The following is a 57671-nucleotide window of genomic DNA, read 5'->3' on the forward strand; positions in this document are numbered from 1 at the left end:
AGCCGTCGAGGTACTTTTGCCAGGCCCAGTCGTACTTGAAGGGTACGAGTTGGTTGAGGTCGGCGCGGCAGTTGATCATGCGCTTTTCGTCAACGGCGACGCGGGCGGCGGAGCCTTCGAGTTCGGCGAGGCCTTCGGCGACGTCGAGTTTGTCGAGGGCAGCCTTGGCGCGGATGATCGCGGCGGAGTCGTTGGCGGTCACGTTGCGCGCTTCCAGCGCAGCGGCGGCGCCGGCACCGTCGAGGCGGTCCATGTTGGCTTCGCTCGCGTGGCCGGCGTTGGCGCCTCTGATCACCGCTGCACCGGTGTCTTCGTTGTCGACTTCATCCCAACTCAGCATTGAAATACTCCTTCCTGGTCTGTTCTGACGGTGTGTGATCCCGTCCAAAAATATTCGATTTTGCAGGCTACTAGGCATTGAAATACTGCGCGTAGTGTGGTCGGTAAATACCGATACTGCACACTATGTAGTGGTCTGTTCTGTTTGTGGGCACACTATATGGTGTGTAACAGGGATGGTCAACGCACAAGATGTGCGGTTATCGGTCGCTGCCAGGAGCGCGCTGAATCTGTAGAAGTCCGGCTTGCCGGCGATGGCTGCCTCAAGATCGGCAGTGATCTCGCGGACGCCGGGGGCGATAGGGGTACCTGCCAGCGTTGTAGGGCGGGGGGGCTTTTTGAGGCTGAAGAGTAGGGGGTATACCTGTCCGTTTCCAGGTAACGGCGGCCTATGGTTCCGCTGTTGCAGCGGGTCACTTTTGGCAAACGGCCAAAAGTGACCCGGGCAGGATCAAGCCGCTATTGATTACGCGTCACACGCCAGAGGGTATTCGCCAAGTCATCCGCAATGATCAACGCACCTTTCGGGTCAACCGTGACGCCCACCGGGCGGCCACGTGTCTTGCCGTCGTCACCGCGAAAGCCGGTGGCGAAGTCAATCGGTTCACCGGACGGTTTGCCGTTGCTGAACGGTACGAAGATCACTTTGTAGCCCACCGGATTGTCGCGGTTCCAGCTGCCGTGCTCGCCGACAAACACGCCGTCGGCGAATTTCTCGCCCATCTCGGGTATCGAGAAGTCGACGCCCAGTGCCGCCACATGGGAGCCCAGGCTGTAATCCGGCTTGATCGCGGCGGCGACCTTGGCCGGGTTCTGCGGTTGGGCGCGGGTGTCGACGTTCTGGCCCCAGTAGCTGTAAGGCCAGCCATAAAAGGCACCTTCGCGCACCGAGGTCAGGTAGTCCGGCACCAGGTCGGGGCCGAGCTCATCGCGCTCGTTGACCACCGTCCACAATTGCCCGGAGCCCGGCTGGATGGTCAGCGCGGTAGGGTTGCGCAAGCCGGTGGCGTACGGTTTATGTGCGCCGGTCGCCGCATCGATCTGCCATACCATTGCCCGGTCAATCTCTACTTCCATGCCGCGCTCGGTGATGTTGCTGTTGGAGCCGATGCCCACGTAGAGCTGACGTCCGTCGGCACTCACGGCCAGGGACTTGGTCCAGTGGTGGTTGATCTGCGCCGGCAGGTCGGTGACTTTGACGGGCGCGCCGCTGGCTTTGGTCTGGCCGTCGGTGTAGTCGAAGCGCACTAGCGCATCCTGGTTAGCCACGTAGAGCTTGCCGTCGGCAAAGGCCAGGCCGTAGGGCGCATTGAGGTTGTCGGCGAACACGGTTTTCAGCTCGTAGGTGCCGTCACCGTCGGCGTCGCGCAGCAGCGTAAGGCGGTTGCCGCTCTTGACCTTGGTGTTGCCCTCGGCCTTGATCAGGCTGGCGATCACGTCCTTGGGCTTGAGCTTGGCAGCGCTGCCGCCACGGCCTTCGGCGACGAGGATGTCGCCGTTGGGCAGCACCAGGGTCTGGCGCGGGATGGCCAGGTCAGTGGCGATGGCGGTGACGCTGTAGCCTTCGGGTACTTTGGGTTTTTGATCGCCCCAGGGCGTCGGTTCGGCAATCTTCATGCTCGGCAGCAGGCTGCTTTGCGGGTCCGGCAGTTTGGGATCGGGGCCGCGCGCCTGGGTCTTGTCGCCTTCGCCGCCACAGGCGCTGAGCAACAGCGCAACGCTTAACAAGGTCAGTGTGCTGGACGTTTTCATTGGGCATCTCCCGAGCGCAGGTTGGTCAGGCCGACGCCGGTTGCCACCACCGCCAGTAACGTCACGATCACCGACAGCACCAGGCCGGTCGGCATCATGGCGAATGCGTCCTTGGCATGTTGGAAGGCGTTAACCAAGCCCAGCACCCAGGTGGCCAGCAGCAACAGGAAATACACGACGGGTCGCCCAGCCTTGCGCTCGGCACGCACCAGGTTGACCAGCGCAAACAACAGCGCCAGCCCGCAGAACACCAGCGCGCCAGCGATCAGCCAGGAGGCGAAGTTGGCCCATTGAATCTGGTAGGTCTGGTAGTAGGCAATGTCGCTGAGCAAGGCCCCGAGAAACAGCGGCACGGTGCCGGCGAGCAAGGTCGCATGCAGCGGCCCGGGGGTGTACCGGTAGGCGGGGAGGGTAGTCATGGGGGTGGCGGCTCCTTATCGTTCAGCGCTCCTGGGCTTAGGGGCACTGTGACTGCGCATAGGAAAGGAGCGTTCCGCTTGTAAGATAGTTCACCAGTTTTCGTGTCGAAATATTAGGAACCCTCTGGGTAGGCCCCGGCCTAACGCCGTATCATCCAGCCCTTAATCCCTGGCAGGCGCCCCCCATGACCCACCCTCGCATCGGCTTCGCGTGCCAGTACCAGCATTCCGAACGTTTACTGTCGGCCAGTGCGCTGAAGTTGATTGAAGGCCCGTTCAACCCACGCACGACCACCTTGCGCTGGATGAACAGCGTTGAACCGCAGGTCGCGCGCGACAAACTGGTCGAAATCATTACGCACAACCTTGCGGCCCAATTGCGTCTGCTGGCCTACGTCGCTGAACTGCCGCCGACCTTGCACATGCTGCGCCTGAGCAGTGATCTGCTGCCGTTCTACAGCCATCCGCAGGTGGCGGCCTTCTACACCGACCCGGCCATCCAGCGCCAACTGGCAGAAGGCTTTGCCGCCATCGGCGAGCTGGCGCGCGCGTCGGATATTCGCCTGTCGTTCCACCCTGGCCAATATTGCGTGCTGGGCTCGGAAAACCCCGGCGTGGTGGAAAACAGCGTGGCCGAGTTCGAATACCACGCCGACATGATTCGCATGATGGGCTACGGCCGACACTTCCAGGACCTCAAGTGCAATGTGCACATCGCCGGGCGCCTGGGGGTGGAAGGCACGCGCGCGGTGTGGTCACGCTTGTCGCAAGTGGCGCGCAACTGCATCACCTTCGAGAACGACGAGAAGACTTACGGCCTGGATCATTGCCTGAAAGTCGCCGATCTGGCGCCGGTAGTCCTGGATATTCACCACTGCTGGGTCAACGAGAACGAGTACATCGACCCCGAATCGCCCCGGGTGGCCCAAGTGATCGACAGTTGGCGCGGGGTGCGGCCGACCCTGCACTACTCGCAACCCCAGGAAGTCTTGCAGGAACTGGGCTTTGACGCCGAACACAAGCTGGAAATGGACGCGCTGCTGAAAGCGGTCTCCAAACGCGACCTCTATGCCCACAGCGCGCAGATGTGGAACCGCTGGACCAACGACTATGCGCTGCAGTTTCTCGACCGCTTCGACATCATGCTCGAAGCCAAGCACAAGAACGTCGCGACACTGGCGTTTTATGAGCACTGGAAGCGTCGCTCAGCCTGAACGTTCAATTTTTTCACCGCCAAACAAGGAGACGTCCCCTTGAGTCACGATCGTTCCACGGGCATCGACGCGCAGGGTTTTATCCTCACCGTTCCTGTTGTCCCTGTGCAGCCTGAATTCCAGTTACTGCTGGACGACGTCTGCGTCACGCTTTCGCAGGTCGAGCCGGGCCTGGACGGCATTTATCTGTATGGCAGCGTCGCTAGAGGCGATGCCACTCCAGGTGCGTCCGACCTCGACCTCACGCTGGTGCTGCGCGAGCCGCCAACCCCTCAGGTGCTGGAGCAATTGGAAGGGCTGCGGTGTGCACTGGAGCAGCGTCACCCGCAGGTCAGCAAGATCGATTTCGATATTGGCCACCGCGCGCAAGTACTCGCGCACGAGAACAGCAACCGCTGGGGTTTCTGGCTCAAACATCATTGCAGGTGTGTGTGGGGCGATGATCTCTCTCTGCACTTCGAGCGGTTTCGGCCGTCGCGAGAAATCGCCTTGGCGATCAATGGCGACTTCGAACCGGTGCTCACCGCGTATCTCGCGCATATCGAACACGCCAGCGCTGAGCTCGAACGCCATCGCCTGCAACGCGAAGCTGCGCGCAAGCTGATCCGTGCGACTCATGTATTGCGTGCGGAAGGCACGCTGACGTGGCCGCACACCCTCGAAGACCACGTCGCATTGTTCGTTGAGCATTACCCGACGATGCGCATCCAGATTGCGTACTTCCTGTTTGAGGCGAGGAACCCGAGCGCTGAGCGCGATCAGTTTTCGACTCGCCTGCATACCTTTCTGGCCTGGATGGTTGCGCAGCAGGCAGTGCCCCCCACTAGGACTTGAACCGCCCCACCAACCCATTCAGCTCTGCCGACAGGCTCGACAGCCGCCCCGAATCATCCTGCGCAGAATGGGCCAGGCTCTCCACCAATCGCGCCTCGTCGTAGATCTGCTGGATGTGCCGGTTGATCTCTTCGGCCACGCTGTGCTGCTCTTCGGCGGCGGCCGAGATCTGCAGGTTCTGGTCGCGTATCTCGTTGACCGACAGCTGTATGCCTTCAAAGCTGTCCCGCGCGCTTTCAATGGACGACACACTGGCGCGCGACAGGTCCAGGCAACTGCCCATTTTCTGCGTGACTTCCTCGGTCTTGCTGCCGAGGGTACCGAGCAGGTACTCGATTTCGCCGGTGGAGTCGGAGGTGCGCTTGGCCAGGGCCCGTACCTCATCCGCCACCACCGCAAAGCCGCGACCCTGGTCGCCAGCCCTGGCGGCTTCAATCGCAGCGTTGAGCGCCAGCAGGTTGGTCTGTTCGGCAATCGCGCGGATGGTGCCAATGATCTGGTTAATGCTGCGGCTGCCGGCTTCCAGCTCGACCATGGCCTGGGACGATTCAGTCAGGCGTCGGCCAAGGCGATTGACGTTGTCCGTGGTGACTTCGATCTGTTGCTTGCCCTCGGCCACACGCTGGTGACCGTTCTCGGCAGACTCCGCCGCACTGCTGCAGGACCGCGCAACCTCGTTGGCGGTGGCAACCATTTCGTTGAACGCGGTGGACACCAACTCCACCGCCTCACGCTGGCGCCCGGCGGCCTCGTTCATGTTGTGCGCCACTTCGCTGTTGACCCGCGAAGCGTCCTGCAGGTTGGTCGAAGCCGCGCCGATATGCTGGATCAACTGGCGAATCGCCGCGAGAAACTTGTTGAACCAGCCGGCCAGTTCGGCGGTTTCATCCTTGCCCTGCACCTGCAGTTCGTGACGCAGGTCACCTTCGCCCTGTGCGATCGATTGCAACCCGGTGCTGACCTGGCCAATCGGCTTGACGATCACCTTGGAAAACGCCGCCGCAATCAACCCGAAGATCAGCACCAGCACCGCTACGATGACCGTGGTCAGGTAGGTCATGCGGGTGGCGGCGGCCATCACTTCGCTGTATTCGATCAAACCCACATAGCGCCAGCCAAGGCCCGGCGAGGTCCAGATATTCGCCATGTAGCGCACCCCATCGATCACCACCTCGGTGGAACCCTGCGGCGTCTCGGCCAGATGCGCATAGGGCGCGCCAAGATCCTTGAGCGGCTTGAAGTTGTGCCCGGCGTCGCGCGGGTCGACCAGCACCACGCCGTCCTCGATCAGCATCACGTAGCCGCTTTCACCCAGCTTGATGCTCTTGACCAGCTCGGTGAGGTTTTTTAGCGACACGCTCACCACGAACACGCCCTTGGCCTTGCCGGCGTTATCCAGTAATGCCCGCGCGGTGCCGACCAGCGCCACGTCGTCTTTGTCGTAATAGTAAGCGGGGGTGCGCACGGTTTTGCCGGGGCTGGCCATGGCGGCCTTGTACCAGGGGCGTGTGCGCGGGTCGTACTTGGCCAGTTGCGGGTCATCGGGCCATTTGGCGTAGGTGCCGTCTTCCAGGCCGATGGACAGAATCGCTGCGGATGGGTGCGTGGCGCCGAAGCGTGCAAAACGCTCAATCACCTGCTGAGCCTCTGCGGGCAGCGGTTCGCTGGCGGCGTTGGCAGGCTGGTAGTTTTTTAGAGTGTTCACGGAAGTGTATACAGGATCTGCTGACATTTGATCGACGTTCTGCAGTGTACCGTCGAAGAACTGCCGAATGTTGCCATCGATCTGGCGGATTTCGCGGGTGCTGCCGTCAATGAACTGGTCGACCGCCTGGGTGCGCGTGTTCATGACGGAGATCACGGCGACCAGGCTCACCGGGATAAAAGCAACGGAGACGAACGCAAGTACCAGCTTATTTTTTATTTTCATCGAGACGACCATCGGCAGGGAGGGCGGCCAAATCGTCGACTCAAGATGAGATGCGGCGATTTGCTATCACTGCTTGTTTCGGCTCGAGGGTCGTAAATCTTTAGCGATATTTTGTGTACAGCTAAAAACAGAATTGTCTCGGCGTCCGGCGTTGCGGTCAGCGCAGCTCCGTCCTGATGGTGACATCGGGGGGATATCGCAGAACGGGAGGCCCACCTGGTGCAAGCATGGCTCCCATCCGTTATGCGGGAATAAGCCCCGCGTCGTGATGATGGCTTCCCAGGCTTTTTCGCTCACGTGTCAATGCCTCAGTTCAAAGCGGTTAGAGCGATGCACTATCTCGATAACATTCTAAAAAATAGACCGTTTGTCGCGGGCAATGAGTTTTCAATGGCGGACATTGCGGTACTCGGCGGTTTGATTTTCGCCGCGTTGGTGAAACTGCCGATACCCGATGAGTGCGAGGCACTGCGTGCCTGGCTTGACAGAATGAACCAGCGGCCCAGCGTTCAGTCCTGGCGTGCGATGGTGGCGCAGGGTGATCTGGAAAGCTGAGCGTACTAGGGGGGCGGCATTGGTTGTGTCCAGTGCCTGAGCCTTGGTAGCTGGGAGCGCTGCAGTTGCCTGATCGACATCGCCCTGGCAGTCGATGAGCGCCTGCAGGACTGCTCTCAGGCCGGCTGTTGCGCTGGTAAGGGGCGGCGGGCCGGCGGTGACCAGCGCGGCGGCACCGCCCATGGATGCCTGTGCCAGGGCAACTATGGATACACCGCAAAGATAGGCCTGGTCTGCCGCCTTGGCGATGGTCGCCAGGTAGCCGTCGATATCACCCGACTTGAACAGCACCCATGCGCCGGGGACGAGTTGCACCTCCACGGATGCGTGGAATTGCCGTGCCGCCTGGAAGAACAGGCGCGAGGTCGGCTGGAGTGTGGTGTCGACGGCGCACAGGACTGCGATGTTGCCGCCGGCCTGGACCGCAGCGATGGCCAAGGCTTCATCCGTTCGCAAAATGGGCACGGTGGTTGTTGCAGCGAGGCCTTCGACTGCCGGGCCAAGGGTCGAGCAGGTGAGTAAAACGGCGTCGGCCTGTTGAGCGAGGGCAAGCAGTGTCGATGTTGTTGAATGGGCAATTTCAGCAGTCAGGCAGCCAGCGTGCTCGGCGGCTGCAGGAGGTCTTCCCGGACTTCGTGATGCAGAACTTCGGGGGCGATGCCCAGTGCTTTTGCGGCGGAGTCAAAGACCGCTATGTTGCTTGGCGCCGTATGAAGGCAAGTGATTCGCATGAGTCTGATTCCCGCATAACGTAATGGCCACGTCGAAACAAACCTTTAGCACAGCTAAGATGCAGTCGGCACTCTAAAACCACTAAGGACGATACATGCCGCTGATTACGGAACGAGTAGAACAGGCCCGCAACGGTGCCAACGATAAAGTCATTTGCCGCATGCCTTCCGGCTGGGCGGTGATGGGCGACGTGCAATTTCTACCGGGCTACTGCCTGCTGCTGCCCGATCCGGTGGTTGCCAGCCTGAATGACCTGGCTCCGCAGGCGAGGGCCATTTACCTGCTCGACATGGTCCGGATCGGCGATGCCGTGCTGGAGGCGACCGGCGCGCTGCGGATCAACTACGAGATATTGGGTAATTCGGAGCCTGAGTTGCACTGCCATCTGTTCCCGCGCTACGCCTCGGAGCCGGATGACAAACGCTCGATGCCGGTGTGGTTCTACGACTGGAAAACCGCACTGCCTTATGCCGAAGAAACGCACGGGAATTTGCGCAAGAAAATAGCGCAGTTACTGAATGCCGTGCTGGAGGCGAGCTCATGATGCAAAGGAATAAACTCGTCCCGGAGTTGACGGTGACGGACCTGAGCAAAAGTCTCGAATTCTGGGTGTCTTTCCTGGGCTTTGAAGTGGCCTATCAGCGTTTGGAAGAAGGTTTCGCCTACCTCGATCTGGACGGCGCCCAGGTGATGCTTGAGCAGGTCGATCCCCTCGCCAATCAATGGCAGACCGGCGCACTGGAGCGGCCGTTTGGTCGCGGTATGAATCTGCAGGTTGACGTCGCGGCGGTCCTTCCGTTGCTTCAACGGCTGGATGAGGCGGCGTACCCGCTTTTCAAAACCTGCAAGGATGTCTGGTACCGGGCCGGCGAGGTTGAGGTGGGGCAACGCGAGTTTCTGGTTCAGGACCCGGATGGTTATCTGGTGAGGCTGGTTGAGCGGTTGGGCGAAAGGGCAGGGCCTGATGCCGTGTAGGAGCGAGCTTGCTCGCGAAGAACGTCAAGGATGACGCAGCGTGCCTGGTTAATCGTGGCGCTCTTGGGTTTTTCGCGAGCAAGCTCGCGCCTACACGTTACGTATCAACCCGCGATTGCGTTCAGCTCTGCGAATACGTCATCTGGCAGCTCCAGATCGGCCACCTGCGTCGGTGTCACGTTGCTGATGCCGATAGGGCGCACAAGTCCTTGCAACCTGCAGTCAGAATTTCAGCCGTTTCAATCACCCTGGCATAGTCCATCGCAAGGTTACTCAACGACAGCGCGTGCACATCCTCAGCGGGCCATACACGCCCGGCCAAATCGGTTTGATCGAACGTATAGCAGGCATCCGCAACCACGATCACGTCAAAGCCCAGATTGCCGCCTGATCGCGCCGTGGCCTCAACGGAGTTGTTGGTGATCACACCAACGATCACCAGTTGCCGGATCGAGCGCACATGCAGCCAGCGCTCCAGGCCTGTGGCAGTGAAGGCGTCCGGAACGTTCTTTTCCACGACATGCTCGTGCCCAAGCGGCTGCAACGCTGGCTGGAACTCGCAGCCGGGTTGCCCTGGCCAGAACACGGAGTCAGGCGAGCGAGAAATATGCCGTACGTGGATGACGGGGCGCTGGGATTGCCGCCATGCGCCCAACAGGGACTGCATCTGCAACTCGGCATCGGGATTGTTCCGTCTCCCCAGTTTGGTGTGGTTCATGCCCTGTTGCATGTCGATGATCAGCAATGTTGCGTTCGTATCCAACGGTTCCATGAGATATCCCCATCGCGTGTTAGCGCCAGACCGAAATCATGGTCGCCGATGCTCCCATCGCTCGCCGGTGCGATCAATCACCGATTGTGAACCTTTAGGGAGTGCTTTGTTAAGTGGACGAACCGGATATCCGCACCCGTCATCCAAAGCCTTGCGGCATTGAGGATGACGGGCGTCGGTTATGGCCCGTCAGCGATTGAAACGTTCAACCAACGCATATTGGGTGGAGGCGGTATGGGTCAGTTTTTTACTGAGGCCGGTGGATTGATGGGCTTGCAACGAGGTCTGGTCGGCCAGTTCGGCAATCGTGGTGATGTTGCGGCTGATCTCCTCGGCCACAGCGCTCTGTTCCTCGGTGGCGGCGGCAATTTGGGTGGTCATGTCCGTGATATGGGAGACCGCTTCGCTGATGCCGACCAATGCCTGGTCCGCCTCAAGCACCCAGGCCACGCCTTCCTGTGCCTGGCGATGACCGTTTTCCATGCTTTGCACGGCGTTGTTGGAGGAGGCCTGCAGCTTGGAGATCAACCCGTGGATCTGGGTGGTGGAGTGCGACGTCCGTTGTGCCAGTTGTCTCACCTCGTCAGCGACCACCGCAAAGCCCCGGCCCATGTCGCCGGCGCGGGCTGCTTCGATAGCGGCATTGAGTGCCAGCAGGTTGGTCTGGTCGGCGATACCTTTGATCACGTCAACCACGCTGCCGATTTCGTCGCTGTCCCTGGCCAATTGCGCCACTGTGATGCCGGTCTCGCCAACCACGGCGGAGAGACGCTCGATGGCTTCGCGGGTATCGCGAGCGATCTCGCGGCCACGCCCGGTCAGCAGATTGGCTTGCTGGGTGGCATCCGCAGTGCGCTGGACATGGCTGGCGACTTCCTGGGTGGTTGCGGCCATCTGGTTCACGGCGGCCGATACCTGCTCGGTTTCGACGCGCTGGCGATCCAGCCCCTTCGAACTGGCCGTGGCCAGTTGGTCGGATTGCACGGCCAGCGCACTGAGCTGTTCGGCACTGTCCTGCAGGCGGGTGAGGCAAGTCTTCAGGCGCGCGGCCTGGCTGAGGAACGCGGTCTCCAGGCGCGCCTGGGGGCCGCGTTCATCGCTGTACATCTGTGCAATCAACGCATCCGAGGTTGAGGGTTCGACCGATGCCAATATCCGTAGCGTTGCACGCTGACGCACCCGGGTGCCGATCACGCCCACGGGCACCGCGACGGCCACAGCCACTGCAATGGCCAGCGGTGCGCTGAGGAACAGCCCGGCCACGCTGCCGGCCACTGCCGTAGCCATAAAGGGTACGCAGTTCAATAACGTCGGCAGCCAGTTGTCTTGTGGGGGAACGGCGGATTTGCCCTGACTGATGCGCCGATAGAGCGCCTGGGCGCGCCGGATCTCATCGGCGGTCGGTTTGACCCTGACCGATTCGAACCCAACCACCTTGCGGCCTTCGAAGATGGGTGTGACGTAAGCGTTGACCCAATAATGATCGCCGCTTTTCGAGCGATTCTTGACGATACCCATCCACGGCAGCCCTTGCTTGAGCGCGCTCCACATATGGGCAAACACGGCAGGCGGGACATCGGGGTGACGCACGATATTTTGCGGCGCGCCGATCAGGTCGGACCTTTCGAAACCGCTGATGTCGACAAAGGCATCGTTGCAGTAAGTGATCATCCCTTGTACATCGGTTGCGGAGATGAGTTTTTGTGACGGCGCGAGTGAAATTTCGCGTTGTGTAACGGGCTGGTTGTTGCGCATTCGACTACTCCCTGAATTGCCTGCAGTACATCGGCAGCCGTTCAGATAAGTTGACAGCCTATCGTCTGACAAGGCGGAGAATGCGCGAAAGCACGAGACTTCAAGCGCAAATGCCGGATAATGGCGGCCAATTTGTTTAGCTCGTTATTCTGGTGTGCCCGCATGGAAATTAAGGTCAACTTTCTCGACAACCTCAGGCTTGAAGCCAAGTTCGATGATTTCACGGTCATTGCCGACCAGCCCATTCGCTACAAGGGCGACGGTTCGGCACCGGGGCCGTTCGATTACTTCCTGGCTTCGTCGGCGTTGTGTGCGGCGTACTTTGTGAAGCTGTACTGCGAAACGCGCAGTATCCCCACGGAAAACATTCGGCTGTCGCAGAACAACATCGTTGACCCGGAAAACCGCTACAACCAGATTTTCAAGATCCAGGTCGAGTTGCCGGCAGACATTTCCGACAAGGATCGTCAGGGCATCCTGCGCTCCATCGACCGTTGCACCGTGAAGAAAGTCGTGCAGGCCGGGCCAGAGTTCGTCATCGAAGAAGTGGAAAACCTCGACGCCGATGCCCAGGCTTTGCTGATGCCGGTCTCGACGTCCGAAGCGGGCACCTACATCGCCGGCAAGGACCTGCCGCTGGAGCAGACCATCGCCAACATGTCCGGCATCCTGGCCGGCCTGGGGATGAAGATCGAGATCGCTTCGTGGCGCAATATCGTGCCTAACGTGTGGTCGCTGCATATCCGCGATGCCCACTCGCCGATGTGCTTTACCAACGGCAAGGGCGCGACCAAGGAAGGCGCGCTGGCGTCGGCGTTGGGCGAGTTTATTGAGCGGCTCAACTGCAACTTCTTCTACAACGACCAGTTCTGGGGTGAAGAACTGGCCAACGCGCCGTTCGTGCATTACCCGGACGAGCGCTGGTTCCAGCCGGGCCGCAAGGATGAGCTGCCGACCGAAATCCTCGATGCCTACTGCCTGAAGGTCTACAACCGCGACGGCGAACTGCGCGGCTCGCACCTGTTCGACACCAACTCCGGCAATGAAGAACGCGGCATTGTTTCGCTGCCGTTTGTGCGTCAGTCGGACGGCGAGGTGGTGTACTTCCCGTCCAACCTGATCGAAAACCTCTACCTCAGCAACGGCATGAGCGCGGGCAATACCTTGGCCGAAGCCCAGGTGCAGTGCCTGTCGGAAATTTTCGAGCGTGCGGTGAAACGCGAAATCATCGAAGGTGAATTTGCACTGCCGGATGTACCCGCGCAAGTGTTGGCCAAATACCCGGGTATTCTGGCCGGCATTCAAGGCCTGGAAGCGCAAGGCTTCCCGGTATTGGTCAAGGATGCGTCCCTGGGCGGCGAGTTCCCGGTGATGTGCGTGACCTTGATGAACCCGCGCACGGGTGGTGTGTTCGCCTCGTTCGGCGCGCACCCAAGCCTGGAAGTGGCACTGGAGCGCAGCCTCACCGAACTGCTGCAGGGCCGCAGTTTCGAAGGCTTGAATGATCTGCCGCAGCCGACCTTTGAAGGCCATGCAGTCACCGAGCCGAACAACTTCGTCGAGCACTTTATCGACTCCAGCGGGGTGGTGTCGTGGCGCTTTTTCAGCGCCCAGTCGGATTACGAATTCGTTGAGTGGGACTTCTCGGGCCAGGGCGAAGACTCCAACGCCCAGGAAGCCGCCACGTTGTTTGGCATCCTCGAAAACATGGGTAAAGAGTCCTACATGGCGGTGTACGAGCACCTCGGTGCTACCGCCTGCCGCATCCTCGTGCCGGACTACTCGGAAATCTACCCGGTGGACGACCTGATCTGGGACAACACCAACAAGGCGCTGTTTTTCCGCGCCGACATCCTCAACCTGCATCGCCTGGATGACGCTGAATTGAAGGCGTTGGCCGAGCGTCTGGTGGAAAGCGAACTGGACGACTACACCGACATCACCACCTTGATTGGCATCGAGTTTGACGACAACACCGCGTGGGGTCAGTTGACCATCCTCGAGTTGAAGCTGCTGATCTACCTCGCCTTGAATCAATACGAAGAAGCGAAGGAAGCGGTGGAAATGTTCCTGCAGTACAACGACAACACCGTTGAGCGTGGGCTGTTCTACCAGGCGGTGAATGCGGTGCTGGAGATGGAACTGGACGAGGACCTGGAACTGGCAGACTACGAAGCCAACTTCCGCCGGATGTTTGGCAATGAGCGGATGGATGCAGTGATTGGCTCGGTTAATGGCAGTGTGCGGTTTTATGGGTTGACGCCGACCAGCATGAAGCTGGAAGGGTTGGACCGGCATTTGCGGTTGATCGACAGCTACAAGAAACTGCACAGCGCGCGAGCAGCGGTCTCTATCAAGTAGCCTCGATCCTTGTGGGTGATTGGGCTTGTTGTTGTGAGCTGGCTTGGTGTGGCAAACGGGCTTTTTGTGGCGAGCGGGCTTGCCCCGCGTTGGGCTGCGAAGCGGCCCCAGTAAAGCCAGCGCCGTTTTTCAGTTAGAACGCATCTGCAGGTTTTGGGGCTGCTTCGCAGCCCAACGCGGGGCAAGCCCGCTCGCCACAAAAAAAGCGCACCACAACAAACCTGCTAACCACAAAAGCCCGCTCACCGGTGGCCGTTAGATCAGCGCCAGCGCCTGCGCCAGATCTGCCCGTAAATCCTCCACCTCCTCAACCCCCACCGACAACCGCACCAACCCGTCGCCAATCCCCAATTGCGCCCGCGTCGCCGCCGGAATACTCGCATGGGTCATGATGGCCGGGTGTTCGATCAGGCTTTCCACGCCACCCAGGCTTTCGGCCAAGGCGAAGATCTTCACGTTTTCCAGAAAGCGAGTAGCACCGGCCAGGTCGCTGTTCAAGTCCACTGAAATCATCCCGCCAAACCCGCGCATCTGCCGGCGTGCCAGTTCATGTTGGGGATGCGACGCCAGCCCTGGGTAATAAACCCGCGACACTTGCGGCTGTTGTTCCAGCCAGGTCGCCAGGTCCAGTGCATTGCTGCAATGCCGTTCCATGCGCAGCGCCAGGGTTTTCACGCCGCGCAGGGTCAGGAACGCGTCGAAGGGACCTGCGATGGCGCCGACCGAGTTTTGCAGGAAGCCCACGCGCTCGGCCAACTCTGGGTTATCGCCGACGATGGCGATGCCGCCGATCACGTCGGAGTGGCCGTTGAGGTATTTGGTGGTGGAGTGCACCACGATGTCGAACCCCAGTTCCAGCGGGCGCTGAATCCACGGGCTGGCGAAGGTGTTGTCGGCCACGCAGATAATCCCGCGGTCGCGGCAGATGCGTGCGATGGCACTGAGGTCGGTCAGGCTCAGCAGCGGGTTGCTCGGGGTTTCGACCCAGACCATACGCGTGTCGTCCTGCAGGGACGCTTCAAAGGCCGACAAATCACTCAGGTCGACAAAGCTGAAGCGGTGCCCGGCACTGCGCTGGCGCACCTTGTCGAACAGGCGAAAAGTGCCGCCGTACAGGTCGTTGCCGGAGACGATATGGCTGCCGGCATCCAGCAGTTCGAGCACGGTGGAAATCGCCGCCAACCCGGAGGCAAAGGCAAACGCCTGGCTGCCGCCTTCAAGGTCGGCGACGCAGCGCTCCAGGGCAAAACGCGTGGGGTTGTGGGAGCGGCCGTAGTCGAAACCCTTATGTACACCGGGGCTGTCTTGCAGGTAGGTGGAGTTGGCGTAGATCGGCGGCATCAGCGCGCCCGTGGTCGGGTCGGGTGATTGCCCGGCGTGAATCACGCGGGTGGCAAAGGCACTTTTATCGGGCTGACTCATGCAAGGGATCTCCGTAGGTGGTTGAGCAGATCGACGCGGGTGATCAGGCCGTGGAAGCCCGACGCGTCGGCAATGATGGCGACCAGGCCACGATCCAGTTCCGCCTGCAGCTCAGCCAGGCTGGCGCTGGGCGCCAGGGTGTGCAAGGTGTTGGTCATGGCACTGGCGACGACCATGGAAAACTCCGCCGCGTCGTGGTGCAGGCTCAGCAGGATGTCGGACTCGTCGATCACGCCCACCAGCTCCTGGCCGTCCACCAGCACCGGCAGTTGTGAGATGTCCGCCAGGCGCATGCGCTGGAAGGCGGTGAGCAGGGTGTCGTCGGGACTGACGCTGATCACACGGCCGTCCTCGAAGCGACGGGCGATCAGGTCGCGCAGGTCGCCGTAGTGCTTGTATTGCAGCAGGCCGGCATCCTTCATCCATTGGTCGTTGTAAACCTTCGACAGGTAGCGCGTGCCGGTGTCGCACACGAACGTGACCACGCGCTTGGGCTCGGTTTGCTCGCGGCAATACCGCAGGGCTGCAGCGAGCAGGGTGCCGGTGGATGAGCCACCGAGAATGCCCTCGGCCTTGAGCAATTGGCGGGCGTGGTCGAAGCTTTCTTCATCGCTGATGGAATAGGCGTGGCGCACGCTGGACAGGTCGGCAATCGATGGAATGAAGTCTTCGCCGATGCCTTCCACCGCCCAGGACCCCGGTGTTTCCAGGGTGCCGCTGCGGCTGTATTCGGCCATTACCGAGCCCACTGGGTCAGCCAGTACCATGACAAGATCCGGCTGGACGCGTTTGAAGAAGCGAGTCAGGCCGGTGAGGGTGCCGGCCGAGCCGACGCCCACGACGATGGCGTCGAGGTCATGCTGGGTTTGCGCCCAGATTTCCGGCGCGGTGCTGGTCTCGTGGGCCAGCGGGTTGGCCGGGTTGTTGAACTGGTCGGCGAAGAACGAATCGGGAATGTCCTTGGCCATTCGCGCGGCGACGTCCTGATAATACTCAGGGTGGCCCTTGCCGACATCGGACCGAGTAATGTGCACCTCGGCACCCATGGCCTTGAGGTGCAGCACCTTTTCGGTGGACATTTTGTCGGGTACCACCAGCACCACGCGGTAGCCCTTGGCCCGGCCCACCAGCGCGAGCCCCAGGCCGGTGTTGCCGGCAGTGGCTTCGATAATCGTGCCACCAGGGCGCAGGCGGCCGTCGCGCTCGGCGGCGTCGATCATGGCCAGGCCGATGCGGTCCTTGATGGAGCCACCGGGGTTTTGCGATTCGAGTTTGAGAAACAGCGTGCAGGGGCCGGTATCAAAGCGGCTGACCCGAACCAGCGGCGTGTTGCCGATCAGTTCGAGCACGGCGGGGCGTGAAAGTGTGGGCATGTCGTCACCTGGGTACGGGATGGGTACAGGGCGGGGGACAGCGAACTGTAAGGCATGGCTTGGAACATAGGCCGGTATCGCGTGGGTCGCAACCGAGCGGTCCGCTGAATGTCTTTTTTTGGCGCATGGGCGATGCCTGGGTGCGCCAACAGCGCGCAGGCTTGATACGTCGGATTGATCGGACAGCCCCGCAATCATTACGCATCGGCATTTGGCCTGAGGTTTGCTTTAGAGAAATCCAAACTTGGATACAAGATGGAGCGCCCTATGCACAGCGTTATTGGCTGGACCCTCGGCGAATGGCTTGCCGCCTATCGCAGCGGTGCAATGACCCCGGACATCCTGCTGACCCTGGCCGCCGAATACCCCGCCGCCGACACTGCCTGGATCGCCCGAGCGCAACCTGAACAATTAGCCGCTCAACTGGCGCAACTGGCAGAGCGCCTGGCAGCCCTGGGGGGCGATATTGCCAAGTTGCCGCTGTACGGCGTGCCGTTTGCCATCAAGGACAATATTGATGCGGCTGGATGGGACACCACGGCAGCCTGCCCTGAATTTGCCTACGCTGCGACGTCGGATGCCACCGTGCTCGCCAAATTGCGTGCTGCCGGAGCGATCCTGATGGGCAAGACCAACCTCGATCAATTCGCCACCGGGCTGGTGGGCACGCGCTCGCCTTTTGGCGCGGTGCGCAACAGCCTCAACCCGGCGTATGTGAGCGGCGGTTCCAGTTCCGGCTCTGCCTCGGTGGTGGCGCGTGGGCTGGTGGCGTTTTCACTGGGCACTGACACCGCAGGTTCCGGGCGGGTGCCGGCGGGGTTCAACAATATCGTCGGCTTGAAGCCGACCAAGGGCCGCTTGTCCAATACGGGCCTGGTGCCGGCGTGTCGCACCGTTGACTGCATCTCAGTGTTCGCGTTGACGGTGGAAGACGCCGAATCCGTTGCGAACGTGGCGGCGGGTTATGACCCCAGCGATGCCTATTCCCGCACCAACCCCAATACTGCGCCGGTCGCGGTGGCTACATCGATCAAGCTGGCCATCCCGGCGAGCCTGGAGTTCTTCGGCGATACCCAGAACCAGGCCGTGTTCGAGCAGGCTGTCGAGGGCTTCAAGGCCCTCGGCGCGGTGATCACCCCGGTGGATTTCACTCCGTTCAAGGCGTTGGCGGACCAGTTGTATTTCGGCCCGTGGGTGGCTGAACGCACGGTGGCTTTGGAAGGCATGCTTGAACGCCAGCCGGAGGCGATCAACCCGGTGGTGCGCGGCATCGTTGAAAACGGCCGCACCTACAGCGCCTGTGATGCCTACAAAGCCGAATACCTGCGTGCCGAATTGAGCCGGCGGATCAACGACACGCTGGCCGGTTTCGATGCACTGCTGGTGCCGACTTCGCCGACGATTCGAACCCTTGAAGACATGGCCGTTGAGCCGGTGCGCTACAACTCGCAGTTCGGCTACTACACCAACTTCACTAACCTCGCGGACCTGTCGGCATTGGCACTGCCGGCGGGCCTACGGGTCGATGGTTTGCCCAGCGGCATCACCTTGCTCGCACCGGCCTGGCATGACGCGGCCCTGGCTCATCTGGGCAAACGCTGGCAGGCCAGCCTTGACCTGCCGCTGGGTGCCACCCAACGCTATTTGCCGGCGCCGGCGCCGGTCAAGCAAGCGCTGGGCACCGTGCGGGTAGCGGTGGTGGGGGCACACCTCACCGGCATGCCGCTGAACTTCCAGCTGACTACGCGCAACGCAGTGCTGGTTGAGCAAACCCAGACGGCCAACCACTATCGCCTGTATGCGCTGCCGGGCACGGTGCCGCCGAAGCCGGGGCTCGCCAAGGCCGACAGCGGCCGCTCAATTATCGTCGAGCTGTGGGATATGCCCCTCGCACGCTTTGGTGAATTCGTCGCCGAGATTCCCGCGCCCTTGGGCATCGGCAACCTGACCCTGGCGGACGGGCGCAGCGTCAAGGGGTTCATCTGCGAGCCCTGGGCCCTGGCCGACGCCCTGGATGTCACCGAGTTCGGCGGCTGGCGTGCCTACGTCACCAGCAAGGGGTAAGCATGCAGCTCATCGCGCCGAGAACAACCAAAGAGCGCCCCGACAGCCTGGCCGAACAGATCTACGCGCAACTCAAGGCGGATATTTTCGACTTTCGCCTGCTGCCGGGTGACCGTTTCAGCGAAGGTGAAGTGGCCGAACGCATGCACGCCAGCCGTACGCCGGTGCGCCAGGCCCTCTATCGCCTGGAGCGGGAAGGCTATGTGGAGGTGTATTTTCGCAGTGGCTGGCAGGTGAGGCCGTTCGACTTCACCTATTTCGAAGAGCTGTACGACGTACGGATCGTGCTGGAGTTGGCCGCCGTCGCACGCTTGTGCCTGATGGACGCGCCCGACAATGCGGTGCTCGATGGGCTCAAGGCGACCTGGCTGGTGGAGGAGGGTGAGCGCGTGCAGGACACGCAAACAGTGTCCGAGTTGGACGAACGCTTCCATTGCGCCCTGGTGGAAGCCACCGGCAACCGTGAAATGGCGCGTATGCACTACGCCATTACGGAAAAAATCCGCATCATTCGCCGCCTCGACTTTACCCAGGCGCCGCGTATTGCCGCGACTTACGAGGAGCATGAGCAGATAGTGAACGCGATCCTGCAACGGCGCAGCGATCAGGCGCAGCACCTGCTCAAGCGGCATATCGAGCTGAGCAAGCAAGCGGTGCGCGAGATCACGTTGCATCGGTTGCATGTGGCCAGGCAGGGTTGAAATGGCATGCGGCATGTAGTGTGAGTAGGGGCCGTTGTGGCGAGCGGGCTTGTTGTGGCGAGCGGGCTTGCCCCGCGTTGGGCTGCGAAGCGGCCCCAAGCCAGACGCCACTGTTCTATCTTGAAGAATGCGGTGGTTTTATTGGGGCCGCTTCGCAGCCCAACGCGGGGCAAGCCCGCTCGCCACAACAAGCCCGCTCGCCACAATAATCCTAATCCCCACAACAAGCCCGCTCGCCACAGGTTAAAGGCCCCTACTCAAAAGACTCTGCAGTCTAGCCACCACCGCTTCACTGGCCCCTTGCATCGGCGCGCGCAGTTCACTGCCGATCAACCCTTCCAACGCCAACGCCGCCTTCACCGGCGCCGGGTTCGGCTCCATGAACATCGCATTGATCAACGGCACTAACTCAAAGAACGTCGCCCGTGCCTCCGCCAACTGGTTGTCCCGCACCTGCTGCCATAGCGCCACAAACCGCTCGGTGCGCACATGCGCCGACGCCGCAATCGCCCCACTGGCGCCCAGGCACAGCGCGTTGAAAATTTGGATGTCTTCGCCACACAACACATCCACCTCACCACTGGCCAACAGCGCCAGGGTATTGCCCAGGTTGCCGCCGCAATCCTTGATCGCCACGATCCGCGCATGCCTGACGATGCTCAACAGCGTGGCCTGCTCAAACGTCACGCCGGTGCGATAGGGAATGTCATAGAGAATGATCGGCACGCTGGAGGCGTCCGCCACCGTGCGGAAAAACGCTTCAAGGCCTGCCTGGGAAGGGCGGATATAGCTGGGGGCGGGCACCAGCAAACCCGCCACCGGGCGCTTGAGGATTTCGCCCTGGAACTGCAGCAATTCGATCTGGTTGTTGCCCGCCAGGCCCATCACTACGCGGTGCGCCGGCACCCACTGCAACACGGCATCGAGCACCGCCAGTTGTTCGTCACGGCTCAACGAAGCCGCTTCCCCTGTGGTGGTGCAGACCATGATGCCGGCAACGTGCTTTTCCAGCAGGTGGCCGACCAGCCGACGCAGGCCGATGTAGTCGATGGCACCGTCCTGAAACGGTGTGACCACGGGAACCCAGATACCTTGAAACGCGGACATACACATACTCCTGATGATTGACCGATAACGTCACCGTCAGAAGGGCAGAGGGAATTGTGCAAGGGGGGAGACCGTCGCGCTCAATGTCCTGTCAGCTCATCTGACGGGACAGCGCGCCCCGGTCACATGAGCGACTGTTTCTTCGATTTGAGGGCGTGCGCAACGCAACCTTGCGCCTTGGCAATCAAGCCAATGGCGCAATGGTTAACGGAAGGCGATGCGGACATGAGCTGACACACCCTGAAGAAGGCGTCCATCTTCAGGGGATGTCAGCAAATGTGTCAACCCCTGTAGGCGCCGGCAGATGTTCGCGCACGAACTCGGCCACTTCTGCAACCAGCTCCGCATCTTCCGGCGCGCCCATGAAGCCGCCATGGGGCATCGCTTCGAAAATATGCAGCACTGCCGGCACCCGCGCCTGACGCAACGCGCGGTGCATACGCACCGTGTTGGACAGGAACAGATCCCGCGTGCCGCTTTGCAGGAAGGTCGGCGGAAAGCCCGCTGCGAAGTCGCCAAACAGCGGGGACAGGTACGGGTGGGACAGGTCCGCGCCGTCGGCATACAGCAGGTTGACGCCCATCAGCGGGTTGGGCAGCACGACATCGACGGTACGGTTGACCTGAAAACTGTCGCCCGACTCGGTCAGGTCCGCTTCCGGCGACAACAGCACCAGTGCCGCCGGCAATGGCAAGCCCTCGTCACGGGCGCGCAAGACCATCGCCGCAGCGAGGTTGCCCCCGGCTGAGCGGCCGCCGATCACGATGTGTTCAGCGGCGTGGCTTTTGAGTACATGCCGGTAGGTGGCCAGGCAGTCATCCAGCGCCGCCGGGTAAGGGTGATCGGGCGGCATGCGGTAGTCCACGCCGTAGCAGACCATGCCGTGCAGGTCGGCCGCCTTACCGGCGGCGATACGGCAGTTTTCACCGCCACCGAACACCAGCGCGCCGCCGTGCAGGTCGATGTAGGCAAAACCCGTGGGATTTGCGGGGGTCGCTACGTGCACGGTGGCGGTGGCTACGGTGATGGTTTCCAGGCTGGCGTGCAGCAACGCCTCAAGGCCTGCGTTTGCACTGGCCTGGTACTGGGCAACGGCGGCTTGCCTGAGGCGCCAGCCGTCGTGGTCCTCGGGCTCGGGCATCGCGTACAAGGCGTTCAAGGGCGCGCCGTCTTCACCGACCAGGCGCTTGAGGGTCGCCTGGGCCTCGAGGCTGATCGATGACGGAACCGGGATCACCCTGGGGTCGATTTTCACGCCGTTGCTCATGAGCAGTTACTCGAACTTATCGATGCGCGAGTCGGAGTAGAAAAACTCATTCTTGTCCGTACTCGATTCGTAGAAATAGGCGTAGTCGGTCAGGTAGTACAGATGGCTCACCCGCTTGTACTTGTCGTCGTCATCGCTGCACGACAAGGCCTTGGCGGAGCCGAGTAGATTGGGGTTGAGCTCGCGGGCCTGCAGTTCGCGCTCGACCACGCAGCGGGTGGTTTGCTGTTTGCCGTAATTGCCCACCAGGCTGTTGAGGGTCGAGCGAGTGGTCTGGTACACCACAGTGTCGCCCACCGGCAGGGTCTTCCAGTTGCCGGTGAAGCTCAGTTGGCTCAGCGCCGAGCTTTCAGCCATGCCGGTGCCGCCGTAGGTGGACTTCGATACCAGCGTCAACAGGTTGCGCCAACTCACCGATTGCGTCTCGTAGCCTTCGCCACGATGAGCGATCGCCAGCTGGCCGCTCGCGGCATCCTGGCTGATGAAGTATTCACTGGTCGCTTCGCTGGTCTTGCCCTTGAACGTCGACGTGCCGGTCATGTGCACGTACTTGAGTGAACGGCTCGGCTTGTCCACGTTAAGAGGTGCGAGCGCGGCCAGCACTTGCGGCTGTGCCGAGGTCAGGGCGATGGTCGCCGGGGCCTTCAAGCGCGGTTTGAACACCGGCAGCGCGGCGATCTTCTCCGGGTTCACGCAGACTTTGCTGAACAGCAGTTCATAGTCGGCATCACTGCCGCCAATCCCGCGGGGCGTCGGGAAATTGTCGACCCGGCCATCGCTGACGCGGTTTCGGGCGTCCATGTCATAACCGGCCAGTTCCTTGTACGTGCCTTTGGCGCAGGACACCGCAAAGTGCTCGCGTTTTTGCGCGTACGGCGCGTCGTACGGCAGGTCATTCAACACGGTCGGGTTGTCGAAAGCGGCCCAAAAACGGACTTCGCCGTCGACGGTCTTGAGACTGCTGGCGTCGATCAGCACCCAATTACCACGGTCGTCAGTCTTGACCAGGCGCCAGTCCGGCTTCGGCGTTTCGGCACACGCGCGCACGAACGTCGGGTTGGCGCCGAGCGCCGCGCGCAGTTCGGCAGACAGTTGGCGCGCCTCGGTATAGCGACCGGCTTTGAGCGGATAAACGCGCTGGGAGCCGTCGAGGTACAGCAGGTGCAATTGTGGCGACGAACACGCGGCTTCGAACTGCATGGTACGGCGCACGCCTGCGTCAGGTTGCGGCATCAGCAGCTCAAAGCTGAGGAGATCGCCTTCGCGCACGATACTGTTTTCTACCAGGGGCTGAGCCAGCGTGGCGGCGAGCAACTGATCGACTTTATTGGCCTGGGTGGCGCAACCGGACAGGGTGGCGATGCTACCCACCAGCAAAAGGGAAGTGATAAAACGCACAGAAACCTCGTTGAGTCCATTCAGGGATGTAAGGGTGACGGCAGGAGCGGGTTAATCTTTAAGGGTAGCGTACCGACGTAGTGTCCGTCACGGCGGCGGGGTGCTCGGTCCTTACGCCACGTAGTGTGCGCTGTCCCTTCACTGCTGCCTCGATGGGGGCAATTCAAGCCCTGCGCGCCATCAACAACACCGTCGCCGCCGCCGACAACAACCCTGCGCAGCAGCGATTGAAAATCCGCTTGCCACGCGGCTCGGCAAACCAGCGACGCATGTGCAGGCCCATATAGGCGTAGGCGCTGATGGCGATCCATTCCAGCGCCAGGAACATCGCCCCCAGCAGGGCGAATTGTGGGGTGATGGGCTGGCCGGGCACGACGAATTGCGGGAGGAAGGCGGTGAAGATCAGGATGGCTTTGGGGTTGCCTGCCGCCACCAGGAACTCCTGTCGCGCCAATGCCCACAAACCCACTTTTGCATTGTTTGATTCCGCGTTCGCCTGCGGCTTCGCCCGCCACAGTTGATACGCCAGATAAAACAGATACGCCGCCCCCAGGATCTTGATCGCGTAGAACAACAACTCCGAGGTTTGCAGCACCACCGCCAAACCGGCGGAGGCGAGGGCGATCATCCCGGCGAAGGCCAGCAGGCGTCCAATGCCGGCCAGGCATGAGACTCGGTAGCCGTAACGGGTGGCGTTGCTTACGGACAGCAGGTTGTTGGGGCCTGGCGCCATGTTCAGGGCGAAGCAGGCGGGGAGGAAAAGGGCGAGGGTGGCGAGGTCCATGGTGGCTCCGACATTGGCGGGATCAAGGGGTATGAGGATAAGGGGTGGGGGTGTGCCCGGACAATCCGACGGTCTGTCGCTATCGATCCATTGCCGACCTCTTCGAGTTTTGCTCCACGGCGAGGGTGACCTCCGCGACCATTTTTTCAGCAGTGTTCTCGCCGTCAATTCGCAAAACCTGAACCGTCTGCTTTGAGATCCACGCTTCGTGCCGCGCTCTGCTGCGACTGGAAAAGGCCGGGTTGTCATACTGCGAGGCCCATTCGCGGAACGCCACGTGTATCTCATGCATATCGCCACCGTGTGCTATGCGATCGCCAAAAAGCTGCTGTTCACGCCGGGCCAATCGATCAAGGCGAACAGGTGTCGGGGTTGTCACAAACACGATCAGATCGACATGGGCTATCAGCGCATCTCCCCATCCATCAAAAGAACCGGTCAGCACCCAGCCATGGTCGCTGAGTGTTTGTTCAATCAAACGAACCCGTTCATTGACGGGTCGCTTGGTCGTAAACGGTGGATTGGTGGGCAGCCAGTAGAAGTCATCAACATCGACATGTTGTACGCCAAGCAACGGTGCGAGGGAGTGGCCCAACGTCGTCACGCCTGCACACGAGGCGCCTGTGATGTAGATCCGCACTTTTCCTCCTTGAAACAAGTCGGTTTAGAGGCCAGCAAGATATCCCATAGAGTCGCCCCTAAGTTGTAGACGCTTACTGAATGCAGTTCACCGGAAGCGGTCTATCGTGCTGTTTTACAGTGCCTCTATCAAGGTTGCCTGCCTTATTGCCCCCACACTCAAGGATGAAACCTGCGCCCCAACGCATCCAGCCGCACTGCAATCGGCGGCAAGCGCTCACTGCTGCGTGCCAGGGTTTCCACATCGTCGGCCGTGCTTTGCGCAATGCTTTGCACCGACTGCAAGCGCCCGACTATTTCCAGGTTGGCCGAGGACTGCTCGCGAGTGGTCGTGACGATGCGGCCGTTGAGCTGGTCGATGTGGGCGATGTCATTACCCACCGCGCGTAGCATTTCGACAGCCAATTGGCTGTCTTCCACACAGCGCTCCACGCCTTGGCGGCTGTCGTGCATGGCTTCGACGGCCTGGCGGCTGCCTTGCTGCAAGCCTTCGATGATGGTTTTGATTTGCTGGGTGGAGAGGGCGGTGCGCTGGGCCAGGCTGCGCACTTCATCGGCCACTACGGCAAAACCACGGCCTTGCTCACCAGCGCGGGCGGCTTCGATGGCGGCGTTGAGGGCCAGCAGGTTGGTCTGGTTGGCGATGCTGCTGATCACTTCAAGCACCGAACCGATCTGCTCGGCCTGTACGGCCAGCGACTGTACAGTCGACTCTGTTCCGTTGATACGTGACGACAGTTGAGCGATTTCCTGCTGGGCGCGGCCGACGCTTTCCTGGCCACGGAGGATTTGCCGGCTGGCCAGGCCGGCGTGCTCCACCGCTTGTTCAACGTGCACCGTAATGTGCCCCATCGCGTCTTTCATGCGCTGCATCGAGCCGGTCATTTCTGTGATTTGCGCGAGTTGATGGCGCGCGCCTTTTTCCAGGGTGCCGCTGGCGTTGGCCAGTTCCTGGCCGAGTTGACCGAGCCCGTGGGAATCGCGCGCGACGCCGTCGATCAGGTGGGTGAGTTGTTGCAGGAAGTGGTCGAAACGCGCAGCGAGTGAAACGTGTACTTTTTCTTGATTGCCCTTGGCCGGTTCGACGGTGAACTGCGAGGTCACGGCGAGCATTTTCTCGAGCATTTCCTGGCTCTCGACCGCTTCGGCCTGGCTGTGAACCGCCAGGTAGAGCAGGGCAACGGTCTCCATCACCACGTAGAAAGCGTGCACGAATACCATCGTCCAGCCGCCGTGATGCTCCATCACAAACACCGGGAAACCTTGATGCTGCAAGGCATGGAACACCACGTGATGCACGGCAATCGTCAGCGCAGCCACCAGGATCGGTAGCCAGTCACGGTAAAACGTGAGCACCGCCAGCAGCGCAAAAATCCCGAAGTGCGCTTCGATAACGCCCTGCGCCTGGTTGATGTGCAACGCGGCCATGACCATCAAGCCGGCGCCCAGTGCACATCGCATCAAGCGCGTCCCGCTGATGGCGCGGTAGAGCGCCGTCAGCACCACGCTGGTGCCGCCACCGACGATCACCGCCTGAGCCAATGTGTCGTGCCAAAAGGCCAAACCCAGGGAGAACAGGCACATCAACCAGATCAATGCCAGCATGATGCGGTCGGCCTTGCGGTAGTGCTCGAGAAAACGTGTGCGGACGCGCATTTACTCTTACTCCATGTGGTGGCATCGGAATCAAGCAAGCACGCGGCGTGCCACGACGGCACGCCGGTGTGGAGTGAAGCAGGTATTTCAGGTTCAGGGAGGACTTTTAAGAACGGCTGCCCGAGTGGGCAGCCGAGGATATAACGACGATCAGAAGCTGTACTTGGCGGTTAGCGCAAAGCTGCGTGGGTTGCCATAAGTATCAGTGGAACCCCAGATCGGGCTGCTGGCAATCGCCGAGTAATAGGTGCGGTCAAAGATGTTGTTGACGTTGAGCTGCAGGTCCAGGTTCTTGTTCACCTGGTAGCCCGCCATCATGTCCGCGACCGCATAGCTGCCTTGCTCCAGGCGGTAGCTGCTGCCATTGGCGAGAATGACGTCGTTATACATACGGCTCTGCCAGTTGACGTTGCCGCCAATGCGCAGTTTTTCCAGTGGGCCCTGGAAACGATAGGACGTTGTCAGTTTGAATAGGCGCTCGGGGGTGTCGGAGTTGAACGACTGGTTCTCGTTGGCCGGGTTGGTGTCCTTGATGTAATGCGCGCGCGTATAAGAGAAACCGCCGCCGACTTGCCAGTTCTCTGTGACCGCGCCTTGCAGTTCCAGGTCGATACCCTGGCTGCGCACCAGGCCGGATGCTTCATAACAGGTTGTGATTGGGCATCCCGCCTGGCTATCAGGCAGTGTTGCACGGTTCTTCTGGTCGATCTGGAACACCGCCAGGCTGGCGTTGAGGGCGCCGTTGAAGTATTCGCCCTTAATGCCCACTTCGTAGTTTTCACCGACGATAGGTTCCAGGGGCTTGTCCGAAAAGTCTCTGTTTGTCTGCGGCGTGAAGATGTCGGTGTAGCTGGCATAAACCGAGTGGTGCTCGTCCAGGTCGTAGATCACACCGGCGTAACGCGTCAGGTTACGAGTGACCTTGTAGTCGCCGTCGCCCTGGCGGTCATCGTAGTCGTACCAGTCGACGCGTGCGCCAAGGATTACCTTGAGCGGGTCGGCCAGGTTAAGGCGGGTGGTCAGGTAGACACCGTCCTGGGTGGTGATGCTGTGGCCCTTGCCGTCGCGCACGAAATCGGGTTTTGCCCCGTTGAGCGGGTAATTGGTGTCGTACGGGCTGTACTCCTTGGAGGTTGCGTCGTAGATCCGTTTGCTGGTGCCGACCACCACTTCATGGGTACGGCCGAAGGCTTCGACCGGGCCACTGGCGAAGGTGTCCAGACCAAATTGTTTGTCGTCCTGGTGCGATTGGTAGACGGTCCGCGCCAATTCAGTCTCATAGCGCGACTGATAGGAGCCGGTGAACACGCCATCGAGTTGTGACGACGAGGCGGCGGCATTCAGTTTCCAGCCATTATCGAAGCGGTGCTCGATGTCGCCGAACACGGTGTTGATGGTCAGCTTCTTGTTTTCCCAATCGCTGCCGGGGTTGGTGGAGCGGGGCAGGTTGAGGTGATGGCCGTCGACGCCGATGGGCAGGCCACCCCAGAACATGTTGGTCTGGTCCTCTTGGCGCGAGAAACCCAGGGTCAAGGTGGTGTCTTCGCTGAGGTCGGCTTCGGTGATGCCGTAGAACAGGCCGTGGTTGCTGTTTTCCTTGTCGCGGAAAGTGTCGGCATCGCGATACGAACCGACCACACGGCCGCGCAAGGTGCCGCTGTCATTCAGGGCGCTGGAGGCGTCGAATTCACCCCGGTAGTCGTCCCAGCTGCCAACTGCGCCGGTCAGCGAGACTTGCGGGGTGGCGGTCGGACGCTTGCGTACAAAGTTGATCGCCGCAGAAGGGTTGCCGGCACCCGTGATCAGGCCGGTGGCACCGCGAATCACTTCCACACGGTCGAACATTGCGAGGTTTGGCTGCACGCTGTTGGCGTAACCCGAATAGGAACTCGGGATGCCGTCGAACATCATGTTGTCGATGTCGAAACCGCGCGACTTGTAGCTCTGCCGGCCTGGGCCGTCGGCTTGGCTGAGGAACAGCCCGGGAGTGTTCTTGACCACATCGTTGACGCTGGTCATGGCCTGGTCGTCCATGCGCTGGCGGGTAATCACCGTCACGGCTTGGGGCGTTTCACGCATGGTCAGCGGAAGTTTAGTGGCAGTTGCCATCGCGCCAGTGGTGTACGACTGCGTGCCTTCGGTGGTTTCGCCCAACTGCTGCTCGCCGCTGATTTGAGTGGCACCCAGTTCAAGCGGTGCGGCTGGCGTTTCAGCGTCGGCTGCGAAAGCTGCCTGAGACGTTGCAAGACAGATAGCGATAGCCATCAAACTAGGTGAAAACCCTTTACCGCCGTGTTGTTGCGCAACCATGGAACTGACACTCCCCAAGCGCCGTCCTTGGCGAATCATAAAGATGATGATAATTATTCTCATCAGTGTGCCAGAACCTGTTTCTGCAAAAAAGCCTTCGGAGAGAATTAGTTAACGAAATTTTCACATTTGCAGGGATGTGGCGTTTAGCTATCCCTGCAGGAATTGGGGTTGCTGCGTCGCCTTCAATCCCTCTTGGGAATCGCCACCCGGCTCGTCGCCTTCACTTCCCGTAACGCCAGGCTCGACTGAATCGACGCAATCCCCAACTGCCGCCGCAACACGCTTTCGACAAATTCGCTGTAGCTGTCCAAGTCTTCCGCCAGCACCTGCAACAGGTAATCCGCATCGCCGGTGATCTTGTGGCAGGCCAGCACCTCGGGCAGGTCTTTCACCACTGCCTCGAAGGCGTCGGGCGCGTGGTCGGTGTGGATCGCAAAGCGCACATGCACAAACGCCATGATCTCCAGCCCCAGCATCTTGCGATCGAGGTTGGCCTGGTAGTCCTTGATCACGCCTTCTTCTTCCAGGCGTTTGCGCCGACGCCAGCACGGCGTGAGGCTCAGGGACAGTCGCTCGCTCAATTGGGCGTTGGAAATGCTCGCGTCTTCCTGCAGCAGGGCGAGGATGGCGAGATCCGTGTCGTCGAGAGCGACCTGCTTGGTTTTATTTTTCATTAATGAGCGCCATTGAGGTAAATATTCCCGATAACGCTACCAGTCAGAGAAGTAAAAGCAAAGAAAGCCCGGCTCCGTCAGAACAAAATAGAGCCTGTCTTTTACTGGCGGATGTAGCCCCATGTTGACTGTTTTCAGTGATGCCCACCGTTTGCACCATGGCACCGAATTGAAGGACGGCGTGCTCAAACCCTCGTTCGAACAACCGAGCCGCGCCGACACCGTGCGTGACCGCGTGAGGCACGTAGGGTTGGGCGATATTATCGTGCCGCGCACGTTCGACCGCGCGTGCTACGTCAATGCGCACAGCGAACGCTATGTGTCGTTCCTCGAAACCGCGTGGGCCGAATGGGCCGCCATCGGCCGCAGTCATGACGCCTTGCCGCTGGTGTGGCCGGTGCGTGACCTGGCCAATGCGCAGGTGCCGGAGTTCATCGACGGCAAGTTGGGTTTTTTTGCCATGGACGCCGGCTCCCCGATTACCGCGACCACCTGGGAGGCGGTGAAAACCAGCGCGGATATCGCGCTGACCGGCCTGGCCCTGATCGACGAAGGCCACAACAGCGCCTTCGCCCTGTGCCGTCCGCCGGGTCATCACGCGGCCCGTGAGTACATGGGCGGCTATTGCTACCTCAACAATGCCGCGATTGCCGCGCAACAGGCGATCACCCAGGGCGCCCGGCGCGTCGCGGTGCTGGACGTGGACTTCCACCATGGCAACGGCACGCAGAATATTTTCTACGACCGCCCGGACGTGATGTTCGTCTCACTGCATGGCGACCCTGCAGTGTCCTATCCCTATTTTTCCGGCGCCGGCCACGAACGCGGTGCCGGTGCGGGGGAAGGCTTCAACCTGAATTACCCGTTGCCCAAGCACACCACTTGGGACCACTACAAAACCGCGCTGATCGATGCGTGCCAGCAATTGCGCCGCTTCGGCCCAGAGGTGCTGGTGATTTCCCTCGGTGTCGACACCTTCAAGGACGACCCCATCAGCCACTTCCTGCTCGACAGCGACGACTTCCTCGGCATGGGCGAGATCATCGCCAGCGTCGGTGTGCCGACGCTGTTCGTGATGGAAGGCGGCTACATGGTCGACGAGATCGGCATCAATGCCGTCAACGTGCTGCACGGGTTTGAAAGCAAGACCGCCTGATCCCCAACAACAAAAACGTTCGTTTCTTTTTTCTGCCAAAACTCAAAAACATAACAAGAGGTTTTGTGATGAAAACAACCACGCCCGGGCTTTGTGAAAAGCCTGCGTTGCAACGCACCCTGAGCAACCGCCACATCCAGCTGATGGCCATGGGCGGTGCGATCGGCACCGGCCTGTTCATGGGCTCCGGCAAGATCATCGCGCTCTCCGGCACCTCGATCATCCTGATCTACATGATCATCGGCCTCTTCGTGTATTTCGTGATGCGCGCTATGGGCGAGCTGCTGCTGTCCAACCTCAACTTCAAGAGCTTTGCTGACTTTGCCGGTGCGTACCTGGGGCCGCGTGCGGCGTTCTTTCTGGGCTGGTCGTACTGGCTGAGTTGGAGTGTGGCAGTGGTGGGGGATGCGGTGGTGGTCGGCGGGTTCTTCCAGTACTGGTTCCCGGATGTACCGGCCTGGATGCCCGCCGTCGGCATGCTGTTCACGCTGTTCGCGTTGAATGTGCTGACGGTCAAGCTGTTTGGCGAGGTGGAGTTCTGGTTTGCGATCATCAAGATCATCGCCGTGGTCACTTTGATCGGCGTGAGCGCGGTGCTGATTGCCAGCTCGTTCGTTTCGCCCACCGGCGTGACCGCTTCGCTCAGCCATTTGCTCGACAAGCAGGCGGCGTTCCCCAACGGTTTGTTCGGCTTTTTTGCCGGCTTTCAGATGGCAATCTTTTCCTTTGCCGGCACTGAATTAATCGGCACCGCCGCCGCAGAAACCCGCGCACCGGAGAAGACGTTGCCCAAGGCGATCAACTCGATACCGCTGCGCATCATTCTGTTCTACGTGCTGGCCCTGGCGTGCATCATCGCGGTGACCTCGTGGCACCAAGTGTCGCCAAGCAAGAGTCCGTTCGTTGAGCTGTTCCTGGTGGCGGGCTTCCCGGCAGCGGCGGGGATCGTGAATTTCGTGGTGCTGACCTCCGCGGCATCGTCGGCCAACAGCGGGGTGTTTTCCGCCAGCCGCATGTTGTTTGGCCTGGCGGACCTGGGTGATGCACCGGGGATCTTCCGGCGCCTGTCCAAGAGCAGCGTGCCGTTTATCAGCCTGGCGTTCACGACCTTGCTGATGCTGTTGGGGCTGGTGTTGCTGTTTGTAGTGCCGGAAGTGATGACCGCCTTCACCATCGTATCGACGGTGTCAGCGATCCTGGTGATCTTTACCTGGTCGACGATCCTGGCGTCCTACATCGCCTACCGCAAAAAACGCCCCGACCTGCACGTCCAATCCGCCTACAAGATGCCCGGCGGTGTGCCGATGGCCTGGTTTTCGTTGGCGTTCCTCGCCTTTGTGCTGTGCCTGCTGGCGTTGCGGCCGGACACGCGCCTGGCGCTCTGCGTGATGCCGGCCTGGTTTATCTGGTTGGGCATTGCGTACCAGTTTTCACAGGTGCGTTACCGTTTCTGGCCTCAGTCATTTGCCCCTGAGAAAACCGACCGCCAACGATGATTGGCAACGGGGTGGGGCACTGTTGGCGTAGCCTTCAGAATTCCACTCTCAGGCCCACGGTGCCTTTGCGACCGTTGAACGTGTTGCTGTCCAGGTTGCGGTCATAGCCGACTTCGCTGTACAGGCTGATGTCCTCGGCGACCTTCAACGTGGCGCCGACGCTCACGCCCATCGTGGTGGATTTCTGCTCGGTGTCGATGTCGGTGACATCGTTAAACGTGACGGTGTCCTGCCCGGCGCTGGTGTGCCAGATATTGGCCCGGGCATAGGGCTGCAACGGCATGCCGTGCACGTGATAGTCACCGCGCAAGCGCAGACCCGGGCGCGTGGTGACGCTGGTGTCGGCGTCATAGGACACGTCTGAAATACCGTCGTTTTGCGAATCCAGCTTGGTCTTGCTGATGATCACCTGCGCCTGCGGCTCGGCGACCCAGTTGTTCGTCAGCGGGAACGGCCAGCCGACCTCGGCGGACGCGGTGACGTTGTGCCCGCGGGTTTTCATTTTCACGCCACGGTCCGACTCGTTGTTGCCGTTGAAGCGCGTGCCCATCAGTACCAGGTCGAGGTAGGCCTGGTTGGCGCCGATCAGCGTCCAGTAAACCCCCAGGCTGTCACCGCGCAAGGTGGTGCTGCCGGCGTCCAGGTTCTCCCAACTGCTGTGGAAACCGTTGACGCTGCCTTTGAGGGTGCTATGCCCGACAAAAAAACCGGCGCGTTGCACTTGACCGCTGTCGTTGATGCTGGCGTACACATCACTGCCGACCTGGAAGCCGGTGACCGAACTGTTAAGTGTCGGGCTGACGCTGCCGGCAAAACCCTGGCGGCTGCTGTTGCCATAAACCCGGCCCCAACCCGCTGGAAATGCACCGGTCTTCTGCTGTTGGCTCTGGTCGCCCATGCGTTCGTGGTAGGTGCCCAGCATGGCTTGGACGATTTGTTGCGCGGCGGGGAACAAGGCCGCATAAATCGGCACTTCCGGGCGGTAAATCGGGATCGGCCGGATGCCCGGGTTAGGGCGTAGAGGAGGGGTTTCGTCCGCCGGCACAGGTGACACGCCAATAGGGGTTTCCACGCCCGGCAGAGGGGTTACCGGCACCGTGGAACGCAGGTAATAATTTTCTGAGGTGTTGGCGCTGACACCGCCCTTGAACAGGTAGTAGCTGAAGGCGCCGGCAGACACCGGTTGTGCCAGCGTAAAGCTGCTGGCAGCCCCGGTCGCCCCGTTGATCGCCTGAACCACTTGGATGCCGTCCACGGCAGTCTCTGCGCCGCTGCCGCCGAGGTTGGTGACACTGATGCCGGTGGTGCCCTGGATCGTCCCCTGGCTGATCACCAGTTTATCGCTGGCCGAGCCGTCACCGCCCAACACACTTTGTAGCGCAAGCCTGCCGCCGGTGCCGTTGTAGGTGCCGTTGACCGTCAGAGTGTCGCCAGCGCTGGCGCTGCCGGTGGTCATGTCGATCAGGCCGCCGTTGTTCAAGGTCGCGAGCTGGCCGGCGGTAAAGGGGTTGATCACTCCTGTGCCGACGAGCAACGTGCTGCTGCCATCCAGGGTCATGGTGCCAGTGCCCGTACCGGTATCGCCGAGGGTAAAGGTGCCACCGAGGGTCACTTGCGAGCCGTTCTGCAGGTGCACGGTTTCCCAGTGTGTATAGCGTTCTGGTGTGGCAACTTTGGTGTTGTCAAAGGTCAGCGTATCGACGCCCAAACCACCGTCCACCAGCGGCGTGGGCGCCACGATGGCTTCGGTCAGGTTCTGCAGCAGCGCGGTGTCGTTATCGCCGCCCATCAGCACAAACGAGTTGATCTGGCCGCCGCCGATCCAGAAGAATTCATCATTGCCGACACTGGCAAGAATCTGCCCGTTCACTGTGCCGCCGGTGATCGTTATGTTGTCGGTGCCGCCGCTGACGCTGATATTGCCGCCGATATAGCTGGTGCCCGAGACCAGGATCGTGTCGTTGCCAAAGCCTGCGACCAGGTTGCCGATGATGGTCCCGCCCTGCATATCAAACAGGTTGTTGTCGAGTTTCATGTCAACGCGGCCGATGCTGCCGCCGCTCATCAACGCACGGTCGCCATCTTCGAAGGCCCCGGTGATCGTGCCGCTGCTCATGGTGAACTGGTCAATATTGTCGCCCTGGGCCAGAGACGTAATGGTGCCGCCGCTCATGGAAAAACGGTCAGCGCCAGCCCCCTGAATAATCGCCCTGGCTTGCCCGCCGCTTATTTGCACAACATCAGCACCGGCTCCCTGTAACACCGTCGCTTGGACCGTTCCTTGAAAGAGCCGGAAAATATTATCGCCATCGCCCATGCCAACACCACCTGCGCCAATCACGGCAGCCGGCGTATTCAGTTCAATCAAGTCGTTGCCCGCGCCGTAGGACACCCCAACCACACTGCCGTTGCCGGAGGAGAAGATCAGGCTGTTGCTACCTTGCAGGTCGATGAGATTGCCGGCAGCGCCGCTGTTGCAGTTAATCACGTCATCGCCGGCGGTGACGGTCAGCGGGCAGGCCTGTGCGGCATGCGGGTAGAGGGTCAGCCAGGACGCTGTCGCAACGGCCACACTCAGGCATGCAAGGGGGGGGAGTCGTTTGCTCATGATCCTTCCTCGCTCGATGCGACCTATCCATCCGGTGCCTGGCGACAGGCACGGTCAAGACCATGGCAACAACGAGCACGATACGGATCAGGGACGACGGGTTACCTGCATCTGAAAACACCGGCCAATGCAAAGGGTTGGCATGGCTTTCTCGACTGGACCTCAACAGGTCCAGGCTGTTTGCACCTTAGACGTACATCCGGCAGCCCGCTACTGTGAGAAATAACAGGTATAGACGAGTGGCGCCCTAGGCAAACACGATCTCATAGGGCTCGCGCATCCGCTCCAGCAGCACCTGTGCGAGCATCGGCGGCAGGCCGATTTCCGGGTCGCCGGCCAATTGGCTGGCATAGGCATGGGCGGCGTGCAGCTTGCGCGCAACCGTCCAGGTATCCAGGCGGACCTTGCGTGCTCGGTGCCAGGGAATCATCGCGCCTTCCCGTGCCGGGCAATGCCAGGCCCACACCGGCAATTCATACACGTGCGCGCCCACCAGGCTGCAGGCTTTGTCGGTCGCACGGCCGACCGCGTCGTGGTCGTCGTTGCCGTCGTGCCGCCAGGTGGTGAATACCACGTCGCCGGGTTGCAGGTAACGCGCGATAAATTGGCTTATCGCCTGCTCATGGGCGGGCAGGGCATTGTCGCGAAACCCGCCACGAATCCACTTCAAACTGTGCAACGGCATCCCCAGGCGGCGCAGCGCCTCGACGCTCTCCTGGGGCCGTACCACACTCAAGCGGCTCGCCGGCCATACATTGGAGCCGGGATGGCTGGCGCTGCCATCCGTGAGGGAAACCAGCAGCAGAGGGTGTTCGAGGGTGCTGAGTCGTTGCAGCAAGCCGCCGCAGGCCAGGACTTCATCGCCAGGATGAGGCGCGATGATCACCACGCGCGCGCCCGGTGGCGCCAGCGAGGAGGGATGAATAGCGGGGATTTGCGCTATCTGCGGGGCACTGTTCCAGATTTGCGCGGGGCGGCGGCGAGCGTCGCTCAGGGTAGCGGGCTTCATGGGGGTCACGTCCTTGTCAAAAGATGCGGGGTCGTGCCCGTTGGCGGGACGACTCTCTTGTATCCGCCACAGACTCCGCTGCAGCGATTGCTCGGCATTCCAACCCTGGATTACCAGCAAGGCGTCCTCAGCATAGTCAAGGATTCCATGTTTACACATCGTGGAACTTTGATTTTTTAAACGGCCGACATCAGGCTCTTCAAGTAATCGCCGAATCCACCCTCTGCGCGGCAGTCCAGGCGGGCGCTGGTGACCACCTGCGGCGTGTGGCTCCAGGCGATGGAGGCGCCGCAGCGTTCCAGGTCGCGCACCAGTTGCACGTCTTCATGGCACGCCAGCGGTTCGAACCCGCCGGCGCGCACATAAGCCCCGGCGCTCACGCCGAGGTTGGCGCCGTGGATATGTCGATGACCGTCACGGGCGTGATACGCCTGGTGATAGCGAATCTGCGCCGCCGGGTCAAAGTCTTCGCTCCAGGCATCCACCGTGACCGTTCCGCACACCGCGTCGACGCCCAGCGCCAGTTGCGCCACCAGCCAGTCCGGTGCAACGCGACTGTCGGCGTCGGTGCATGAAATCCAGCGTGCGCCCTGGTTCAACAAGTGCCGCGCGCCCACGCCGCGCACATGGCCGACATTGCGCGCCTGCACTTCCAGGCTCTGCACTGGGTAGGCCTGGGCGATGGCTGCACTGGCGTCGCTGCAACTGTCGAGCACCACCAGGACCTGCACCGCTTCGCCCAGCAGCCCAGGGTGGCTGGCGGCAACTATCGCGGCTTCCAGGCACTCGGCCAACAGCGCTTCTTCGTTATGTACCGGTATCAGAATGCCGATCATCGCAGGCCCTCGTGTGTGGCAACCGTGGTGCCGTCGCGGCTCCACAGGTCGAGCAGGAAATCACTTTCGTGGTGCTGAACGACGCGGGGCATCGCCAGGCGTTGGTCGAGCAAGGCATGCACCTGCTCGGCGGTTTGCGGGCAGCCGTCGATCACCGGGCGCCAATGGCAGGCGAGCACCTGGCCGTCGTCGGTCAGGCTGGCGACGACGCGGTCGATCAAGTCGCAGAGGTCGTCGGCGTCGAGGTAGTAGCACACCTCGCTCAGCACGATCAGCTCGAAGCGGCCGCTGGGCCATTGTTCAGGCAGGCGGCTTTGTTGCACCTCGGCATGGGCATATCCCAGCAGGCGGGTCTTCGCCAGCGCGACGGCCGCAGACGCGGTGTCGCAACACACCAGGCGGTCACAGCGCGGCGCCAGTTCGGCGCTGAGTTCGCCATTGGCGCAGCCGGGTTCGAAAATCGAGGCGTAGCGCGGGCGGGTCAACACGGCCAGGGTCAGCGCGCGCTTGCGCCGTTCATACCAGCGTTGACGGAAGGCCCAGGGGTCATCGTTGCCCGCAAACAGCTCATCGAAATACAGTGTCGCCACGCTCATACAAACACCACCTCAAAGGGTTGCAGCAAGCGCTCTACCACATAGGGCGCCAGCACCGGCGGCAGGCCTATTTGCGGGTCTCCCTCCAACTGGCTGGCAAACGCGTGGATGGCATGGCGCTTGCGGGCTACGGCCTCGGGCGTAAGGGGAATTTTGCGCGCGCGGTGCCACGGCACCTGGCTGTCTTCCGGGGTTGCCCAGTGCCAGGTCCACACCGGTAATTCGTACAGGGTGGCCCCCACGGCCTGGGCGGCTTTGGCGCTGGCGCGGCCAACGGCTTCATGGTCGCAATGGCCATCTTCACGCCAGGTGGTGAACACCACATCGGTGGGCTTGAGGTAACGCTGGATAAACGTCGCCAGTTGTTCCTCGCGCGCGGCCACTTGGCTGTCGCTGAAGCCGGCGCGCAACCATTGCAGACTGTGCAGCGGCAAACCGAGCCGGTGCAGGGCCTGGGCGGACTCCTGCGGGCGTACCACGCCCAGCCGCTCGACCGGCCAGCGCCGCGAGCCCGGATGACTGGCGCTGCCATCGGTGACGGAGATCAACTGCATCGGCCGACCCAGCGCCGCCAGGCCTTGCAACAGCCCGCCGCAACCGAGCACTTCATCATCCGGGTGCGGCGCGATGATCACCGCGCGATGACCTTCTGGCACCAGCTGTTCGACGCTGACCTCTTCCAGTTCGGCCATATGGGATGAGGCCTGCCACTGATGCAGCGGCGTGCCCTGGCCGACAATCGGATTGGGTTTCATAACTGCCACCTCACTGTGGGGTCGCTCGCGACCTGTTCGCCGAGGGTGGCGAGGTCTCGTTCGGCATGACTTTGCCGCACATACACCGGCAGGTCCGCCATCAGTTGCGCGAAGTGGGGGTCTTTGCAATACGGCCCGGCCCCCACTGCGCGACCGACATGGCGGATCACCTGTTCAACCGTTTCCTCGATGGCTGCTCGCGCTCGCTGGGCGAGTTGGCAAGCATCGGCCTCAGGCGTCAGGTCGATCTGTTCGGCGCAGTCGCGCAGGACGCAAGCCGCACTGTTCAACGCACTGTCCACCGAGCCGAGATGGGCGAGGGCGTGGGGCTCGGGACGTTTGGCGCATTGCTCACGCAGCGCTTCACCCAAACGTTGTGCGGCACCATACCAGCAGGCCGCAATCCCGATCCCGCCTTGCCAGAAGCCGGGGCGGGCCAGGTAATCACCCGGCCCGCCGACGGCAATCGCGCTGGCCTCGTTGAACAGTATTTCGACACTGCCCGTGGCTGCCATCCCGACCGCATTCCAGCCCTCCTCGGTCACGGTGACCCCAGGTTGATGCATTTCCACCGCCACCAGTTGCTGACGATCCTCTTCATCCCAGGCCGTCAACAACCCATGGCTGACCACCGCTGCGCCGGAGCACCAGGCTTTTCGCCCGTCCAGCATCAAGCGTTGGCCATTGCGCCGTACACGCACCCTGGCCGTCGGCGGTTCAGCGGCCCACATGCCCCAGGTGCTGCCCAAAGGCGGCAAGGGGCTGTCGAGTTCAGCAATGATCGCCAAGGCGTCGGTATGGCCTTCGAACAACTTGCACAGGCGCAAGTCGTGCCCGGCCACCTGCGCCAAACGGCTGAATCGCTGCAGGGTCTGGCCGCTGCCGGGCAACGGCAACTGGTCCAGGCCTTCTTCCTGAAGGGCCTTCAGGGCATCACCGAGGGCTTGCGTATCCGCATAGCCCCGGTTGCCTTGAAGAAATCCATGCAACGCCATTTCACACCTCGTCGTCGTGCTGCAGTTCGAACAGCAACAGTGAACGGCCGGTCACTGCGTACTCGTGCTCGAAGTCAAAGCGTTCCTGGCCGCGTACCGCCGGCTCGTTGGTGTCGAGCATGCAGGTCCAGAATTGACCCTCCGGCACCGGCGGCAGGCGGAAATTGACCATGTCGTGGTGGGCGTTGACCACCAGCAGCAAGGTGGCATCGCCGCCGGGGCGACGAATCCCGGTTTCCTGGGCGCGGCCATCCATCAGCATGCCGAGGCAGCGGCCGTGACTGTCTTCCCACTGTTCAGTGGTCATTTCGGTGCCGTCCGGCGAGAGCCAGGTGACATCCTTCACGCCGATGTCTTCGTTGTAATCGCCCACCAGGAAGCGTCCACGGCGCAGGATCGGGTAGGCCAGGCGCAGCTTGATCAGGCGTTTGACGAACTTGAGCAGCGCCTTGCCGTCATCGTCCAGGTCCCAGTTGACCCAGCCGATCTCGCTGTCCTGGCAGTAGGCGTTGTTGTTGCCGTGCTGGGTCCTTGCGAACTCGTCACCGGCCACCAACATCGGCGTGCCTTGCGCCAGCAATAGCGTGGCGAAGAAATTGCGCATCTGGCGCAGGCGCAGTGCGTTGATCTCCGGGTCTTCGGTAGGGCCTTCGACACCGTGGTTCCACGACAGGTTGTTGTTGCTGCCGTCCTGGTTGTTCTCGTCGTTGGCTTCGTTGTGCTTGTCGTTGTACGACACCAGGTCGTGCAGGGTGAAACCGTCATGGGCGGTGATGAAGTTCACCGAACTGTAAGGCCGGCGACCCCGTTGATTGAACATCTCACCCGAGGCCGTCATGCGCCCGGCGAAGTCCGCCAACTGGCCGTCATCACCTTTCCAGAACGAGCGCACGGTGTCGCGGAAACGGTCGTTCCATTCAACCCAGCCCGGCGGGAAGTTACCCACCTGATAGCCGCCGGGGCCGCAGTCCCAGGGTTCGGCGATCATTTTGACCTGGCGCAGCACCGGGTCCTGGCGGCAGGCGACGAGGAAGCTGTGGCGTTCGTCGAAGCCGTCGCGGTAGCGGCCGAGGATGGTCGCCAGGTCGAAGCGGAAGCCGTCGACGTGCATCTCGGTGGCCCAGTAGCGCAGGGAGTCGGTGACCATCTGCAGCACGCACGGGTGGCTCAGGTCCAGGGTGTTGCCGGTGCCGGAATCGTTGATGTAGAAGCGTTTGTCATCGGGCATCAGCCGGTAGTAGGAGGCGTTGTCGATACCGCGCATGGACAGGGTCGGGCCGCGTTCGTTGCCTTCAGCGGTGTGGTTGTAGACCACGTCGAGGATCACTTCCAGCTTGGCTTCGTGCAGGTGCGCGACCATCTCCTTGAACTCGGCGATCTTGCCGCTGGCCAGGTAGCGTGGGTCGGGGGCGAAAAACGCGATGCTGTTGTAGCCCCAATAGTTGGTCATGCCTTTTTGCAGCAAGTGCTGGTCGTTGACGAAGGCATGTACCGGCAACAGTTCGACCGACGACACGCCCAACTGGCGGATGTGCTTGAGCACGTCATCTTCCATCAACCCGGCGCAAGTGCCGCGTACGGCCTCGCCCACCGAAGGGTGCCGCATGCTGATGCCGCGCAGGTGGGTTTCATAGATGATCGTACGGTCCCACGGCACGCGCACCGGCTGGTCATTGCCCCAGGTGTGCGCTGGGTCGATGACCTTGCACTTGGGCACGAAGGGCGCGCTGTCACGCTCGTCGAAACTGAGGTCGTCGTCCGGGTGGCCGATGGTGTAGCCGAACAGCGCTTCGGACCATTTGAGTTCGCCGACCAGCTGTTTGGCGTAGGGGTCGATCAGCAATTTGTTGTGGTTGAAGCGATGCCCGTTGGCCGGGTCATATGCACCGTACACGCGATAGCCGTAGATCAGCCCGGGGTGGGCGTCGGGCAGGTAGCCGTGAAAGGTTTCATCGGTGTATTCGGGCAGCTCGATGCGTTCCAGCTCCACTTCGCCGGAATCGTCGAACAGGCACAATTCCACCTTGGTGGCGTTGGCCGAGAACAGCGCGAAGTTGACGCCCAGGCCATCCCAGGTGGCGCCGAGAGGGAAGGGCAAACCTTCACGAATCCGCGACGGCTCTTTTTCCGGCATCGGTTGGCTTTTTTCGGGTTTGCTCATTGAGTTGCTCCTGCAAGGGTCTTTTTTCAGGCCAAACGGGGCCGTGCTGATGATGATTCAGCGAATGTTATGAAAAATTGAATCACCTCCCGCCAGCGGCGCCGGAAGGAGGCTTATGAAGTCGCCGGGCTTATGGCTTGGGCTTTTTCGGTGCCGGGGGCTTTTTAGCGGGCGGCGGAGCCGATTTGCTGGCGGCCGGTGGCTTGGCCTTTGCCGCGGTTTTCGGTTTGGCGGCTGGCTTGGGCTTGCTCGGCGTCAGCGCTTCGGCTTCAGCGAGCTTGCGCGCCATGTCCCAGTGACGCGCGTCTTCCCCATGGGGTTTACCTTCAGATTCCCAGATCTGATGCGCCAGTTCGCGTATGCGTTTGTCTTCAGTACTCATCGCAATGCTCCTCACAGAAAATTTTCAGCTTTCTTGATCATCAGGATTGATAAAGACATTGACCGGGAAATCCCCCAGGGCAGCGCTGATCAACAGCTCCTTGTCTGGTGTGACTGCGCCTGTATGAAAAAGTCCCTTCCAGTTTTCGGTTGGTGCGGCAAACGGCAGTTTTACCCGTGTATCGCCCCAAACCTGCGCATTGATCTGGGGATGCACACCGTGTTCAAGCAAGTGAAACGGCCAGCGCGGCACCACGACCAGCAAGCGTTTGCCGTGGTGTTCGCGGCAGAACGCGACCACGTGTTCGGCCTGTTTGCCAACCACCTCCAGCGGCGTATAACGGCCGCTGCGGAACAGTTCAGGATGGGCCTTGCGCAAGGCCAACACCTGGGCAATCAACGCCTGCTTGATCCGCCCGTCACGCCAGTTAAACAGCAGTTCGCCGCTGGCCGGCGGAATATCCAGCGCGCGTTGCCGTGCGTTGAAATCCACCGGGCGACGGTTGTCTGGATCCACCAGGCTGAAGTCCCAGAACTCATCGCCCTGGTACAGGTCCGGTACACCCGGCACGGTGAGGCGAAGCAAGGATTGCGCCAGCCCGTTGACCGCACCGGCGGGGGCGATGGCCTGGGCGGCTGCACCGATGGCAGTACGTAATTCGCGGCCTGCATCGCTGAGCAACAGGCGCGAGAGAAACACTTCCACGCCCTGTTCATACGCCTCGTTGGGCGCGCTCCAGCTGCTCTGCAACTTGGCTTCGCGCAACGCTTTCTGTTGCCACTGCCACAGGCGCTGTTGATAGGCCTCCAGTGCCGGGCCGTCATCGAGGTTCAGGTCCAACGGCCAACTGCCGAGCAGGACCTGATAGAGAATCAGCTCGTCGCCCGCCGAGGGTGAATTGGCATCGTTGTGCAACGGCGCTGCCAGGGTTCGCCACTGCTCCACTTGCTCGGCGTACCACGGCGCGCACTCGCTGAGCACCGCCAGGCGCGCGCGGGTGTCTTCGCCGCGCTTGTGGTCATGGGTGGCGGTAGCCAGCAGGTTGTCCGGGAACGCCTGCAAGCGTTGTTGATTGACCGCGTGAAAGTCGGCCACGGGTGCACTGAACTGCTCGGTGCTGAAGCCCACATCGTTGCGCGACAGCAACACTGCCGAGCGATAGAACGCCGTGTCTTCCACAGCCTTGGCGGCGGCGGGCGAGGTCAGTTGCTGGAAGCGTACACAGGCATGCTTGAGTATCTTGCGTTCGCGGCCCACCGGGCGGTTACGCCAGGGCTGGCCACCGAGCCATTTTTCCAGGTGGTCGAGCACCGGCCAGTCGCCTTCGCTCAAGGTCATGCGCGCACCGGCCAGGGCTTGCTGGAAGAACACATTGTCGCGTTCGCTACGGCCGCGGGCGCTGATGTAGGTGCGGTACACCGGGAAGTGCACGATCAGTTCCTGCAAGGCCCGGCGAATCGCGCCCAAGGTCAGGTCGCGGGTCATCACATCGTCACGGGCCACTTGCAGCAGGGCCTGGGCCACGCTTTCGAAGTCACCGGCCAGCGAGCCGTTGAGGATCTGTTGGCGCGCCAGCCAGGCTTCTTCGATAAAGGCCGAGGGGCGCTCGCTGTGGCGCGTCCACAACTCGGCCAGCGGTGCGAAGCCCTCCGGGTCATGTTGCAGCAGCGACAGTTGGTTCATGAATTCATAGCCGGTGGTGCCGTCTACCTGCCAGTCCTCGCGCAGGGTTTCGCCTTCGCCGAGGATTTTTTCGACAAAAATCGGCAAGTGCCTCCCCGGCGATAGCGAATCCACGCGACGCCGCAGCTTGCGGCAATAACCGCGCGGGTCGGCCAAACCGTCGATGTGGTCGATGCGCAGGCCATCCACCAGGCCTTCGCTGATCAGCTCGAAGATCTTGCCGTGGGTGGCTTCAAACACGGCGGTGCGTTCGACGCGCAAGCCGCCCAGCTCATTGACGTCGAAGAAGCGCCGCCAGTTGATATCGTCCGCCGCTGTGCGCCAGCTGGCCAGTCGGTAGGCCTGTTGCTCCAGCAGTGGGTGCAGGCGGTTGAAGCCCTCGGGTTGGCGCCCGTCGAATTCAGTCAGCCGGTGTTCGATGGCGTGCAGCACGGCGTCGTTGGTGGCGCGTTCGACCAGGGCCTGTTTGAGCCAGGCGGCTTCGGCGTAGGCATCGTCTTGATAGGCGAGGGCGCTGAAACGGTCGGCGAGGGGTTTGAGCAGTTCATCGGTGCCGAGAATCGCCGCGTAATCCCGTGGGCAGATCGGGAAGCGGTGCTCGTAGTGCTCGACGAAAAACGTGCCGTGGGTGGCATCGAAATGCAGGGTCAGGCTGCCGGTTTGCAAGGCCTCGCCGTAGTCGCTGCCGAGAAACGGCATCAGCAGTTGGCCCTTGAGCAACGGGTCGGGCGAGTGCCACTGGATGTCGAAAAATTCGCTGTAGGGACTCAAGCGGCCCCACTCCAGCAGGTCCAGCCACCAAGGGTTGTCCGCGCCGCCTACGGCCATGTGGTTGGAGACGATATCGAGGATCAGCCCCATGTCGTGTTCACGCAGGGCGGCCACCAGGCGGCGCAAGGCCGCTTCGCCGCCCAGCTCCGGGTTAACGCTGGTCGGGTCGACCACGTCATAACCGTGCATGGAACCGGCGCGGGCGCTGAGCAGCGGTGAGGCATACAGGTGGCTGATGCCGAGTCGGGCGAAATACGGCACCAGGGGCACCGCGTCGTCGAGGGTGAAATCCTTATGGAATTGCAGGCGCTGAGTCGCGCGCAGAGGCAGTGCTTTCATCGGTCACGCTCATAGGCTTGGTTACGCGCGACGGCCAATAGTTCGAGGCGGCGGGCGGCGCCGGCGTTGTCGAGCAGGCTGGAGGCCTCGCCTGGCAAGCGGCGACGCCAGTTGGGATGGGTGTCGGTGGTGCCGGGCAGGTTGGCTTGGTCTTCGATGGCCAGCGCATCTTCCAGCGGCAGCAACACTAACGGCGCGCGGGTATGCCCCAGGTAGCGCACGCTGGCGTCGATCATATGGTCGGTTTCATTGCGGATTTCATCGACGAAGTTCTGCGGGTCCTGGCTCAAGGCTTGTCGCAGCGCCTGACGTTCGCGCAGGCGGTGTTCGCTCCATTGCTCTGCGGTGGGCGCATCGATCAGGCCGAGTTGGATATTCCAGTCGATATCGCGGCTGTGCCACCAGCCGTTGAGCGTCGGCAAATCATGGGTGCTGGTGGTGGCCAGGGCATTGTCCGGCCAGTCGAGAATCGGCTTGAATTGGCCATCGTGGCCTTGTTCGAACAGCAGTACGCGCATGCCCAGAATCGAGCGGGCGATGAGTTTTTCGCGCAGGCCGTCAGGCACGGTGCCGAGGTCTTCACCGAGCACAATCGCCCGGTGGCGGTGCGACTCCAGGGCCAGCAGCCGCAACAGGTCGTCCACCGGGTAATACAGGTAGGCGCCTTCTTTGGGCGAAGCGTCCATGGGGATGACCCACAGGCGTTGCAGGCCCATTACATGGTCGATGCGCAAACCACCGGCATGCGCAAAGTTGGCGCGCAGCATCTCGATAAAGGCGCGGAAACCGTTGCGCTTGAGGCCTTCCGGGGAGAACGCGGAAATCCCCCAGCCCTGGCCGGCGCGGTTGAGAATGTCCGGCGGTGCGCCCACGGTGAGGCCTGCCAACAGCTCGTCCTGACGGCTCCAGGCCTGGCTGCCACCGCCGTCGGCGCCCACGGCCAGGTCGGCGATTAAACCCACACCCATGCCGCTGCCTCGGGCGGCTTGCTGCGCGCGTTCCAGGCAACGGGCGATCAGCCATTGGCTGAACGCGTAGAAGCCGATCTCGTCGCGATGGTCTTCGGCAAATTGTGCAAGTGCCGTGCTCTGCGGGTTGCGCCATTCCTGCGGCCAGTGGCGCCAGTCCAAGTCTTCGCCGGCGACGGCGCGCTCTGCTTGCACGGCTTCAAAGCGGCAATGGTTTTCCAGCGCCTGGCCACCGGCCTGGCGAAAACTGAGGAAGTCGGCGTGTTGTGGGTGGTGGCCGTGGCGGAAGTCTTCATACAGCGCGCGCAACAGGCGTTGCTTGGCCTTGGCGGCGGCCGGCCAGTCGATCAGCGTGTGTTGCTCCAGCGTATGCAGCTCCTCGGCCAAACCGAGTGCGTCAATGGCGTTACGCACTTCACGCTCGCCGAGGATGCAGCCGGGCGACGCATACAGGCTGTTGAGAAACAGGCGGCTTGACGGCGAATACGGGCTGTAGCGTTCGGTGTCGGCACTGAACATCGCGTGCATCGGACTGATCGCGAGGGCGTCGGCGCCGCGCTCTGCCGCCGAGCGCGCCAGATGCTCCAGCGCCAGGGTGTCACCAAAGCCTCCATCGCCCAGGCGGCGCAACGAATACAGCTGGGCGCTGAGGCCCCAGGCGCGGGCGGTTTGTGTGTCGACCGCTTCGGCCACGCTGTAGCAATGGGTGGGGGCGACGGCCAGGCTGAACGTCTGGTCGCCGATGTGTACCTGGTGGTAGCCGAGGGCAATCACGCCGGGCAGCACCGCGTCGCCGTCGAGACGAAATTCCAGGGTTTCGCCGTCTTCCAGGCTGACCCGGCAGTGCGTATCCGGCGCGAAGAAATGCGCGAGGTCGAGGCCTTCGCCACTGTCGATCGTCATTAACGGCGGCAGGTGCTTGTCCTGTTGCACTCGCTCCAGTTCGAGCAGGCTCGCGTCGACTTCTGCGTCATTGTCGGCCGGGTGGCCAAGGCCTTTCAGCACTGCCCGCAGGGCCTCGGGTGCAACGTGTTGTGGGCGGCCGTTTGCGTCGATCCAATCGACGGCCAATCCCGCTCGGCTGGCGAGTAGTTCCAGGTTCGCTTCGCTCAAGGGTGCGCTCCAACAGGGGATAAGGTGACGCGCGCGCTGAAGGGCGCCAGGTGCGCGCCTTCATGGGCGTGCGTTTGGAAAAGAACGTGCGGCGGTGCCGGGTGATCGAGGGGCGTGGTACTCAGGTTCAGGTCGATCTGCAACAGGCTGCCATTGCCCAAACGCCAGCGCGCGCTGACGGCGCCGTCTGCCAGCACCTGCGCGCCCAACGCCACGCTGCCAGGCAGGTGCGGCACGATATGGCGATGACGCAGGCTCAACAGGTGGCGGTAGAACTGCGCGTGTTCGTTGTCGGCAAAGCTGGGCGTCGATTGCACAAAGGTGGGCAGGGCGTTGGGGTCGGGAATGCGCTCGCGCCGCTCCAGGTCCTGGAATGCCGCGAAGTCAGCGAATTCATTGCGCCGGCCTTCGCGCACTGCCTCGGCCAGTTCACCGTGGTGGTCGGTAAAGAACAGAAACGGTTCGCTGGCGTTGACTTCATCACCCATAAACATCAGCGGGATCATGGGTGACATCAGCAGCAAGGTAGTCGCCGCCTTGAGTGCCTGTGGCGGGCACAGTTGGTGCAGGCGTTCGCCCAGCGCGCGATTGCCGATCTGGTCATGGTTCTGCAAAAACGCCACGAAGGCCGTCGGCGGCAGGTCCGCGCTGGGTTCGCCGCGTGCATGGCCATGCCGGGTAGTGTCGCCCTGGTAGATAAACCCTTCACCCAGGCAACGCGCCAGTTTGGCGGTGGGCTTTTCGGCAAAGTCGCTGTAATAGGCGTCGGTTTCGCCGGTCAGCAACACGTGCAGCACGTTATGAAAGTCATCATTCCATTGCGCGTCGAAATCGTGCTGGAGCAGGCTGGCCTGGTTCAGTTCGTTTTCCAGCACCAGCCACACATGCCGGCCGATGTCGACCTGTTGGCGGACCCGTCGTGCGAGCTCCTGCAGGAATCCCGGGTTGTCGATGGCGTGCACCGCATCCAGGCGCAGGCCGTCGAAGCGGTATTCGAGCAGCCACATCAGCGCGTTATCCAGGAAGAAATTGCGCACTTCACGGCGATCAAAATCGATGCCGGCGCCCCACGGTGTGTGCACGTCGTCCTGGAAGAAACCCTTGGCGTACTGGCCCAGGTAATTGCCGTCCGGGCCGAAATGGTTGTAGACCACGTCGAGGATCACGGCCAGGCCGTGTTCATGGGCGCTGTCGATCAGGTGTTTGAGTTGTTCGGGCGAGCCGTACGAGGATTGTGGGGCGTAAGGCAGTACCCCGTCGTAGCCCCAATTGCGCTCGCCGGGGAATTGCGCCAGGGGCATCAATTCAATCGCGGTGACGCCCAGCTCCGCCAGGCGTGGCAGGTGTTTTTCGACTTCGGCGTAACCGCCCAGCGCCCCGACGTGCAGCTCGTAGATCACGGCTTCGTGCCAGGGGCGGCCTTGCCAGTTACTGTGTCGCCATGGATAGGCGAGCGGGTCGACGACCAGGCTCCAACCGTGCACGTCTGAGGCCTGGGCCCGGGACGCCGGGTCGGGGACATCTTTTTCGCCGTCGATGTTGTAGCGGTAACGCGTGCCGGCAGGGCACTTTATCTCGGTTTCAAACCAGCCTTCTGCCTGAGGCAGCATGGCGATGGATTTACCGTTTTCCAATTCAACGCTGACATAAAACGCGTCTGGCGCCCACAAGGCAAAACGCGTGTGTTGCGCGTCCAGCATGATTGCGCCGTGGGGCCAGGTTTCCAGAGTCCGTAACGGCATCTATGAAGACCTCCCTTGATTATTTACTCGTTTTTCCCAGTGCTTTGGTCACCAGTTGTTCGTACAGCTCGGCGTACGGTTCTACCGCCTGGCACCAGTTGAAGGGTTGGGTCATGGCGCGGCAGCGCATGGCGTTGAGCAGGCCTTTGTTGGCAAATACCCTCAATGCGCGGCTCAGCGCTTCTTCATAACTTTCAACCGTGGATTCGTTAAACAGAAACCCGGTGACGCCATTCTCGATGGTGTCCGCAAGCCCGCCGGTATTACGCGCCACCGGCAGCGAACCGAAGCGCTGCGCGTACATCTGGCTCAGGCCGCAGGGTTCGTAACGCGATGGCATCAGCAGGAAGTCGCTGCCGGCAAACATGCGGCGGGCGTCGGTTTCATTAAAACCGATGCGCACGCCAACCTGGCCCGGGAAGCGCAGTGCGAGTTCACGCATGGCGTGTTCTTCTTCCGGCTCGCCGCGTCCGATGATGGCGATCTGGCCACCGTTCTCGACGATGTAGCTCGCGACGGCTTCGGTCAGGTCGAGGCCTTTTTGATAGACCAGGCGCGAGACCACGGCGAACAGCGGGCCGGTGGAGTCGTGCAGGCCGAACAGCTCGCGCACGTGGGCGGCATTGATCGCCTTGCCGTCCCAGTCGCCGATGTTGAAGTTGTGGGTCAGGTGCGTGTCGGTGGAGGTTTCCCAGCTTTCATCAATCCCGTTGGGGATGCCGCTGAGCAGGCCTTGCTGAGTCTTCGCTGCGAGGAAACCGTCGAGGCCGCAGCCGAACTCCGGGGTGGTGATTTCCTGGGCGTAAGTGGCGCTCACGGTAGTGATATGGCTGGAATACGCCATGCCCGCCTTGAGGAACGACATCTTGCCGTAGAACTCCATGCCTTCCTGCTGCAAGGCGTGGGGCGGAATGCCCAGCTCTGGTGTGGATGCCAGGCTGACCACACCCTGATACGCCAGGTTATGAATGGTGAACAGCGTCGGTGTGCGTGACCCACGCCAGTGCATATAGGCTGGGGCCAGGCCAGCGGGCCAGTCATGGGCGTGCACCAGGTCCGGGCACCAGTGGATCTGGGCGAGGTTGGCGGCCATGTCGGCAGCGGCCAGGCCCAGGCGGGCGAAGCGAATATGGTTATCCGGCCAGTCGCGGCCGTTGTTGGCGCCGTAGGGCGTGCCTTCACGCTCATAGAGCTCGGGGCAGATCAGCACATAGATGACGAGGCCGTCCTTGAGGTCCATGCGCCCGATCTTGCAGGGTGGCAGTGCGGCATGGCCACCCAACTCACCGATGATATGGATCGGGTTGTCGCTTTCCATCACCTGCGGATAACCCGGGATCAGCACCCGTACATCGTGCAAGTGCGCCATGGCGCGGGGCAGGGCAGCGGAGACGTCGCCCAGGCCACCGGTTTTCACCAGGTCGGCAAATTCAGACGTGACAAACAGCACTTTCTTTCTATTAGGGTTCTGACTCACGATCGGCCGCACAGTGTTGGGCAGGTCGGCCAAAGTCGTTGGCCCCCCAGCCGGCTGACTAAAACGCTCTTCCTGAGTATCTACAGCAGCACTGATCATAATGCTCTCCTACATGTTGGTTGGCTGGTGGCCCGCTGCCACTAGCTCCGAAAACCGCATCCTGCGGTCAGGCGCACAAGCGCAATACAAACTGGCAAGGCGTATGCCAATTGCACGGTAAGCGTGAAAAGATTGGATGGACGGGCATCTGGCGTGAACCACGCGTGCGCGCCCTACCTAAAACTGGACCTATGGCAGAGTTGTAAAGTTTCGATTTTTTGCGGGGTTTTTGTTTTGGAACGGACCCATCGGTCATCAGTCTAGGACAGATCCTAGAGACTGTAGGGTTTATGTGGATATTTTGTAGGACAAAAAACTTGTAACGATATGCTTTTGTCGGAACTGAGTGTTCCTGTGGCGAGCAGGCTTGCCCTGCGTTGGGCTGCGAAGCAGCCCCGGAATGGACGCCCGAGATACATTTGATGCATTGAGGTGGCCCATTTGGGAGCGCTTCGCACTCCAACGCAGGGCAAGCCTGCTCGCCACAACAGCCAGCCGCTCACAACAAGCTGCCGGTTATGAACCGTGCGCTTGCGCTTAAATGGTGCGGCCGGGTATCAGCCCAGCACGCGAATGGGCGCGCCGTTGGCCCACGCCTGAACATCTTCAATCATCTGCTGATAAAACTGCCGATAATTCTGCTCGCTCACATACCCCACATGGGGTGTAGCCAGCACATTGGGCAAGCGGCGGAACGGATGGTCTACCGGCAGCGGCTCCTCGGCGAACACATCCAGCGCAGCGCCCGCCAGGCGTCTGTCGCTCAATGCCTGCACCAGCGCTTGTTCATCCACAATCGGCCCGCGCGCGGTGTTCACCAGATGCGCTGTTGGCTTCATCCAGCCCAGCGCTTCGGCGTCGACCAACCCACGGCTGCGCTCACTGAGCACCAGGTGCACGGTGAGAATGTCAGCCTGCTCAAAAAGCTCGCGCTTGCTGACCCAGGTCACGCCGGATTCGGCCGCGCGTTCCGGCGTAAGGTTTTCACTCCAGGCAATCACACGCATGCCGAACATCTGGGCAAACTTCGCGACTTTCTGGCCAATGCTGCCCAGCCCGAGAATGCCCAGGGTCTTGCCGTAAAGGTCGCCGCCCAATCCCACCTGCCATCCGCCTGCTCGTAAAGAGTTGGCTTCGGCCAGCAGATTGCGCGTAGAGGCCATGATCAGCGCCCAGGTGAGTTCCGGCGCGGCGTGCTTGTAGCTGTCGGTGCCGCACACTTGGATGCCCAGGGCCTTGGCGGCGGTAATGTCGATGGTTGCATTGCGCATGCCGCCGGTCACCAGCAGCTTGAGCCTGGGCAGGTCCTGCAACAGCGCCTTGTCGAAGGTGGAGCGCTCGCGCATCACGCAAATCACGTCGAACCCTTTCAAGCGCTCGATCATCAAAGCCGTATCCGCTGGGTAGTCATGCAGGAAATGCACGTTGCCCACATCCCCCAGCACCGACCAATCCACCACAACACTGGCCACATTCTGCCAATCATCAATGACTGCGATCTGTACCGACATTCACGAGTGCCTCGAAAAAGGTTGGATTAAAGGGCGTTCAGCCCTTGCAACAGCGCTTTATGAAACTGTGCCGGCTCTTCCATCTGCGGCGCATGGCCCAGGCCGGGGAATTCCACCAGGGTTGCGTGGGGAATCAGCTTGGCCACTTGCTTGCCGAGTACTGCGTAGTTGCCGAGCTTTGCCTTGACCTCCGGTGGCGCAAGGTCTTTGCCGATCGCCGTGTTATCAGAGGTACCGATCAACAGCAGGGTGGGCATCTGCAAGTCCTTGAACTCGTAGTACACCGGCTGGGTGAAGATCATGTCGTAAATCAACGCCGAGTTCCATGCGACCTGGATATGCCCCGGGCCTTTGTTGAGGCCGGCGAGCATATCGACCCAGCGGTCGTACTCAGGCTTCCAGCGCCCGACGTAATAGGTGTTGAGCTCGTATTTGCGGACGCCCTCGGCGCTGAGCTTTAGTTCGCGCTCATACCACTGGTCGACGCTGCTGTAGGGCACGCCCAGGGCTTTCCAGTCTTCCAGACCGATGGGGTTGACCAACGCCAGTTGCTCGGTTTGCTTCGGGTAAAGCAGCGCGTAACGCGTGGCGAGCATGCCGCCGGTGGAGTGACCGACCAACGTGGCCTTTTGAATGCCCAGTTTTTCCAGCAGTTGGTGGGTGTTGATCGCCAGTTGCTGGAAGCTGTACTGGTAATGGTCGGGCTTGCTGGAGGTGCAGAAGCCGATCTGGTCCGGCGCGATCACGCGGTAGCCGGCATCGCTCAGTGCCTTGATCGAACCTTCCCAAGTGGCCCCGCAGAAGTTCTTGCCGTGCATCAGCACCACGCTGCGGCCGTTGGCCTGGCCGTTGGCCGGTACGTCCATGTAGCCCATTTGCAAGGATTTGCCCTGGGACTGGAAGTTGAAATGCTTGACGGGATACGGGTATTCAAAGCCTTGCAGCTCGGGCCCGTAGGCGGGGCCTTCGGTGGCGGCGAACACAGGCGCGGCGCCCGCAGTGAGCAGGCCGGCAATGCAAAAAGCTCGGATTAGAGGCATGGAAAGGGCTCCCAATAGATTGCCCGGATGCTGTTTGGAGGGGATTAAGTAGGGATTAACACCCACTGCAGGGTCAAGGCTGCGAGCACGCCATACCGCACACCTTTGGCCAGTGTCACCAGCAGCAGAAAACGCCACAACGGCTCGCGCATCACCCCGGCGACCAAGGTCAGTGGGTCGCCAATAATTGGCACCCAACTGAGCAACAACGTCCAATGCCCCCAGCGCTCGTAATGTTTACGGGCTTTGTCCAGCTGTTTGGGGCTGAGCGGAAACCAGCGTCGGTCCTTGAAGTGATCCGCCGAGCGTCCCAACAGCCAATTGACCACCGAGCCCAGCACATTGCCCAGGGTGGCGATGCCCAACAGCAACCACAGGCTGTAATGCCCGCTGAGCAGCAGACCGACCAGCACGGCTTCGGATTGCAATGGCAACAACGTTGCGGCGCCGAAGGCGGCGAGGAACAGCCCGAGGTAACCTGCCAGCACTGATCAGTGCGCCGGGTAGTCGGCCACCACCACATCCTTGCCGTCACGGGTCAGGCCGATGATTTGAAACGCATCACTCGGTCCGTCTACTTCCATCCCGGGCGAACCCATGGGCATGCCGGGGGCGGCGATTCCCAATAGATCGTCACGCTTGCGCAAGGCCAGCACCTGCTCGGCGGGCACATGGCCTTCGACGAATTTGCCGTCGATCACGGCGGTATGGCACGAGCCCAGTCGCGGGGCGACGCCCAGACGTTGTTTGACGGCGCTCATGTCGGTTTCAACGTGGTCGTTGACCTTGAAACCGTTGCTTTCCAGGTGGCTGATCCACTTTTTGCAGCAGCCGCAGTTGGCGTCGCGGTGCACGTCGATTGGGATCAGGTCAGCGGCCTGGGCCAAGGTGGTGGTGAGCAGGGCGCCCAGCAGGGCCAGTCGCAATGGGTTTTTCATGGGGGATCTCGCTTGTAGGAGGTGGCCATCAACGTTGGCGGCGATCATGACGACGTCATCGCTGGCAAGCCAGCGCCTACAGAAAGCGGGTGCGTCGGAAATGTTTCAAAGTTATACGGAGCGGGCATTCTCTAAACGATGCTTGAGCTGGTCCAGCGCGACGGCGGACAGCTCTATCATGCGCTCATGCAGGGTGGCGAGCTGCAGTTCGGTCTCATAGGTCAACACGCGCTTGAACAGCGTGCCGCTCTGAAACGGCTGCAGGAAGTAGTGGATGGAGCCATCGACGGCCAGGGAGGTGAAGACGGTCTTGAATTCACTGGGTCGCCGGGCAACCTGCACCCGGTAGCTCATGGGAACCCGGATGCCGAGCAGGTCGATGATCTCGGTAAAACGGGCGCCGCAGGGGAGAGAACCGCGGGTGCCAGTGTCGGCACTCAGCGACGTGGGGTGCCATTCGTGCCAGAGGTCCGGCTGGGTCACGTAGTCGTAGACGGCATCGATAGGGGCCTGGATAAATCGTTCCTGACTGATCTGCTCCAAGCGGACCGGCTGCTCGACAGCGTGCATGGCACACCTCCTGTGTGAAGTGTCCGGGCTCATGAATACTGACCCTTTTTGACGGCGTCTGTGGTCAATAGAGGATCGTATTCATGAGGCCGGACACTGGAGCTGTCAGAATAGTCCCACTCCCGCGCATTGCACGGGAGTGTTTCAGCCGTTTATCAGCGAACCTTGAAACGGCTCATCAGCGAAATCACCCGGCCGTTGGCATCGAGCAGGCTTTGCGTATTGGTTTCAGTGGCATGGCCGCTTTCCACCAGCTCTTCGACCATGTGTCGGATTTGCACCATGCTGCGGTTGATCTCTTCGGTCACCGCACTTTGCTGCTCGGCGGCTGTGGCGATCTGGGTGCTGAGGTTGTTGATATGGCTGACCGAGCCGGCCATCTCATCCAGGCCGGTGTTGACCCGCGCCGTGGCATCCGCCGCCGACTGGCAGCTGGCCTGAGTGTTTTCCATGGCCGTTACCGACGAACTCACACCGGTGGTCAAGCGCGCGAGCATTTCATTGATTTGCGAGGTGCTGGCCTGGGTCCGGGCGGCGAGGGCACGCACTTCGTCGGCCACCACCGCAAAACCACGGCCTTGCTCGCCGGCACGCGCGGCTTCAATCGCGGCGTTGAGTGCCAACAGGTTGGTCTGGCCAGCAATTGCGCCGATCACACCGAGGGTTTCGGTGATGCGCGCGGCGTCCTGGCGCATGTTTTCCACGGTGTGAGTGGCGCTGGCGACTTCACCGATCAAGGCGCTGACGCTGGTCGACGCTTCGCCTACCACCACGCGGGAACGGTCGGCGTGTTCGTTGGCGCGCTGGGTGAACGAAGCGGTTTCAGCAGCGTTTTGCGCAACCGTGTCGGCGGTGGAACTCATTTCGGTGATGGCGGTGACGGTCTGATCGGTCTCCGAAGCATGGCGCACCAGGATCTGGTTGGTGTGTGCCGAGGTTCTCTGCAGTTGCTCAAGGCCCGAAGACATGGCGCCTGTGGCCTGGGTCACTTCGCCGATCATATTTTGCAGGTAGACGATAAAACGGTTGACCGAGTGGCCAATGGCGCCCAGTTCGTCTTCAGCGCGGATGGTGATACGCCGCGTCAGGTCGGCATCGCCGGCAGACAGCGCGTCGATATTGGTTTTCAGCGACTTCATGCGCTGCACCAGTTGGCGGATCGCATACGCCGCCAGCAGCACCAGCAGCAGTACCATCGGGATTTGCAGCATCGCCAGGGTGCCAAGCACGTCATCGCGCTGTGCGGTGATCAGCGAGGTAGGCAGGGCGGTGGCGAGGAACCATGGCGTGCCTTCGATCGGGCGCATATAGAACGTGTTGGCCACGCCCTGGTTGTCGAACTCGCTGCGCTGCAACGCCTGGTCGCGGTGGGCAAGGGCTTTGCTGACCTGGGCGGCGAACGCCGAAGTGCCGGTCAGTTCGCTGATGTTTTTCAACACCACCGGGCCGCTGATGCGCGTGCTGTTGCTGATGATCTTGCCGTCGGCTTCGACGATCAGCATCTGCCCGCCGATGTCTTTTTCCTTGCTGGCCACCAGGTCGTTGAAGAAACCCAGGGTCACGTCGATGGTCGCCACGCCATACGCCGCGCCGTCACGCTGGATTGCCATGGCGCAGTTGGTGCGCGGTTCCTGGCTGGCGTCGTCTTTATAGGCGGCTGCCCAGGCGCACTGACCACGCGGCGAGGCGAGGCCGCCCTTGTACCAGCTTTGGTCGTAGTAGTTGGGCGCGGGGTCGCTGTTCCAGAAGGTGTTCACCGCCAGCTTGCCGGAGGCATCACGGTGCCAGAAGGTGCTGTGCTTGTTGCGCCCGGGTGTTCGCTGGTTGGGCAGCGGCCAGATACCGCCGCCGAACACTTTCAGCTCGCCATACTGGTCCACCAGGCCGGGCAGGACCTTGTCGATGGCGTCGCTGTCGAGCAGGGGAATGGTTTGGGTGATGCTGCGTTGCTGGGACTGAACCTTGTTCAGCTCGCCCTGGATTTTTTCGGCCACTTCGCTGATGCGGTTGAGCACCACCTGTTCTTCCGTATGCCGTAGCGTGGGCGCGACCAGCTGGCCGATACCGACGACGGTCAACGCAAACAGCACCAGGACGAACAGCACCAGAAACAGGGTGTAGCGGGCTTGGATGGAGCGTAGTGGGGGCATGAGGATCGTCCTTACGAAGCGTTTATTATCGGCGCGGCTTTTTTAGAGCTTCGTCGGGTTATCGGCTTGGTGAGGAAGAGCTTTAGGTACTGTCGTGCAAGAAAATCAGGGCGCACCGGCAACCGGTGCGCCCTGGCTGTTATTGATGCACCAGGCCCATCGAGGCTTCGGTGTAGCGCAAACCGGCGGTGGCACCGGCGGGAAAGATCGATTCCAGTGCGGCCAGTTCGGCGGGGCTCAGCGTGACATCCAGCGCCGCCACGTTTTCTTCCAGGTACTTGCGCTGCTTGATGCCCGGAATCGGGATCAGGTAGTCACCTTGCGCGAGTACCCAGGCCAAGGCCAATTGGCCTGCCGTCACGCCTTTTTCGGCGGCCAGGGCCTGCACCTGGTCGACCAGCAACAGGTTTTTTGCAAAGTTCTCGCCCTGGAAACGCGGGCTGGAGCGGCGGTAATCGTCGGCGGCGAAGTCCTCAGGGCTTTTCAGGGCGCCGGTGAGGAAACCACGGCCCAGCGGGCTGTAAGGCACAAACGCAATGCCCAGGCGCTGGCAGGCTGCGAGGCAACCGTTGTCTTCCTGGTCGCGACTCCACAGCGAGTACTCGCTTTGCAGGGCACTGATCGGGTGCACCTTGTGGGCGCGCTCCAGGCTGGCGGCGGACACTTCACTCAGGCCCAGGTAACGCACCTTGCCTTGCTTGACCAGTTCGGCCATGGCACCGACGGATTCTTCAACGGGCACTTCGGGGTCTATACGGTGCTGGTAGTACAGGTCCAGGGTTTCAACGCCCAGGCGTTTCAAGGTGCCCTCAATCGCCTCGCGGATGTACTCGGGGCGACCATTCACCCCGCGTGCCGCCGGGTTGGCCGGGTCACGCACGAAGCCGAACTTGCTGGCCAGGAACACCTGGTCGCGCTTGCCGGCGATGGCCTTGCCGATCAGTTCTTCATTGGTGTGCGGGCCGTACATGTCGGCAGTGTCCAACAGGTTGATGCCCAGCTCGAGTGCGCGATGCAGGGTGGCGATGGCTTCTTTGGTATCAGTGCCGGTGGTGTAGAAATCCGTCATGCCCATGCAGCCGAGGCCGATGGCGGAAACCTGAGGACCGTTCTTGCCGAGTTGACGAGTGTGCATCGGGGAGCTCCTTGGAAGGGGAAGGCCCCTATTGTTGCCCTCGACAACGCTGGGATAAACCGGCTAAAAGCACTATCACTATTATAAAATTCTAAACAATCATAGAGGTAACCTCGCTTTGGACCGATTTAACGCCATGCGTGTGTTCACGCGAATCGTCGAGTTGGGTGGCTTTGCCAAGGCCGCCGACAGCCTGCAGATGCCGCGCGCCTCGGTAACGATTCTGATCAAGCAACTGGAGGCGCACCTGGGCGTGCAGTTGCTGCAGCGCACCACGCGGCAAGTCAGCCCGACGCTGGATGGCACCGCTTACTATCAGCGTTGCGTCAGCCTGCTGGCCGACCTCGAGGAAACCGAAGCGGTGTTTTCCACTACGCGCCGCAGCCCGCGCGGGACCTTGCGTATCGACATGCCCTCGGGCATCGGGCGCTTCCTGGTGATTCCTGCGTTGCCCGCATTCACTGCGCAATACCCGGACATCAATCTGGAGATCGGCCTCAACGACCGCCCGGTCGACTTGATTCGAGAAGGCGTGGACTGCGTATTGCGTGGCGGCCTGGCCCTTGACGATTCACTGGTCGCGCGGCCGCTGGCGATGATGGACCAGGTCACCTGCGCCAGCCCTGGCTACCTGCAACGTTTCGGTGTGCCTTCGAGCTTCGAAGACCTGAGCGGCCATCACGTCGTCGAATACTTTTCCAGCAGCAGCGGTAAACGCTATGGCCTGGAATTCCAGTTCGGCGAACAGATTCGCCTGGTCGACCTGCCCAAGCAGGTGGCCGTCAACAGCGCCGACGGTTATCTCGCGGCCTGCGAGGCGGGCTACGGCCTGGTGCAGACGCCGTATTACCATGCCAGGCGGCAACTGGAGGCGGGTACATTGGTGGAGGTGTTAAGCGGCATCCAGGTACCACGATTGCCCTTGACCGCGCTGTACCCGCCGCACCGCCAGTTGTCCCAACGGGTGCGGGTGTTTGTCGACTGGTTGGTGGACGTGTGCGCGCGGCCGGGCAATGGTTTGCAGCGCTGATCACTGGCGTGGGCTATTGCCCGTTGCCTTGCTCGCTGTAGTCGAGGGTATAGCTATTGCGCAAAGGCTTGCCCA

General features: G+C 61.5%; 45 protein-coding genes and 5 pseudogenes (1 of these 50 running past the window's edge). 11 read left to right on the forward strand and 39 right to left on the reverse strand.

The features are described 5' to 3' along the window. The 3 genes and pseudogenes from ACR52_RS24260 to ACR52_RS24270 all read right to left on the reverse strand — a co-directional run. A pseudogene (locus ACR52_RS24260) lies at positions 1-340 on the reverse strand (ribonucleotide-diphosphate reductase subunit beta); the annotation flags it as partial. Positions 341-798: 458 nt separating this feature from the next. Further along, positions 799-2091 (reverse strand): PQQ-dependent sugar dehydrogenase, encoded by a 1293-nt coding sequence (locus ACR52_RS24265; protein WP_048730292.1) that lies wholly within the window; start codon positions 2089-2091, stop codon positions 799-801. Continuing rightward, a complete protein-coding gene (locus ACR52_RS24270; protein ID WP_048730295.1) occupies positions 2088-2510 on the reverse strand; it encodes a DUF2231 domain-containing protein in 423 nt (140 codons plus the stop codon). Before ACR52_RS24270 ends, ACR52_RS24265 begins: the two co-directional genes overlap by 4 nt. Before the next feature lie 185 nt (positions 2511-2695). Here ACR52_RS24270 and ACR52_RS24275 point away from each other — a divergent pair, with 185 nt between their 5' ends. Together ACR52_RS24275 and ACR52_RS24280 are read left to right on the forward strand one after the other, a co-directional pair. Continuing rightward, entirely contained in the window at positions 2696-3724 is a 1029-nt protein-coding gene (locus ACR52_RS24275) for a UV damage endonuclease UvsE (protein WP_048730297.1), read from the forward strand. 39 nt (positions 3725-3763) lie between these two features. Beyond that, positions 3764-4558 (forward strand): nucleotidyltransferase domain-containing protein, encoded by a 795-nt coding sequence (locus ACR52_RS24280; RefSeq protein ID WP_048730299.1) that lies wholly within the window; start codon positions 3764-3766, stop codon positions 4556-4558. Here the strand turns inward: ACR52_RS24280 and ACR52_RS31880 are convergent. Together ACR52_RS31880 and ACR52_RS31885 are read right to left on the reverse strand one after the other, a co-directional pair. Further along, on the reverse strand, positions 4548-5315 hold the full coding sequence (locus ACR52_RS31880) for a methyl-accepting chemotaxis protein (RefSeq protein ID WP_408003352.1): 768 nt from the start codon (positions 5313-5315) through the stop codon (positions 4548-4550). The two genes, ACR52_RS24280 and ACR52_RS31880, sit on opposite strands and share 11 nt — an antisense overlap. Before the next feature lie 87 nt (positions 5316-5402). Further along, a pseudogene (locus ACR52_RS31885) lies at positions 5403-6500 on the reverse strand (cache domain-containing protein); the annotation flags it as partial. A 303-nt stretch (positions 6501-6803) separates the two neighbouring features. Here ACR52_RS31885 and ACR52_RS29765 point away from each other — a divergent pair. Further along, positions 6804-7043: pseudogene (locus ACR52_RS29765) on the forward strand (glutathione binding-like protein); the annotation flags it as partial. Positions 7044-7229: 186 nt separating this feature from the next. Here the strand turns inward: ACR52_RS29765 and ACR52_RS31620 are convergent. Continuing rightward, positions 7230-7634, reverse strand: a pseudogene (locus ACR52_RS31620) (Asp/Glu racemase); the annotation flags it as partial. A 235-nt stretch (positions 7635-7869) separates the two neighbouring features. Between ACR52_RS31620 and ACR52_RS24295 the strand changes: the two are divergent. Both ACR52_RS24295 and ACR52_RS24300 read left to right on the forward strand, forming a co-directional pair. Further along, positions 7870-8319: an HIT family protein gene (locus ACR52_RS24295; RefSeq protein ID WP_048730300.1), complete on the forward strand. Its 450-nt coding sequence runs from the start codon at positions 7870-7872 to the stop codon at positions 8317-8319. Then, a complete protein-coding gene (locus ACR52_RS24300; RefSeq protein ID WP_048730302.1) occupies positions 8316-8750 on the forward strand; it encodes a bleomycin resistance protein in 435 nt (144 codons plus the stop codon). Before ACR52_RS24295 ends, ACR52_RS24300 begins: the two co-directional genes overlap by 4 nt. Before the next feature lie 175 nt (positions 8751-8925). On the opposite strand, the gene ACR52_RS24305 is transcribed toward ACR52_RS24300, so the two are convergent. The 3 genes and pseudogenes from ACR52_RS24305 to ACR52_RS32020 all read right to left on the reverse strand — a co-directional run. Then, on the reverse strand, positions 8926-9522 hold the full coding sequence (locus ACR52_RS24305; protein ID WP_048730304.1) for a cysteine hydrolase family protein: 597 nt from the start codon (positions 9520-9522) through the stop codon (positions 8926-8928). Positions 9523-9711: 189 nt separating this feature from the next. Beyond that, complete coding sequence (locus ACR52_RS24310; RefSeq protein WP_455430628.1) at positions 9712-10809, reverse strand: methyl-accepting chemotaxis protein; 1098 nt, start codon at positions 10807-10809, stop codon at positions 9712-9714. A 195-nt stretch (positions 10810-11004) separates the two neighbouring features. Further along, a pseudogene (locus ACR52_RS32020) lies at positions 11005-11277 on the reverse strand (PAS domain-containing protein); the annotation flags it as partial. 162 nt (positions 11278-11439) lie between these two features. Between ACR52_RS32020 and ACR52_RS24315 the strand changes: the two are divergent. Then, the gene (locus ACR52_RS24315) at positions 11440-13638 is read left to right on the forward strand and encodes an OsmC domain/YcaO domain-containing protein (protein ID WP_048730307.1); all 2199 of its coding nucleotides are present in this window, start codon (positions 11440-11442) and stop codon (positions 13636-13638) included. 255 nt (positions 13639-13893) lie between these two features. Here the strand turns inward: ACR52_RS24315 and ACR52_RS24320 are convergent, their stop codons facing one another. Both ACR52_RS24320 and ACR52_RS24325 read right to left on the reverse strand, forming a co-directional pair. Further along, positions 13894-15060, reverse strand: coding sequence for a cystathionine gamma-synthase (locus tag ACR52_RS24320; protein ID WP_048730309.1), 1167 nt, complete (start codon positions 15058-15060; stop codon positions 13894-13896). Continuing rightward, positions 15057-16433 carry a pyridoxal-phosphate dependent enzyme gene (locus tag ACR52_RS24325; protein WP_048730311.1) on the reverse strand — a complete coding sequence of 459 codons (1377 nt, stop codon included), beginning with the start codon at positions 16431-16433 and terminating at the stop codon, positions 15057-15059. The genes ACR52_RS24320 and ACR52_RS24325 overlap by 4 nt, the downstream gene beginning before the upstream one ends. Before the next feature lie 267 nt (positions 16434-16700). On the opposite strand from ACR52_RS24325, the gene atzF reads away from it, so the two are divergent. Next, positions 16701-18497 carry an allophanate hydrolase gene (gene atzF / locus ACR52_RS24330; protein WP_048730313.1) on the forward strand — a complete coding sequence of 599 codons (1797 nt, stop codon included), beginning with the start codon at positions 16701-16703 and terminating at the stop codon, positions 18495-18497. Positions 18498-18499: 2 nt separating this feature from the next. Continuing rightward, on the forward strand, positions 18500-19198 hold the full coding sequence (locus tag ACR52_RS24335) for a GntR family transcriptional regulator (RefSeq protein ID WP_048730314.1): 699 nt from the start codon (positions 18500-18502) through the stop codon (positions 19196-19198). A 243-nt stretch (positions 19199-19441) separates the two neighbouring features. Here the strand turns inward: ACR52_RS24335 and dapA are convergent, their stop codons facing one another. The 8 genes from dapA to ACR52_RS24375 form a co-directional block, all read right to left on the reverse strand. Next, positions 19442-20305, reverse strand: a complete 864-nt coding sequence (gene dapA, locus ACR52_RS24340; protein WP_048730315.1) for a 4-hydroxy-tetrahydrodipicolinate synthase — start codon at positions 20303-20305, stop codon at positions 19442-19444. Positions 20306-20564: 259 nt separating this feature from the next. Then, the gene (locus tag ACR52_RS24345) at positions 20565-21572 is read right to left on the reverse strand and encodes an alpha/beta hydrolase (RefSeq protein WP_048730316.1); all 1008 of its coding nucleotides are present in this window, start codon (positions 21570-21572) and stop codon (positions 20565-20567) included. Positions 21573-21578: 6 nt separating this feature from the next. Then, positions 21579-22970, reverse strand: a complete 1392-nt coding sequence (locus tag ACR52_RS24350) for a hypothetical protein (RefSeq protein ID WP_048730317.1) — start codon at positions 22968-22970, stop codon at positions 21579-21581. Between the two features lie 163 nt (positions 22971-23133). Continuing rightward, a complete protein-coding gene (locus tag ACR52_RS24355; RefSeq protein WP_048730319.1) occupies positions 23134-23754 on the reverse strand; it encodes a LysE family translocator in 621 nt (206 codons plus the stop codon). A gap of 79 nt (positions 23755-23833) precedes the next feature. Continuing rightward, entirely contained in the window at positions 23834-24394 is a 561-nt protein-coding gene (locus ACR52_RS24360; RefSeq protein ID WP_048730320.1) for an ATP-binding protein, read from the reverse strand. Between the two features lie 158 nt (positions 24395-24552). After that, the gene (locus ACR52_RS31625; RefSeq protein ID WP_048730321.1) at positions 24553-26049 is read right to left on the reverse strand and encodes a methyl-accepting chemotaxis protein; all 1497 of its coding nucleotides are present in this window, start codon (positions 26047-26049) and stop codon (positions 24553-24555) included. Between the two features lie 150 nt (positions 26050-26199). Further along, positions 26200-28359: a TonB-dependent siderophore receptor gene (locus tag ACR52_RS24370; RefSeq protein ID WP_048730323.1), complete on the reverse strand. Its 2160-nt coding sequence runs from the start codon at positions 28357-28359 to the stop codon at positions 26200-26202. 185 nt (positions 28360-28544) lie between these two features. Beyond that, positions 28545-29036, reverse strand: a complete 492-nt coding sequence (locus tag ACR52_RS24375) for an Lrp/AsnC family transcriptional regulator (RefSeq protein WP_048730325.1) — start codon at positions 29034-29036, stop codon at positions 28545-28547. Positions 29037-29157: 121 nt separating this feature from the next. Here ACR52_RS24375 and ACR52_RS24380 point away from each other — a divergent pair, with 121 nt between their 5' ends. Both ACR52_RS24380 and ACR52_RS24385 read left to right on the forward strand, forming a co-directional pair. Then, positions 29158-30192, forward strand: a complete 1035-nt coding sequence (locus ACR52_RS24380; protein WP_048730327.1) for a histone deacetylase family protein — start codon at positions 29158-29160, stop codon at positions 30190-30192. A gap of 68 nt (positions 30193-30260) precedes the next feature. Next, on the forward strand, positions 30261-31688 hold the full coding sequence (locus tag ACR52_RS24385) for an amino acid permease (RefSeq protein WP_048730329.1): 1428 nt from the start codon (positions 30261-30263) through the stop codon (positions 31686-31688). Positions 31689-31722: 34 nt separating this feature from the next. On the opposite strand, the gene ACR52_RS24390 is transcribed toward ACR52_RS24385, so the two are convergent. The 19 genes from ACR52_RS24390 to ACR52_RS24480 form a co-directional block, all read right to left on the reverse strand. Further along, entirely contained in the window at positions 31723-34296 is a 2574-nt protein-coding gene (locus tag ACR52_RS24390) for an autotransporter family protein (RefSeq protein WP_048730331.1), read from the reverse strand. Positions 34297-34543: 247 nt separating this feature from the next. Next, positions 34544-35305, reverse strand: a complete 762-nt coding sequence (locus ACR52_RS24395) for a PIG-L deacetylase family protein (protein ID WP_048730333.1) — start codon at positions 35303-35305, stop codon at positions 34544-34546. A gap of 176 nt (positions 35306-35481) precedes the next feature. After that, positions 35482-36141 (reverse strand): glycosyltransferase, encoded by a 660-nt coding sequence (locus ACR52_RS24400; RefSeq protein ID WP_048730335.1) that lies wholly within the window; start codon positions 36139-36141, stop codon positions 35482-35484. Next, positions 36138-36737, reverse strand: coding sequence for an SAM-dependent methyltransferase (locus ACR52_RS24405; protein WP_048730337.1), 600 nt, complete (start codon positions 36735-36737; stop codon positions 36138-36140). Before ACR52_RS24405 ends, ACR52_RS24400 begins: the two co-directional genes overlap by 4 nt. Continuing rightward, positions 36734-37492, reverse strand: coding sequence for a PIG-L deacetylase family protein (locus tag ACR52_RS24410; RefSeq protein ID WP_048730340.1), 759 nt, complete (start codon positions 37490-37492; stop codon positions 36734-36736). The genes ACR52_RS24405 and ACR52_RS24410 overlap by 4 nt, the downstream gene beginning before the upstream one ends. Further along, the gene (locus ACR52_RS24415; protein ID WP_048730342.1) at positions 37489-38487 is read right to left on the reverse strand and encodes an acyl-CoA dehydrogenase family protein; all 999 of its coding nucleotides are present in this window, start codon (positions 38485-38487) and stop codon (positions 37489-37491) included. Before ACR52_RS24415 ends, ACR52_RS24410 begins: the two co-directional genes overlap by 4 nt. 1 nt (position 38488) lies before the next feature. Beyond that, a complete protein-coding gene (glgX, locus tag ACR52_RS24420; RefSeq protein ID WP_406955761.1) occupies positions 38489-40621 on the reverse strand; it encodes a glycogen debranching protein GlgX in 2133 nt (710 codons plus the stop codon). A gap of 157 nt (positions 40622-40778) precedes the next feature. Continuing rightward, positions 40779-41030 carry a DUF2934 domain-containing protein gene (locus ACR52_RS24425; RefSeq protein WP_048730347.1) on the reverse strand — a complete coding sequence of 84 codons (252 nt, stop codon included), beginning with the start codon at positions 41028-41030 and terminating at the stop codon, positions 40779-40781. Positions 41031-41054: 24 nt separating this feature from the next. Beyond that, positions 41055-43823 (reverse strand): malto-oligosyltrehalose synthase, encoded by a 2769-nt coding sequence (locus ACR52_RS24430; RefSeq protein WP_048730348.1) that lies wholly within the window; start codon positions 43821-43823, stop codon positions 41055-41057. After that, a complete protein-coding gene (gene malQ, locus ACR52_RS24435) occupies positions 43820-45904 on the reverse strand; it encodes a 4-alpha-glucanotransferase (RefSeq protein ID WP_048730349.1) in 2085 nt (694 codons plus the stop codon). Before malQ ends, ACR52_RS24430 begins: the two co-directional genes overlap by 4 nt. After that, a complete protein-coding gene (gene treZ, locus ACR52_RS24440) occupies positions 45901-47646 on the reverse strand; it encodes a malto-oligosyltrehalose trehalohydrolase (protein WP_048730351.1) in 1746 nt (581 codons plus the stop codon). Before treZ ends, malQ begins: the two co-directional genes overlap by 4 nt. Positions 47647-47665: 19 nt before the next feature. Beyond that, complete coding sequence (gene glgA, locus ACR52_RS24445) at positions 47666-49222, reverse strand: glycogen synthase GlgA (RefSeq protein ID WP_082143222.1); 1557 nt, start codon at positions 49220-49222, stop codon at positions 47666-47668. Between the two features lie 557 nt (positions 49223-49779). Then, positions 49780-50733, reverse strand: a complete 954-nt coding sequence (locus ACR52_RS24450) for a D-2-hydroxyacid dehydrogenase family protein (protein ID WP_048730352.1) — start codon at positions 50731-50733, stop codon at positions 49780-49782. A gap of 26 nt (positions 50734-50759) precedes the next feature. After that, a complete protein-coding gene (locus tag ACR52_RS24455) occupies positions 50760-51773 on the reverse strand; it encodes an alpha/beta fold hydrolase (protein WP_048730353.1) in 1014 nt (337 codons plus the stop codon). 44 nt (positions 51774-51817) lie between these two features. Continuing rightward, positions 51818-52261, reverse strand: coding sequence for a YqaA family protein (locus tag ACR52_RS24460; RefSeq protein ID WP_048730355.1), 444 nt, complete (start codon positions 52259-52261; stop codon positions 51818-51820). Between the two features lie 3 nt (positions 52262-52264). Beyond that, positions 52265-52711, reverse strand: a complete 447-nt coding sequence (locus ACR52_RS24465) for a DUF411 domain-containing protein (protein ID WP_048730357.1) — start codon at positions 52709-52711, stop codon at positions 52265-52267. A gap of 111 nt (positions 52712-52822) precedes the next feature. After that, positions 52823-53281, reverse strand: coding sequence for an SRPBCC family protein (locus tag ACR52_RS24470; RefSeq protein ID WP_048730358.1), 459 nt, complete (start codon positions 53279-53281; stop codon positions 52823-52825). Between the two features lie 155 nt (positions 53282-53436). After that, positions 53437-55431, reverse strand: coding sequence for a methyl-accepting chemotaxis protein (locus tag ACR52_RS24475; protein ID WP_048730359.1), 1995 nt, complete (start codon positions 55429-55431; stop codon positions 53437-53439). A 139-nt stretch (positions 55432-55570) separates the two neighbouring features. After that, complete coding sequence (locus tag ACR52_RS24480) at positions 55571-56566, reverse strand: aldo/keto reductase (RefSeq protein WP_048730361.1); 996 nt, start codon at positions 56564-56566, stop codon at positions 55571-55573. A gap of 118 nt (positions 56567-56684) precedes the next feature. On the opposite strand from ACR52_RS24480, the gene ACR52_RS24485 reads away from it, so the two are divergent. Next, on the forward strand, positions 56685-57596 hold the full coding sequence (locus ACR52_RS24485; protein ID WP_048730363.1) for a LysR family transcriptional regulator: 912 nt from the start codon (positions 56685-56687) through the stop codon (positions 57594-57596). A 13-nt stretch (positions 57597-57609) separates the two neighbouring features. On the opposite strand, the gene ACR52_RS31535 is transcribed toward ACR52_RS24485, so the two are convergent. Further along, positions 57610-57671, reverse strand: partial view of a M91 family zinc metallopeptidase gene (locus ACR52_RS31535; protein WP_269084202.1) — the 3' portion only. The gene runs 1513 nt beyond the window's last position; the window shows 62 of its 1575 coding nt (coding positions 1514-1575); its start codon lies off the right edge, out of view — the gene reads right to left on this strand; the stop codon is at positions 57610-57612.

It is taken from the genome of Pseudomonas fildesensis, assembly GCF_001050345.1.
In the GTDB taxonomy this organism is placed as follows: Bacteria; Pseudomonadota; Gammaproteobacteria; order Pseudomonadales; family Pseudomonadaceae; genus Aquipseudomonas; species Aquipseudomonas fildesensis.

Excerpts from the sequence above, each read along its gene's own strand:
- ACR52_RS24450 (WP_048730352.1), bottom strand. The coding sequence starts at position 50,733 with ATGTCGGTACAGATCGCAGTCATTGATGATTGGCAGAATGTGGCCAGT.
- ACR52_RS24345 (WP_048730316.1), bottom strand. The coding sequence starts at position 21,572 with ATGAGCAACGGCGTGAAAATCGACCCCAGGGTGATCCCGGTTCCGTCA.
- ACR52_RS24425 (WP_048730347.1), bottom strand. The coding sequence starts at position 41,030 with ATGAGTACTGAAGACAAACGCATACGCGAACTGGCGCATCAGATCTGG.
- ACR52_RS24295 (WP_048730300.1), top strand. The coding sequence starts at position 7,870 with ATGCCGCTGATTACGGAACGAGTAGAACAGGCCCGCAACGGTGCCAAC.
- ACR52_RS31625 (WP_048730321.1), bottom strand. The coding sequence starts at position 26,049 with ATGCGCGTCCGCACACGTTTTCTCGAGCACTACCGCAAGGCCGACCGC.
- ACR52_RS24370 (WP_048730323.1), bottom strand. The coding sequence starts at position 28,359 with ATGGTTGCGCAACAACACGGCGGTAAAGGGTTTTCACCTAGTTTGATG.
- ACR52_RS24325 (WP_048730311.1), bottom strand. The coding sequence starts at position 16,433 with ATGCCCACACTTTCACGCCCCGCCGTGCTCGAACTGATCGGCAACACG.
- glgX (WP_406955761.1), bottom strand. The coding sequence starts at position 40,621 with ATGCCGGAAAAAGAGCCGTCGCGGATTCGTGAAGGTTTGCCCTTCCCT.
- ACR52_RS24375 (WP_048730325.1), bottom strand. The coding sequence starts at position 29,036 with ATGAAAAATAAAACCAAGCAGGTCGCTCTCGACGACACGGATCTCGCC.
- ACR52_RS24265 (WP_048730292.1), bottom strand. The coding sequence starts at position 2,091 with ATGAAAACGTCCAGCACACTGACCTTGTTAAGCGTTGCGCTGTTGCTC.
- ACR52_RS24475 (WP_048730359.1), bottom strand. The coding sequence starts at position 55,431 with ATGCCCCCACTACGCTCCATCCAAGCCCGCTACACCCTGTTTCTGGTG.
- ACR52_RS24355 (WP_048730319.1), bottom strand. The coding sequence starts at position 23,754 with ATGGACCTCGCCACCCTCGCCCTTTTCCTCCCCGCCTGCTTCGCCCTG.
- ACR52_RS24455 (WP_048730353.1), bottom strand. The coding sequence starts at position 51,773 with ATGCCTCTAATCCGAGCTTTTTGCATTGCCGGCCTGCTCACTGCGGGC.
- ACR52_RS24480 (WP_048730361.1), bottom strand. The coding sequence starts at position 56,566 with ATGCACACTCGTCAACTCGGCAAGAACGGTCCTCAGGTTTCCGCCATC.
- glgA (WP_082143222.1), bottom strand. The coding sequence starts at position 49,222 with ATGATCAGTGCTGCTGTAGATACTCAGGAAGAGCGTTTTAGTCAGCCG.
- ACR52_RS24320 (WP_048730309.1), bottom strand. The coding sequence starts at position 15,060 with ATGAGTCAGCCCGATAAAAGTGCCTTTGCCACCCGCGTGATTCACGCC.
- ACR52_RS24385 (WP_048730329.1), top strand. The coding sequence starts at position 30,261 with ATGAAAACAACCACGCCCGGGCTTTGTGAAAAGCCTGCGTTGCAACGC.
- ACR52_RS24405 (WP_048730337.1), bottom strand. The coding sequence starts at position 36,737 with ATGAGCGTGGCGACACTGTATTTCGATGAGCTGTTTGCGGGCAACGAT.
- ACR52_RS24415 (WP_048730342.1), bottom strand. The coding sequence starts at position 38,487 with ATGGCGTTGCATGGATTTCTTCAAGGCAACCGGGGCTATGCGGATACG.
- ACR52_RS24270 (WP_048730295.1), bottom strand. The coding sequence starts at position 2,510 with ATGACTACCCTCCCCGCCTACCGGTACACCCCCGGGCCGCTGCATGCG.
- ACR52_RS24335 (WP_048730314.1), top strand. The coding sequence starts at position 18,500 with ATGCAGCTCATCGCGCCGAGAACAACCAAAGAGCGCCCCGACAGCCTG.
- ACR52_RS31880 (WP_408003352.1), bottom strand. The coding sequence starts at position 5,315 with ATGAACGAGGCCGCCGGGCGCCAGCGTGAGGCGGTGGAGTTGGTGTCC.
- ACR52_RS24430 (WP_048730348.1), bottom strand. The coding sequence starts at position 43,823 with ATGAAAGCACTGCCTCTGCGCGCGACTCAGCGCCTGCAATTCCATAAG.
- ACR52_RS24410 (WP_048730340.1), bottom strand. The coding sequence starts at position 37,492 with ATGAAACCCAATCCGATTGTCGGCCAGGGCACGCCGCTGCATCAGTGG.
- ACR52_RS24470 (WP_048730358.1), bottom strand. The coding sequence starts at position 53,281 with ATGCACGCTGTCGAGCAGCCGGTCCGCTTGGAGCAGATCAGTCAGGAA.
- ACR52_RS24390 (WP_048730331.1), bottom strand. The coding sequence starts at position 34,296 with ATGAGCAAACGACTCCCCCCCCTTGCATGCCTGAGTGTGGCCGTTGCG.
- ACR52_RS24300 (WP_048730302.1), top strand. The coding sequence starts at position 8,316 with ATGATGCAAAGGAATAAACTCGTCCCGGAGTTGACGGTGACGGACCTG.
- ACR52_RS24275 (WP_048730297.1), top strand. The coding sequence starts at position 2,696 with ATGACCCACCCTCGCATCGGCTTCGCGTGCCAGTACCAGCATTCCGAA.
- treZ (WP_048730351.1), bottom strand. The coding sequence starts at position 47,646 with ATGCCGTTACGGACTCTGGAAACCTGGCCCCACGGCGCAATCATGCTG.
- atzF (WP_048730313.1), top strand. The coding sequence starts at position 16,701 with ATGCACAGCGTTATTGGCTGGACCCTCGGCGAATGGCTTGCCGCCTAT.
- dapA (WP_048730315.1), bottom strand. The coding sequence starts at position 20,305 with ATGTCCGCGTTTCAAGGTATCTGGGTTCCCGTGGTCACACCGTTTCAG.
- ACR52_RS24465 (WP_048730357.1), bottom strand. The coding sequence starts at position 52,711 with ATGAAAAACCCATTGCGACTGGCCCTGCTGGGCGCCCTGCTCACCACC.
- ACR52_RS24400 (WP_048730335.1), bottom strand. The coding sequence starts at position 36,141 with ATGATCGGCATTCTGATACCGGTACATAACGAAGAAGCGCTGTTGGCC.
- ACR52_RS24305 (WP_048730304.1), bottom strand. The coding sequence starts at position 9,522 with ATGGAACCGTTGGATACGAACGCAACATTGCTGATCATCGACATGCAA.
- ACR52_RS24315 (WP_048730307.1), top strand. The coding sequence starts at position 11,440 with ATGGAAATTAAGGTCAACTTTCTCGACAACCTCAGGCTTGAAGCCAAG.
- ACR52_RS24395 (WP_048730333.1), bottom strand. The coding sequence starts at position 35,305 with ATGAAGCCCGCTACCCTGAGCGACGCTCGCCGCCGCCCCGCGCAAATC.
- ACR52_RS24310 (WP_455430628.1), bottom strand. The coding sequence starts at position 10,809 with ATGGCTACGGCAGTGGCCGGCAGCGTGGCCGGGCTGTTCCTCAGCGCA.
- ACR52_RS24380 (WP_048730327.1), top strand. The coding sequence starts at position 29,158 with ATGTTGACTGTTTTCAGTGATGCCCACCGTTTGCACCATGGCACCGAA.